Source organism: Paracoccus aminovorans (genome assembly GCF_001546115.1).
Classification (GTDB): Bacteria; Pseudomonadota; Alphaproteobacteria; order Rhodobacterales; family Rhodobacteraceae; genus Paracoccus; species Paracoccus aminovorans_B.
Map to the genome: position 1 here is coordinate 5,669 of NZ_KQ955210.1, position 57,671 is coordinate 63,339.

42 protein-coding genes and 4 pseudogenes (1 of these 46 cut by a window edge) are annotated in these 57,671 nt (G+C 67.8%); 31 read left to right on the forward strand and 15 right to left on the reverse strand.

Features of this window, described 5'->3' with window-relative positions; genetic code table 11:
- Both ASV56_RS17885 and ASV56_RS17890 read left to right on the forward strand, forming a co-directional pair.
- Positions 1 to 656, forward strand: a 656-nt coding sequence (locus tag ASV56_RS17885) for an IS3 family transposase (RefSeq protein WP_156429260.1), incomplete at its 5' end; no start/stop codon positions are given.
- A gap of 44 nt (positions 657 to 700) precedes the next feature.
- Positions 701 to 928, forward strand: a pseudogene (locus ASV56_RS17890) (IS5 family transposase); the annotation flags it as partial.
- Between the two features lie 519 nt (positions 929 to 1,447).
- On the opposite strand, the gene ASV56_RS17895 reads toward ASV56_RS17890, so the two are convergent.
- The 4 genes and pseudogenes from ASV56_RS17895 to ASV56_RS24965 all read right to left on the reverse strand — a co-directional run bounded on the left by ASV56_RS17895 (position 1,448) and on the right by ASV56_RS24965 (position 3,733).
- The gene (locus ASV56_RS17895) at positions 1,448 to 1,948 is read right to left on the reverse strand and encodes a sulfite exporter TauE/SafE family protein (RefSeq protein ID WP_216635416.1); all 501 of its coding nucleotides are present in this window, start codon (positions 1,946 to 1,948) and stop codon (positions 1,448 to 1,450) included.
- A gap of 20 nt (positions 1,949 to 1,968) precedes the next feature.
- A pseudogene (locus tag ASV56_RS23060) lies at positions 1,969 to 2,220 on the reverse strand (integrase core domain-containing protein); the annotation flags it as partial.
- 37 nt (positions 2,221 to 2,257) lie between these two features.
- Positions 2,258 to 3,384 (reverse strand): IS3 family transposase gene (locus tag ASV56_RS17900; protein WP_152988090.1). Its coding sequence is split into 2 segments (ribosomal slippage): positions 2,258 to 3,120 and positions 3,120 to 3,384, totalling 1,128 coding nucleotides; the frame shifts between segments, so codons are not numbered across the junction.
- A 265-nt stretch (positions 3,385 to 3,649) separates the two neighbouring features.
- On the reverse strand, positions 3,650 to 3,733 hold the full coding sequence (locus ASV56_RS24965; protein ID WP_367577158.1) for an HWE histidine kinase domain-containing protein: 84 nt from the start codon (positions 3,731 to 3,733) through the stop codon (positions 3,650 to 3,652).
- A 518-nt stretch (positions 3,734 to 4,251) separates the two neighbouring features.
- On the opposite strand from ASV56_RS24965, the gene ASV56_RS17910 reads away from it, so the two are divergent.
- On the forward strand, positions 4,252 to 5,817 hold the full coding sequence (locus ASV56_RS17910) for a hydantoinase/oxoprolinase family protein (protein WP_216635417.1): 1,566 nt from the start codon (positions 4,252 to 4,254) through the stop codon (positions 5,815 to 5,817).
- Between the two features lie 214 nt (positions 5,818 to 6,031).
- Here ASV56_RS17910 and ASV56_RS24600 read toward each other — a convergent pair.
- Positions 6,032 to 6,548: pseudogene (locus tag ASV56_RS24600) on the reverse strand (transposase); the annotation flags it as partial.
- A 331-nt stretch (positions 6,549 to 6,879) separates the two neighbouring features.
- On the opposite strand from ASV56_RS24600, the gene ASV56_RS17920 reads away from it, so the two are divergent.
- Positions 6,880 to 7,341 (forward strand): CreA family protein, encoded by a 462-nt coding sequence (locus tag ASV56_RS17920; RefSeq protein WP_156429239.1) that lies wholly within the window; start codon positions 6,880 to 6,882, stop codon positions 7,339 to 7,341.
- Between the two features lie 129 nt (positions 7,342 to 7,470).
- Complete coding sequence (gene hspQ, locus ASV56_RS17925; protein ID WP_062563383.1) at positions 7,471 to 7,803, forward strand: heat shock protein HspQ; 333 nt, start codon at positions 7,471 to 7,473, stop codon at positions 7,801 to 7,803.
- 18 nt (positions 7,804 to 7,821) lie between these two features.
- Here the strand turns inward: hspQ and ASV56_RS17930 are convergent, their stop codons facing one another.
- Positions 7,822 to 8,379 carry an ATP-binding protein gene (locus tag ASV56_RS17930; RefSeq protein WP_062563384.1) on the reverse strand — a complete coding sequence of 186 codons (558 nt, stop codon included), beginning with the start codon at positions 8,377 to 8,379 and terminating at the stop codon, positions 7,822 to 7,824.
- A complete protein-coding gene (locus ASV56_RS17935) occupies positions 8,376 to 8,720 on the reverse strand; it encodes an STAS domain-containing protein (protein WP_062563385.1) in 345 nt (114 codons plus the stop codon). The genes ASV56_RS17930 and ASV56_RS17935 overlap by 4 nt, the downstream gene beginning before the upstream one ends.
- A gap of 229 nt (positions 8,721 to 8,949) precedes the next feature.
- Here ASV56_RS17935 and ASV56_RS17940 point away from each other — a divergent pair, with 229 nt between their 5' ends.
- The 7 genes from ASV56_RS17940 to ASV56_RS17970 all read left to right on the forward strand — a co-directional run bounded on the left by ASV56_RS17940 (position 8,950) and on the right by ASV56_RS17970 (position 17,344).
- Positions 8,950 to 9,303 carry a hypothetical protein gene (locus ASV56_RS17940; RefSeq protein WP_062563386.1) on the forward strand — a complete coding sequence of 118 codons (354 nt, stop codon included), beginning with the start codon at positions 8,950 to 8,952 and terminating at the stop codon, positions 9,301 to 9,303.
- Positions 9,304 to 9,321: 18 nt separating this feature from the next.
- Positions 9,322 to 11,685, forward strand: coding sequence for a M10 family metallopeptidase (locus tag ASV56_RS17945; protein ID WP_062563387.1), 2,364 nt, complete (start codon positions 9,322 to 9,324; stop codon positions 11,683 to 11,685).
- A 232-nt stretch (positions 11,686 to 11,917) separates the two neighbouring features.
- Positions 11,918 to 13,330, forward strand: a complete 1,413-nt coding sequence (locus ASV56_RS17950; RefSeq protein WP_062563388.1) for a circularly permuted type 2 ATP-grasp protein — start codon at positions 11,918 to 11,920, stop codon at positions 13,328 to 13,330.
- Between the two features lie 12 nt (positions 13,331 to 13,342).
- Positions 13,343 to 14,302, forward strand: a complete 960-nt coding sequence (locus ASV56_RS17955; protein ID WP_062563389.1) for an alpha-E domain-containing protein — start codon at positions 13,343 to 13,345, stop codon at positions 14,300 to 14,302.
- Between the two features lie 9 nt (positions 14,303 to 14,311).
- Positions 14,312 to 15,124, forward strand: a complete 813-nt coding sequence (locus tag ASV56_RS17960; protein ID WP_062563390.1) for a transglutaminase family protein — start codon at positions 14,312 to 14,314, stop codon at positions 15,122 to 15,124.
- Between the two features lie 69 nt (positions 15,125 to 15,193).
- Positions 15,194 to 15,919: an Ntn hydrolase family protein gene (locus ASV56_RS17965; RefSeq protein ID WP_062563391.1), complete on the forward strand. Its 726-nt coding sequence runs from the start codon at positions 15,194 to 15,196 to the stop codon at positions 15,917 to 15,919.
- Between the two features lie 39 nt (positions 15,920 to 15,958).
- A complete protein-coding gene (locus ASV56_RS17970; protein WP_062563392.1) occupies positions 15,959 to 17,344 on the forward strand; it encodes a glycosyltransferase 61 family protein in 1,386 nt (461 codons plus the stop codon).
- On the opposite strand, the gene mutS is transcribed toward ASV56_RS17970, so the two are convergent.
- The gene (gene mutS, locus ASV56_RS17975) at positions 17,308 to 19,935 is read right to left on the reverse strand and encodes a DNA mismatch repair protein MutS (protein ID WP_062563393.1); all 2,628 of its coding nucleotides are present in this window, start codon (positions 19,933 to 19,935) and stop codon (positions 17,308 to 17,310) included. The genes ASV56_RS17970 and mutS overlap by 37 nt on opposite strands.
- A 156-nt stretch (positions 19,936 to 20,091) precedes the next feature.
- Between mutS and ASV56_RS17980 the strand changes: the two genes are divergently transcribed.
- The 7 genes from ASV56_RS17980 (at position 20,092) to ASV56_RS18010 (ending at position 28,996) form a co-directional block, all read left to right on the forward strand.
- Positions 20,092 to 20,931 (forward strand): 2-keto-4-pentenoate hydratase, encoded by an 840-nt coding sequence (locus ASV56_RS17980; protein WP_062563394.1) that lies wholly within the window; start codon positions 20,092 to 20,094, stop codon positions 20,929 to 20,931.
- Between the two features lie 140 nt (positions 20,932 to 21,071).
- Positions 21,072 to 22,178 (forward strand): ABC transporter substrate-binding protein, encoded by a 1,107-nt coding sequence (locus tag ASV56_RS17985; protein WP_062563395.1) that lies wholly within the window; start codon positions 21,072 to 21,074, stop codon positions 22,176 to 22,178.
- A gap of 187 nt (positions 22,179 to 22,365) precedes the next feature.
- Positions 22,366 to 23,214, forward strand: coding sequence for an ABC transporter permease (locus ASV56_RS17990; protein ID WP_062563396.1), 849 nt, complete (start codon positions 22,366 to 22,368; stop codon positions 23,212 to 23,214).
- Positions 23,211 to 23,993, forward strand: coding sequence for an ABC transporter permease (locus ASV56_RS17995; RefSeq protein WP_062563397.1), 783 nt, complete (start codon positions 23,211 to 23,213; stop codon positions 23,991 to 23,993). Before ASV56_RS17990 ends, ASV56_RS17995 begins: the two co-directional genes overlap by 4 nt.
- Positions 23,990 to 25,024, forward strand: coding sequence for an ABC transporter ATP-binding protein (locus ASV56_RS18000; RefSeq protein ID WP_062563398.1), 1,035 nt, complete (start codon positions 23,990 to 23,992; stop codon positions 25,022 to 25,024). Before ASV56_RS17995 ends, ASV56_RS18000 begins: the two co-directional genes overlap by 4 nt.
- A 145-nt stretch (positions 25,025 to 25,169) precedes the next feature.
- Entirely contained in the window at positions 25,170 to 27,167 is a 1,998-nt protein-coding gene (locus ASV56_RS18005) for a Hint domain-containing protein (RefSeq protein ID WP_062563399.1), read from the forward strand.
- A 179-nt stretch (positions 27,168 to 27,346) separates the two neighbouring features.
- Positions 27,347 to 28,996, forward strand: a complete 1,650-nt coding sequence (locus ASV56_RS18010; RefSeq protein ID WP_062563400.1) for a calcium-binding protein — start codon at positions 27,347 to 27,349, stop codon at positions 28,994 to 28,996.
- Positions 28,997 to 29,028: 32 nt separating this feature from the next.
- On the opposite strand, the gene ASV56_RS18015 is transcribed toward ASV56_RS18010, so the two are convergent.
- A complete protein-coding gene (locus ASV56_RS18015; RefSeq protein WP_062563401.1) occupies positions 29,029 to 29,793 on the reverse strand; it encodes a WecB/TagA/CpsF family glycosyltransferase in 765 nt (254 codons plus the stop codon).
- A 117-nt stretch (positions 29,794 to 29,910) separates the two neighbouring features.
- Between ASV56_RS18015 and ASV56_RS18020 the strand changes: the two genes are divergently transcribed.
- The 5 genes from ASV56_RS18020 (at position 29,911) to ASV56_RS18040 (ending at position 43,960) form a co-directional block, all read left to right on the forward strand.
- Complete coding sequence (locus ASV56_RS18020) at positions 29,911 to 31,335, forward strand: hypothetical protein (RefSeq protein WP_062563402.1); 1,425 nt, start codon at positions 29,911 to 29,913, stop codon at positions 31,333 to 31,335.
- Between the two features lie 100 nt (positions 31,336 to 31,435).
- The gene (locus ASV56_RS18025) at positions 31,436 to 37,723 is read left to right on the forward strand and encodes a type I polyketide synthase (RefSeq protein ID WP_062563403.1); all 6,288 of its coding nucleotides are present in this window, start codon (positions 31,436 to 31,438) and stop codon (positions 37,721 to 37,723) included.
- A gap of 2 nt (positions 37,724 to 37,725) precedes the next feature.
- On the forward strand, positions 37,726 to 38,709 hold the full coding sequence (locus ASV56_RS18030) for a glycosyltransferase family 2 protein (RefSeq protein ID WP_062563404.1): 984 nt from the start codon (positions 37,726 to 37,728) through the stop codon (positions 38,707 to 38,709).
- Complete coding sequence (locus ASV56_RS18035) at positions 38,706 to 43,340, forward strand: MupA/Atu3671 family FMN-dependent luciferase-like monooxygenase (protein ID WP_062563405.1); 4,635 nt, start codon at positions 38,706 to 38,708, stop codon at positions 43,338 to 43,340. Before ASV56_RS18030 ends, ASV56_RS18035 begins: the two co-directional genes overlap by 4 nt.
- Complete coding sequence (locus ASV56_RS18040; protein ID WP_062563406.1) at positions 43,337 to 43,960, forward strand: 4'-phosphopantetheinyl transferase family protein; 624 nt, start codon at positions 43,337 to 43,339, stop codon at positions 43,958 to 43,960. Before ASV56_RS18035 ends, ASV56_RS18040 begins: the two co-directional genes overlap by 4 nt.
- Here ASV56_RS18040 and ASV56_RS18045 read toward each other — a convergent pair.
- Positions 43,941 to 45,137 carry a glycosyltransferase gene (locus tag ASV56_RS18045; RefSeq protein ID WP_062563407.1) on the reverse strand — a complete coding sequence of 399 codons (1,197 nt, stop codon included), beginning with the start codon at positions 45,135 to 45,137 and terminating at the stop codon, positions 43,941 to 43,943. The two genes, ASV56_RS18040 and ASV56_RS18045, sit on opposite strands and share 20 nt — an antisense overlap.
- A gap of 108 nt (positions 45,138 to 45,245) precedes the next feature.
- Here ASV56_RS18045 and ASV56_RS18050 point away from each other — a divergent pair, with 108 nt between their 5' ends.
- Positions 45,246 to 45,524 carry a hypothetical protein gene (locus ASV56_RS18050; RefSeq protein WP_253880156.1) on the forward strand — a complete coding sequence of 93 codons (279 nt, stop codon included), beginning with the start codon at positions 45,246 to 45,248 and terminating at the stop codon, positions 45,522 to 45,524.
- Between the two features lie 6 nt (positions 45,525 to 45,530).
- Here the strand turns inward: ASV56_RS18050 and ASV56_RS18055 are convergent, their stop codons facing one another.
- Positions 45,531 to 46,232 carry a sugar transferase gene (locus ASV56_RS18055; protein WP_062563409.1) on the reverse strand — a complete coding sequence of 234 codons (702 nt, stop codon included), beginning with the start codon at positions 46,230 to 46,232 and terminating at the stop codon, positions 45,531 to 45,533.
- A 305-nt stretch (positions 46,233 to 46,537) separates the two neighbouring features.
- Here ASV56_RS18055 and ASV56_RS18060 point away from each other — a divergent pair, with 305 nt between their 5' ends.
- Entirely contained in the window at positions 46,538 to 47,305 is a 768-nt protein-coding gene (locus tag ASV56_RS18060; RefSeq protein WP_062563410.1) for a hypothetical protein, read from the forward strand.
- Here ASV56_RS18060 and ASV56_RS18065 read toward each other — a convergent pair.
- Complete coding sequence (locus ASV56_RS18065) at positions 47,302 to 48,132, reverse strand: glycosyltransferase (protein ID WP_062563411.1); 831 nt, start codon at positions 48,130 to 48,132, stop codon at positions 47,302 to 47,304. The genes ASV56_RS18060 and ASV56_RS18065 overlap by 4 nt on opposite strands.
- Positions 48,133 to 48,402: 270 nt before the next feature.
- On the opposite strand from ASV56_RS18065, the gene ASV56_RS18070 reads away from it, so the two are divergent.
- The 4 genes from ASV56_RS18070 to ASV56_RS18085 all read left to right on the forward strand — a co-directional run bounded on the left by ASV56_RS18070 (position 48,403) and on the right by ASV56_RS18085 (position 54,395).
- Entirely contained in the window at positions 48,403 to 49,137 is a 735-nt protein-coding gene (locus tag ASV56_RS18070; protein ID WP_062563412.1) for a P-loop NTPase family protein, read from the forward strand.
- 31 nt (positions 49,138 to 49,168) lie between these two features.
- On the forward strand, positions 49,169 to 50,671 hold the full coding sequence (locus ASV56_RS18075; protein WP_253880158.1) for a GumC family protein: 1,503 nt from the start codon (positions 49,169 to 49,171) through the stop codon (positions 50,669 to 50,671).
- Positions 50,671 to 52,032, forward strand: a complete 1,362-nt coding sequence (locus tag ASV56_RS18080) for an oligosaccharide flippase family protein (protein WP_062563413.1) — start codon at positions 50,671 to 50,673, stop codon at positions 52,030 to 52,032. The genes ASV56_RS18075 and ASV56_RS18080 overlap by 1 nt, the downstream gene beginning before the upstream one ends.
- 80 nt (positions 52,033 to 52,112) lie before the next feature.
- Positions 52,113 to 54,395: an NADP-dependent malic enzyme gene (locus tag ASV56_RS18085; protein WP_062563414.1), complete on the forward strand. Its 2,283-nt coding sequence runs from the start codon at positions 52,113 to 52,115 to the stop codon at positions 54,393 to 54,395.
- Between the two features lie 23 nt (positions 54,396 to 54,418).
- Here ASV56_RS18085 and ASV56_RS18090 read toward each other — a convergent pair whose 3' ends face one another.
- Complete coding sequence (locus tag ASV56_RS18090) at positions 54,419 to 55,567, reverse strand: calcium-binding protein (RefSeq protein ID WP_062563415.1); 1,149 nt, start codon at positions 55,565 to 55,567, stop codon at positions 54,419 to 54,421.
- 126 nt (positions 55,568 to 55,693) lie between these two features.
- Here ASV56_RS18090 and ASV56_RS23070 point away from each other — a divergent pair.
- Positions 55,694 to 56,454 (forward strand): annotated as a pseudogene (locus tag ASV56_RS23070) (IS5 family transposase).
- Between the two features lie 103 nt (positions 56,455 to 56,557).
- Here ASV56_RS23070 and ASV56_RS18105 read toward each other — a convergent pair.
- The gene (locus tag ASV56_RS18105) at positions 56,558 to 57,160 is read right to left on the reverse strand and encodes an outer membrane protein (protein ID WP_062563416.1); all 603 of its coding nucleotides are present in this window, start codon (positions 57,158 to 57,160) and stop codon (positions 56,558 to 56,560) included.
- Between the two features lie 265 nt (positions 57,161 to 57,425).
- On the reverse strand, positions 57,426 to 57,671 hold the 3' portion of the coding sequence (trhO, locus tag ASV56_RS18110) for an oxygen-dependent tRNA uridine(34) hydroxylase TrhO (protein WP_062563417.1). It continues 645 nt past the right edge of the window; the window shows 246 of its 891 coding nt (coding positions 646-891); the start codon falls outside the window, past its right edge — the gene reads right to left on this strand; the stop codon is at positions 57,426 to 57,428.

A 57,671-nucleotide genomic window follows, 5' to 3' on the forward strand; every position in this document is an offset into this window, starting at 1 on the left:
AGAACGAAGGCCATGGCGTGAACCAGAAGCGCATTCGGCGGCTCATGCGACTTATGCGCCTGATGCCGATCTATCAGAAGCCCAACACCAGCAAGCCGAGGAAGGGCCACAAGACCTGGCCCTACCTGCTGGGCGGGCTGCGGGTGGATCGTCCCGGCCAGGTCTGGTGCGCCGATATCACCTACCTGCCGATGCGGCGCGGCTTCCTGTATCTGGTGGCCATCATGGACTGGTTCACACGCAAGGTTCTGGCCTGGCGCATCTCGAACACGCTGGAGGCCGACTTCTGCGTTGAGGCGCTGAAGGAGGCCATCCACCGCTTCGGCGCGCCGGGGATCATGAACACTGACCAGGGCAGCCAGTTCACGTCCTTCGCCTGGACAGATCGGCTAAAGCGCGTCGGCACCCGCATCTCGATGGACGGCAAGGGGCGGTGCATCGACAATGTCTTCATCGAGCGCCTGTGGCGGTCCCTGAAATACGAATGCGTCTACCTGCATGCCTGGGAAACGGGGTCACAGGCCAAGGCTGCCATTGGCCGATGGATCACCTTCTACAACCACCAGAGGCCCCACACCGCCCATGGTGGACGGCCACCCGCCGTGGTTTACTTCAACAATATCGAAATCGATCAGCAAGCGCAGGCAGTAGCTTAAATATCCCCGAAAACTGTCCAAGGATCGGGGAGTAGCTCAAAACCATGGAGGCGCGTAGCATCCTGCCGGTGGTCCCGATGCGCAAGTCTCGCAGGCTCCGTGTCGCTGTCGATCGCAGGCTCTACCGGCTGCGGAACCTTGTCGAGCGGTGCTTCAACAAGCTCAAGAACGCTCGCCGTGTCGCCACCCGCTACGACAAGACCGCCGAAAGCTTCCTTGGCTTCATCGATATCACGTCGATCCGCCTCTGGCTCCGCCATTTGTCAACATGACCTAGGAACAGGAAGGGATTGTCGAGGATCTGCTAGGGAAAGCCCAGCGTGCCGACCACGCCCGCAAGGACCACGGCCATGCGGTAGTTGATGACGCGCGGCGCCAGGTCAGCGCGGTGGGGACCAAGTTGGCCGAGTTGTTGGTCGGCCCTGTGGCAATTGTGGCGTGGGGGACGTGCTATGAGCAACCTGTTCTTGCTGACGGAGAAAGATTGAGCGCGCTCGACATCGCGAAACAGTGTCCAATGCGCGCTCCCGCAAATAGATCCGGAAACGTCCATATAAAACAGAAAATTACACATAGCGCGCCAAACGGCGCGCTTAGCGCATTTGTACGAGAAGCGCCCGAACCAAGATCTATTATCAAGTAATATCAATGTCTTGACTGATGTGATGGCGCGAAAAGGTTCAAATCGGGGGTAGCGGAGCCCGCAACCAACACATACATCCGGATGGGTGCGGCATTTCGACGGCAAGGAAGCGCGATCAGCGTTTCATCAGCTTGCCCCTTACGCTGTTTCACGTCATGCCGCGCAGCAGCATCTCTGTTCCCAGCAGGGCGAGCATGATCAGGAACCAGCGCCGGAAGGCCGCCGGGCTGACGGCCCGGCGCAGGATCTGCCCCGCCCACATGCCGATCAGCGCCGGAACCGCGGCCAATGCGGAAAGCGCAAGCTGGTCGACCTGCCAAGCCTGATGCGAGGTCAGGGCGAGTGCCAAGGCAATGGTCGAGGTCGTGGAGGACATGCCGAGCGCCTGGACCAAGTCGTCCTTCTCCAGCCCGAGCGCCTGCATGTAGGGAACGGCGGGTATGACGAACACGCCGGTCGCCCCTGCAATCACCCCGGTGATCAGCCCGACCAGCGGCGAGAGCCAGCGCTCTTGGGCAGCCGCGACCCGGAAGGGCGGGGCGATGAGGGTATAAAGCGCATAGGCGACCAGCGTGGCGCCGAGGACCGTTGTCGTCGCCCCGCCATTCACCGAGGCCCCGCCCGCAGCGTGACTGTGGACTGCCCCCACCGAGTGGTCCGGGTTGATTGTTAGTGCATCGTCGGCCGCTGGTCTATTGGGATGACGGCTTCCGGTGCGGGTGGGCGGTATCCCAGGGAGCTGTGCGGCCTGACAGTGTTGTAGTGGCGGCGCCATCGCTCGATGAGGATCTGGGCCTCCCTGAGCGAATAGAAGACTTCTGCATCCAGGAGTTCGTCGCGGAATCGAGCGTTGAAGCTCTCGCAATACCCGTTCTCCCAGGGTGAACCCGGCTCGATGAACGCGGTCTTGGCACCAACTGCGCCTGGACTGCCCCCACCGAGTGGTCCGGGTTGATTGTTAGTGCATCGTCGGCCGCTGGTCTATTGGGATGACGGCTTCCGGTGCGGGTGGGCGGTATCCCAGGGAGCTGTGCGGCCTGACAGTGTTGTAGTGGCGGCGCCATCGCTCGATGAGGATCTGGGCCTCCCTGAGCGAATAGAAGACTTCTGCATCCAGGAGTTCGTCGCGGAATCGAGCGTTGAAGCTCTCGCAATACCCGTTCTCCCAGGGTGAACCCGGCTCGATGAACGCGGTCTTGGCACCAACTGCGCCGATCCAGCCCTGCACCTTCTTGGCAATGAATTCCGCGCCATTGTCGGACCTTATGAACGCAGGCGGGCCACGCAAGATGAACAGATCCGTCAGGGCGTCGATTACGTCGGTGGAATTGAGCCTGCGGTTTACACGGATCACCAGCGCCTCCTTCGTGAATTCGTCGATGATATTGAGCGTCCGAAACAGCCGTCCGTCATGTGTCCGGTCCTGAACGAAATCATAGGACCAGACGTGGTTCGGGTGCTCCGGCCGGAGACGGACGCAGGACCCGTCGTTCAACCAGAGCCGACCCTTCTTTGCCTGCTTTTGCGGGACCTTCAGCCCTTCACGCCGCCATATCCGTTCCACGCGTTTATGATTTACATGCCAACCGGCGTTGTTCAGCAATCCGGTGATCATCCGATAGCCATATCGCCCGTAGGTGCGAGCGAGCGTGATGATGTCTTCCGTCAGCCGTTCTTCGTCCGGGGCGCCGCAAGGAACCTTGCGTTGCGTCGAGCGGTGCTGCCCGAGGATGCGGCAGGCGCGGCGCTCGGATATGCCGAGCGCCTGCCGCACATGGTCAATGCACTGGCGACGGCGCGAAGGGCTTAGAAGTTTCCCCGTGCAGCCTCGCTCAGGATCATCTTGTCCAAGGTCAGATCTGACACCGCGCGCCGCAACCGCTGGTTCTCCGCCTCAAGCTCCTTGAGACGCTTCAGCTGATCCCGGTTCATGCCGCCATACTGCTTGCGCCAGCGATAATACGTCGGCTCGGTCACGCCGATCTGCCGCACCGCGTCGGAAATTGCCATTCCCTGTCCATGAAGCACTTCAATCTGTCGAAGCTTCAGAACGATGTCTTCCGGTTTGTCTCGCTTGCCTGCCATCTGATGGTCCTCCTGAACAGGATATTTCTATCCCAGTGGGTGGACCACTTCAGTGGGGGCACTCCATCCGGTTCTGGCAGAGATGTCGCATCACTCGATCGTCGTTGGGTCGGTCGTCGCCATTCTTGCGGAGCTACTGCTGGTCCGGCTGCCGGCAGTTTTGGGACGGCGCGAGTCGGACGGTAGCGAAATCCGCTAGGGCAGCCGTATTTCTCAGCATTCGCGCCAAGCTCGTGCAGGACCAGCGCCAGGTGCAGCGTGCTTTCTACGGAAAGTCCAATGGCCGGCTCCGGCGACGCACCGCGATGGCCTGGACGTTTGCCAGCGTGTTCTTGATGCGGTGGCTCAATTCGCCACCAAGAGTGAGCGCGTGGCTCAGCCCAGTGTCGCTTGGTCACGTCGAGGATTTGCAGCGACAGCGCGAGCTGGTACGGCCGAAGACCATCACCTGCGCCAGCTCGCCGAGGTCGCTGCGATGAGGCGCTTGTGATCGGCCGCTTAGCTCACGACTCCCGCATCTTGTGCTGCACTTGTCCTTTGCTTCGACACTGCTGCACGGCTGTAGTTGCTTCCCAGTCCTGCTCGGCTGCACAGGCCGAGCGGCTGGTCCAGTCAGCTTTCCCTGATTCGTTTGTCATGTGCCATATGGGGAAATAGTCCGGTCCTATTGCCTGTCTGACGCTTGCGACAGCATGCGCGAGAGTTCGCCGGCGCAGATGAGTTCTGCATCGCAGCATTGCCGATCAAACAATGCATCAGCCGCTTTTCCATCTCCCTTCGGAAATCATTCTGCAGTTGCAGTGCCTGAAAAAAACATTTGGAGATACGGCGCGACCTCGCGTAAGATCAAGGCGCGTTCAACAAAGAATGCGGAACATCGACTGGGATGCCTCACGCATCGGTCGATGGCAAATCTCTCTCACAATGAAATGCAATCGTTCACACGGCGTAATCACGCTTTGTGGCTCACTTTGCCTCACGCAAATCGAAAGGAATTGCATAATGAGCATGGACGGAGCGGGCATTGGCTCGGCGCCGAAGCGAGCGCGCACGCGTTTGGCAATTGACGTTGGCGGGACATTCACGGATGTTTTCGTGCTGGATTCGAACGGAAACCAGACCGTTGCGAAAGTGCCCAGCACAGCCAATCCCATCGACGCGATCATGAATGGCGCCGAGGCGGCCGATATCGACTGGCATGACGTCGAATTGTTCACGCATGGCACGACAGTCGCCACGAATGCGCTGATCACGCGCAATTTCAAGCCGGCGGCCATGGTGACCACCAAGGGCTTCCGCGACGTCCTGGAAATCGGCCGCGGCACCCGGGAAGATCCCTGGGATGCCTACAAGGAAGGCACGCCGCCCTATGTCCACCGGCGCGACCGTTTCGTCGTCAGCGAGCGCATCAATTATCGCGGCGAAATCATCGAGCCGCTGGACGAGGATCAGGCCCGCGAAGTGGCGCGCATCCTGAAAAAGCGCAATGTGACGGCGGTGGCGGTGTGCTTCATCAACGCCTATGTCAACGGCGAGCATGAGCAGCGCATGGCCGAAATCCTGGCCGAGGAACTGGGGCCGGAGGTGGCCATCACCACCTCGCATGAAACCCATCCGGAAATCTTCGAGGACGACCGGTTTTCGACCACGGTCGCGAATACGATCCTTGCGCCAATCATTCGCCCCTATGCCCGCGATATCGACCGCAGGACGACCGAAGCCGGTTATGAAGCCGATGTCTTGCTGCTGCATTCCGGCGGCGGCGTGATGACGCCGGCGACGGCCGAGAAATATGCGGCACGTCTGGCGGCATCGGGAATTGCGGCGGGCGCCATCGCCAGCAAGTATTTCGCCGAACTGTGCGGATACAGCAATGCCATCGGCCTGGATATGGGCGGAACCTCGGCCGATATCTCCCTGGCCGAGAATGGTCATCTGCGCACGACCGACAAATGGGAAGTGGATTGGGGCCATCCGATCTGTTTCCCCTCCATCGAGGTGCTGACCATCGGCGCGGGCGGCGGCTCGATTTCCTGGCTGGACAAGGCGGGATCTCTGCGCAACGGGCCGCAATCGGCTGGATCGGTGCCGGGGCCGGCCTGCTACAAGGCGGGCGGAACCGAGCCGACCAATACCGATGCGAACATCATCCTGGGCCGGGTCGGAACCACGCTCGCCGGCGGCAAGAAGTCGCTGGACCGCGATGCGGCGCTGACGGCGATGCACAAGATCGCCGATCCGCTGGGCCTTGATCTGGTCGAGGCGTCGCTGGCCACGCTGCGCGTCGCCAATGCCAATATGGCCGATGCGGTGCGCCTGATCTCGATCGCCCGGGGCCAGATGAAGCACAGCATCGCCCGGTGCCGGGGATGTCCTGTAGAGCCGCGCGTCCGGAGCGGGGGCGGGCCATGGGTGGCATTCGTCCGCCTCTGACCCCGGAAATCGACCTCGGCATGGCGGCTGTGGCGTTGGTTGCGGGGCATCGGATCGGTCTTGGCGGCTACGGTCAAGGCGGATGGATCGGTGGCGGGGAGCCCGAGTCCGGGAGGATCGCCGGCTTCGTCATCCGGCGGGGTCTCGCCCGTCCGCGGTTGGGACGCTCTTCATCGAGGGTGAGCCATCAGGCCGCCACCGGTTCGAGGCCCATGGCGAATGCCTTCACCAGCGTGCCGTCGACCGAGAAGTGGTCGTCAGACAGCAGCGGCGGCGCCTGGCGGTGCGCCAGGATCGCGGCCATGATCTTGCGCGACATGTCGGTGCTCAGCAGCCGGTCGCGGTTCTTGCGAAGACGGTCGGCCTTCGGGGCTTCGCCCGTTCAGGGCTGAAATCCGTCCCCCGGACGGATTTCCGGGCGCCCTTCACCCCACACGGGATCATCAATGCCGAGGCCAGCGCAACAGCAGATCGTGGTTCATCTGCTCCATCAGCTGGCGCTCGGACCGGACCGAATAGAGGAGCTGCAGCAGGCTCGCCCGGATCAGCCGCTCCGGTGGGATCGAGGGGCGACCAAAGTCGGTGTAGAGCTCATCGAACGCAGCATCCAGGCTGGCCAGCGCCTTGTTCACCACCTGCCGGATCGTCCGCAGCGGGTGGCCGGCGGGGATGCGGGCCTCAAGGTCGACGTAGCTGAACAGCGATCCGCTCGCCTCGTCCGCCCCGCGCATCTTTATCACCCCCATCGACCGGCGCAGGGTGAATCATGTTCCGCGGGGCAGGTCGAGGGCTGACTTTTTCAGCGACTTGTTAAATCCGGCCAGGCCACTGAGGTGTCGAAAGTCCGAGCCGGCAGACCCGCGCCGCTCGCGCCTTCTCCACAGAAGGCGGACGGTTTTCTCTGCTTGTGCAGGGGGAAAGCGGAGGTAACTTCGGGAGTCTCCCGACCGCGCGTGAAGCAATCCGGGCGGGAACAGGTGAACGTCAGGTCCAGGGGCACGGTCTTGCGCGCCCGCCGCGGGCTTGCCATGGTGCAGGCGGCAACGGCAGTCGGAGGTCAGGATGCTGAAATGGATCGCCGCGGCGGCGCTGGTCGCCACGCCGGCCGTGGCCGATATGGTCGGCCAGGTCGGCGTCGACTGGGTCGGCAACGACATCATCATCGAGGCCATCGCCGACCCCGATGTGCAGGGCGTGACCTGCCACCTGGCCTATTTCGACCGCTCGGTGATCGACCGGCTCAGCCAGGGCAATTGGTTCGAGGATCCGTCGAACTCGGCCATCGAATGCGCACGCACCGGGCCGATCAGGATCGGCGATATCCGCCGCGGACCCAAGGGCGAGGATGTGTTCAGCGCCTCGCGCTCGCTGATCTTCAAGTCGCTGCGCGTCAAGCGCATCTATGACGAGCAGAATCAGGTGCTGGTCTATCTCGTGCATGCCGAGCAGGTGAAGCAGGGCTCGGCCAAGATGTCGATCTCGACCGTGGCGCTGGAGCCGGGCGAGGCGCTGCCGGCGCGCTAGACCTTTTGCGGATTTGCGTCGTCATCCCCGGTCATGCGAAACTGTCGCATGCGCCGCAATCCGCGCCCGGCAGGTGGACAGAGGCGCCGGCTGGCTGTATGAGCCCCGCCAAACGGGAATAGTGATGTGATGCGGATTCCGTCCAAATCGGCGAAATACAGTCTGGGCCAGGTGGTGCGCCACCGCGAACACCCCTTCCGCGGGGTGATCTTCGACGTCGACCCGGAATTCGCCAATACCGAGGAATGGTACGAATCTATCCCCGAGGAATCGCGCCCGTCGCGCAACCAGCCTTTCTATCATCTTTATGCCGAGACCGAGGCGACCTATTACGTCGCCTATGTCTCGGAGCAGAACCTGATGCCGGACCAGTCGGGCGAGCCGCTGGAACATCCCGAGGTCACCGAGATGTTCGGCGAATTCCGCGACGGCCACTATCCGCTGCAGGCCGGGCTGAACTGAGCGCCGCCGCGCGCGGGATCACGAGGCGGCGACCGGCGGCGGGCAGGGCAGCAGCGCCTCGGTCACCGGGACGATGAAGGCCAGGAAATTGCGGTGCCCCTCGCGGAAATAGCTGAGCGTGGCGGTCAGTTCCTGGATCAGGTACCAGCCGAACCCGCCCTCGGGCAGCAGAAGGATCGAGGCGGTGTCGCCGGGAGCCGGGTCGACATAGGGCAGGTCGCGCGGATCGAGACAGGACAGCGGCAGCGGACGGCCGTCGTCGGTGACCGCGCAGGCGATGCCGCCGACATGGCGCGCGACGCAAAGATGGATCAGCGGCGCATGCGGGCGGCCGCCCAAGCGCATCGCCTCGGTCCGGGTGCCGTGTTCGCAGATGTTGTTCAGCACCTCGGCCAGCGCCAGTTCCAGCTTGGCGATCACCTCGTCCTCGGCGCTGCCGTCGAACCTTTCGCGCATGAAGAGCAGCGCCGCGCGCACGGTTTCCGGATCGGCGCGGAAGATGCGGTGGAACATCGGATGCCGCCCGGGCGGCGGCTGGCGCAGCCGCTTTTCCGCCGGGGAAGAGGACAGGCTCATGGCGCGGGGCTTTCCATCTGGATGCCGTTATCCGGATCCTGACGGATGTTCAGCACCGTGTCCATGCGGGTGAGCCGGAAGACCCGCGCCACATTCGGCGTCAGCCGCGCCAGCACCAGCGGCCGGTCGGGCGGCATGGCCTTGTAGATGGCGATCACCGCGCCCAGGCCCGAACTGTCCATGAAATCGACCGCACCCAGGTCCAGCGTCACCGGCGGGCCGGAGGCGCCGATCATGCTGCGCACGCGGTCCTTGAAGGCAGTGGCGACCATGGCGTCCAGACGCTTTTCGTCGACGCGGATCGTCAGCCCGTCCTGCTGGGGCAGCAATGTCATGTGCATCCTGTGGCTCCGTCGCTGTGGCCTTGGTGCATCCCTAGCGCGAAAATATTACCAGCCGGTAAGCGGCAGCACGGTTTTCCCGCCTCTGCCGGCAAGAATTTCTGCGCAATTCTAACCAGTTTTCCGTCCCTGCGGCCCTTGACCTGTCCCAAAGGGCAGCCGGGTCGCAGATTGAAGGCGGGCGGCGAAGCGGGATAGGGTCGGACATGGACCGGCACGAGATGACCCCATGCGCTTTGCCCTTTTTCCCGCCGCCCTGCTGGCGGCCTGCGCCATGAGCGCCGGCGCCGCGCAGGCTGGCCTGAGCTGCCCCGAGCCCGGTGATGCGCTGACCGCGCGGCTGTGCGCGGCGCTGCGGCAAGAACTGGACCAGTCCGGCACCCCCGCGCCGCCGCTGACCTTGCAAGCCCACAGCCCCCGCCCCGATCTGCTGCGCGCCCGGCTGAGCATCGGCGAGGGCGCGGCCCGGCGCGACGGACCCGAGCTTGAACTGACGGTGATGGATCGCGCCGAAATCCCCGACAGGCAGCTGAGACAGCTGGCCCGGCTGCTGCTGGACCGGACGCTTCCCCCTGACGAATAGTTTCAAAGGATTTTCCCGATGCCTGACGCGAATTTCAGCTTCTTCACCCGCGACTGGACCCGAACCGCCGAGCATGACGCCGGCCCGGCGCGCGCCATCCGGGTCGAGGGCGGCGATGCGCCCGCCTCGACCGCGACCGGCTATTCCATCGCGGTGGGCGACACGTTCAACGGCTCGCTCAGCGGGGGCGACGCCGATTGGGTGCGGGTGCAACTGCAACCCGGCACCTATGTCATCTCGCTGGAATCGCGCGGCAGCGGCGGGGTCTACGACCCCTACCTGCAGGTGATGAACGGTGCGGGCAGGCTGATCGCCTATGACGACGACAGCGGCAGCAGCGGGCTGAACTCGCGGCTGGTGCTGAACATCACCCAGGCCGGCACCTATTACCTCGAGGCCGGCAGCTATGCCGATTCCTACGCCGGCGCCTACAGCCTGTCGCTGACCCGGACGGCGACCCTGCGCAACTTCACCATGCCCGAGATCGCCCGGCAGCTGACCGATGGTTATTGGCAGGAGACGGGGGCCGCGCGCCGCGCCTTCGACGTGGGGCCGGGCGGGGTGCTGAACGTGGACCTGTCCGGCCTGACCCCGGCGGGCCGCGTGCTGGCCGATGCCGCGCTTGCGGCCTGGGAATCGGTGACCGGCATCCGCTTCAACCGCAACCCGGGGCCAAGCGCCACCATCCACATCAGCTTCGACGACAGCGATCCGAACAGTGCCTGGTCCAGTTCGTTCACCAGCGGCGGCACCATCCTCAGTTCGCACGTCAATGTCAGCACGGACTGGCTGCAATCCTATGGCACCGGCTTCAACACCTACAGCTACCAGACCTATATCCACGAGATCGGCCATGCGCTGGGCTTGGGCCATGCCGGCAACTACAACGGCAATGCCACCTATGGCGTCGACAACCACTATCTGAACGACAGCTGGCAGGCGTCGGTGATGTCCTATTTCTCGCAGACCGACAATACCTCGGTGAATGCGAGCTATGCCTATATCACCTCGGCGATGATCGCGGACATCCTGGCGATGCAGACGCTTTACGGCGCGACCTCGATCCGTACCGGCAACAACACCTATGGCGAGCAGACCAATGCCGGCGCGGCCTATGCCCGCATCGCCACCATGCTGCGCAATGCCGGCAGCCGCGACGACATCGCCTTTACCATCTTCGACCAAGGCGGCATCGACACGCTGGACCTGTCGGGCGACGACAGCGGCCAGCGCATCAACCTGTCGCAGGGCAGCATCTCCAGCGCCTATGGGTTGACCGGCAATATCTCGATCGCGCAGGGCACGGTGATCGAGAATTATCGCGCCGGAAGCGGCTATGACGTGGTCAACGGCAATGCCGCGAACAACGAGATCCACGGCAATGCCGGCAACGACACGCTGCGCGGCAATGCCGGCAACGACCGGCTGTTCGGCGGCCTCGGCAACGACCTGCTGGAGGGCGGCATCGGCAACGACGCCTATTACGTCAACAGCGCCCAGGACCGCGTGGTCGAGGCGGCGGGCGCCGGCATCGACACGGTCTATGCGCCCTTCTCGACGGCGCTGGGGGCCAATCTGGAGAACCTGGTGCTGACCTCGACCGCAGCGCTGAGCGGCACCGGCAACGGGCTGGCGAACCAGCTGACCGGCAATGCGGCGGCGAACCGGTTGCAGGGCCTGGACGGCGCCGATACGCTGCTGGGCCATGGCGGCAACGATACGCTGGAGGGCGGCATCGGTGCCGATGTGCTGAACGGCGGGGCGGGAAGCGACCTGCTGATCGGCGGCGGCGGCAACGATATCTATGTCACCGACGGCAACGACCAGATCCGCGAGGCCGCCGGCCAGGGCACCGACACGGTGCGGGCGCTGGTCTCGATGGTGCTGGGCGCCAATCTGGAGAACATGGAGCTGATCTCGGGCGGGGCGCAGAACGGCACCGGCAACGGGCTGGCGAACCGGATGAGCGGCAATGCCTTCGCCAACCAGCTGAGCGGGCTGCTGGGCAATGACGCGCTGTTCGGGGCCGGCGGCAATGACACGCTGCTGGGCGGGGCGGGCAATGACTCGCTGTTCGGCGGCATCGGCAACGACCTGCTGTTCGGCGGCGTCGGCAATGACCAGCTGAACGGCGGCGCGGGGGCGGATCACTTCGCCTTCCACGCCGGGCGCGACGTGATCCTGGACTTCCAGGACAATGTCGACACGCTGCGCATCGACGATGCGCTGTGGGGCGGCGGGGCGCGCACGGTGGCGCAGGTGCTGTCCTATGCCCGTGTGGTGGGCGGCAATGCCGTGTTCGATTTTGGCGGCGGCAATGTGCTGACGCTGAACGGGCTTGGCAGCATCGACGCCCTGCGCGACGACCTGATCGTCATCTGACCCGACCTGCCCGGAAATCCGGCACGGGCGCTGCAGTCGCGGCGCCCTTTTTCATGGCCTGTCGCCGGTTTTTGACCCGGGCGCGGAACCCTTGCCGGCCCATCTGCCTTGCTTTTGTGCAAAAGGGCTATCCGCCGCGCCAAAGCGGAAAATCCGACGCAGCGCGACCCGGCGGGCGTGGACAGGGCGCGCCCGGATGCGAAGATCGGGGGCAGAGTCAGGGGTCGCAGCGATGACGATGTATTACAATGAAATGGTCGATGACGGGCGGGTGCGGGCGCCCTATGCCATGCTGTCCGACTGGATCGAGACCATGCCGGCCGAGATCCGCCAGATGAAGCAGGCCGAGGCCGAGGCGCTGTTCCGCCGCATCGGCATCACCTTCGCGGTCTATGGCGAGGGCGGCGACCCGGACCGGCTGATCCCGTTCGACATGATGCCGCGCGTGTTCCTGCAAGGCGAATGGCGCAAGCTGGAGCGCGGCATCAAGCAGCGCGCCCGGGCGCTGAACGCCTTCCTGCGCGACGTCTATGGCCGGGGCGAGATCATCCGCGCCGGCCGCGTCCCGGCCCGGCTGGTCTATCAGAACGCCGCCTATGAAAAGGCCGTGGTCGGCTTCGTGCCGCCGCGCGGCGTCTTTTCGCATATCGTCGGCATCGACATCGTGCGCACCGGCCGCGACGAATTCTTCGTGCTGGAGGACAATTGCCGCACCCCCTCGGGCGTCAGCTACATGCTGGAAAACCGCGAGATCATGATGCGCATGTTCCCGGCGCTGTTTCGCCACAACCGCATCGAGCCGGTGGACCAGTATTCCGAATTGCTGCGTCGCACCCTGGCCAGCGTGGCGCCGGCGAAATGCGACGGCGCGCCCACCATCGTCATCCTGACCCCCGGCCATTACAACAGTGCCTATTACGAGCACAGTTTCCTCGCCAACCTGATGGGCGTCGAACTGGTCGAGGGCAGCGATCTGTTCGTGGACGGTGGCTTTGTCTACATGCGCACGACGCAGGGGCCGAAGCGGGTCGACGTGATCTATCGCCGCATTGACGACCCTTTCCTGGACCCCTTGTGCTTCCGCCGCGATTCCATGCTGGGCGTGCCGGGGCTGATGGATGTCTATCGCTCGGGCGGGGTCTCCATCGCCTCCGCGCCGGGGGCAGGGGTGGCCGACGACAAGGCGGTCTATACCTATGTCCCCGAGATGATCCGCTTCTATCTGGGCGAGGAGCCCTTGCTGCAGAACGTCCAGACCTGGGCGCTGTGGAAGGACGAGGATTACCGATACGTCATGGCCAATCTCAAGGAGCTGGTGGTCAAGGAGGTGCATGGCTCGGGCGGCTACGGCATGCTGATCGGCCCCCGCGCCAGCCCCGAGGAGATCGCCCGTTTCCGCAGCCTGATCGAGAAGAACCCCGGCAATTACATCGCCCAGCCGACGCTGGCGCTGTCGACCAGCCCCACCTTCGTCGAGGAGGGCATCGCGCCGCGCCATGTCGACCTGCGGCCGTTCTGCCTTTGCGGCGACCGGATCGAGCTGGTGCCGGGCGGGTTGACGCGCGTGGCGCTGCGCGAGGGCTCGCTGGTGGTGAACTCGTCGCAGGGCGGGGGTGTCAAGGACACCTGGGTCCTGTCGGAATAGGAAAGGTCAGCCATGCTCAGCCGCACCGCCGCCAACCTGTTCTGGATGGGCCGCCACCTGGAACGCGCCGAAACCGCCGCCCGCCTTCTGGACGTGGGCGAGCGCATCACGCTGTTGCCGAACACGCCCGAGGGCTATCGCAACGAATGGGAATCGCTGCTGCGGGCCTCGGGCGCGCAGGCCGCCTTTGCCGAACGCTACGGCGAGCAGATCAACCAGGAAAACATCGTCTCCTGGCTGTTCTTCGACCAGGACAACCCGTCCTCGGTCACCTCCTGCATCGAGCGCGCGCGCGAGGGCGGCCGCATCGTGCGCACGGCGCTGACCAGCCAGGTCTGGGACGCGCTGAACACCGCCTATCAGGAATTGCGCGCCCTGACGCGCCGGCCGCGCGGCCAGCTCGACACGCCGATGCTGACCGATTTCACCACCCGCCACGGCTCGACCGTGCGCGGCGCGATCAACGCCACGCAGCTGCGCAACGACGGCTGGCATTTCATCAACCTGGGCTATTCGCTGGAACGCGCCGATGCCACCGCGCGCCTGCTGGACGTGAAGTATTTCGTGCTGCTGCCGCGCGTGGAATTCGTGGGCTCGGGCCTCGACAATTACCAGTGGCAGGTGATCCTGCGCGCGCTTTCGGCGCATCGGGCCTTCCATTGGGCCTATGGCGGCGACGTGACGGCGGCCAAGGTCGCCGATTTCCTGATCCTGAACGGCGAAAGCCCGCGCTCGCTCCTGACCTCGCTCTACGAGGCGGTCTGGCATCTCGACGGGCTGGTCAAGCGCTATGGCGAGACGGTGCAGGCCAGTGCCTCGGCCAAGGCGCGCCAGACGCTCGACTCGCTCATGGCCCGCGACATCGAGGCGATTTTCGACGAGGGGCTGCACGAATTCCTGTCCTGGTTTATCAATGAGGTGGCCGGCGTCTCGACCGCCGTGCATGAAGATTACCTCAGCGGGCGGATGTAGGGGGACGTCATGCGACTGAAGATCACCCATGAGACCGGCTATCGCTATGACCACCCGGCGCAGGCGCTGGTGCAGAGCCTGCGGCTGACGCCCTCGGTCCACGAGGGACAGCGCGTCACCGACTGGCAGATCGCGGTCAGCCGCGGCCAGCGCGGCGCCGCCTTCCGCGACGGCGCCGGCGACTGGATCGAGGCCTGGACCGTGCGCGGCCCGGTCGAGGAGATCACCGTCTCGATCTCGGGCCTGGTCGAGACCCGCGACACCGCCGGCGTGCTGCGCGGCCATCGCGAGACGATCAATCCGCTGGTCTATCTGCGCCCGACCGCCCTGACCGCCGCCGACGCGGCGCTGTGCGACCTGGCGCAAGGCGTCGCGGGCGAGGATGCGCTGGACCTGGCGCACCGGCTTTCGGCTGCCGTGACCGGGGCCATCGCCTATCTGCCCGGCGTGACCGAGGCGCTGACCTCGGCCGCCGAGGCCCTGGCGCTGGGGCACGGCGTCTGCCAGGACCATGCCCATGCCCTGATCGCCTGCGCCCGGCAGCGCGGCCTGCCGGCGCGCTATGTCTCGGGCTACCTGCATTCGACCATCGACGGCACGCCGCACGACGCCGCCCATGCCTGGGCCGAGATCCATGTCGGCCCGCTGGGCTGGGTCGGTTTCGATGCCGCCAATGCCTGCTGCCCGGACGACCGCTATGTCCGGCTGGGCTCGGGCTATGACGCGGACGATGCGGCGCCGGTGCGCGGCACCACCTTCGGCTCGGGCCGCGAGAGCCTGGACGTGCGCGTGCAGGTCGAGGAAATGAGCCAGGAGCAATAGCCGTTTGCTTGCGCCGCGCGCGCCGCGGCCCTATGTGCGGGGCGGATCTGCAAAGGCTGGTGGACGGTCATGACCTATTGCGTCGGTTTGAAGTTGAATGCGGGGCTGGTGCTTCTGTCCGACACCCGGACGAATGCCGGGCTGGACAATATCTCGACCTATCGCAAGATGTTCTTCTTCGAGGAGCCGGGCGAGCGGGTGATCGTGATCCTGACCGCCGGCAGCCTGTCGGCGACCCAGACCACCATCGCCCGCCTGCGCGAGGCCATCGACCATCCCGAGGCCGGCGAGGACAGCTCGATCATGCGCGCGCCCAGCATGCTGAGGGTGGCGACCATCGTCGGCAATACGCTGAACGCCACCCTGCGCGAGATCACCGACCGCACCCGCGACCTGAACCAGCAGGCCAGCGCCAGCATGATCGTCGCCGGCCAGCGCAAGGGCGGCGAGATGCGGCTGTTCCTGGTCTATCCGCAGGGCAATTTCATCGAGGCGACCGAGGACACCCCCTTCCTGCAGATCGGCGAGCACAAATACGGCAAGCCGATCCTCGACCGCGTGGTGCGGCCTGAGACGAATCTTGCCGATGCGCAGAAGGCGGTGCTCTTGTCGATGGATTCGACGTTGCGGTCCAATCTGTCGGTGGGTATGCCGCTGGATATGGCCGTCATCCGCAAGGATGCGTGCGCGGTTTCCGATACCCGCCGCATCCTGGAGGGCGACCCGGCCTTCATGGCCATGTCCGCCGCCTGGTCCGCGGCGCTGCGCGACAGTTTCGTGAAGGTCACGATCTGACCGCAGCCGCCCCGCGGACCCAAGACCGAGGAGAGGCAGATGAAAGTCGATCTTGCCCGCCCCCCGATGTCCACGTTCCACATGCCGGGGCTGCATCCCGGCCTGTCCTATCTGCCGCCGCGCCCGGGCTGGATCCTGCGTCCGGCCGAGGGCGCGCGGGTCCGGCTTTTCGCCGAAAGCGACAATCCGAAGCTGCGCCGCGCGCAGCAGAACGCCATCGACCGCCAGCAGCGGCGGATGCTGGCCAGCGTGATGGAAATCAACTGCGCCCCCGTGCTGCTGGAGGACGCGACCTTTCGGCACGGTTTCGCCCTGATCGGCGAGCGGGCCTGGCTGAACGGCGCCGCCGGCGGCCGGCTGCGCACCCGCTATGACCAGCAGAACCAGGCCGAATGGCGCCAGGCCCGGCTGCACGATGCCTTTCGGCGCGCGCGCGGCGCGGCCGATCAGACGCTGCCGGTCTGGAAGGAGCCGGCCGATGACCTGCCCATCGCCATCGAGTTGAAGAACGGTTTCAACTATTACCATTTCACCGTCGAGACCCTGGGCTGCCTGGCCGCCTTTGCCGATGACGACAGCGGCCAGCCGATCAACCTGCATTTGCCGCAGGATAATGTGCGGGGCTTCATCCCGGATTTCATCGCCGCGGTGTTCCCCGGCATCGCGGATCGGGTGGCTTTCGTCTCGAGCGGGCGGCCCTATGACCGGGTGCGCGCGCATTACAGCCACCGGCATTATCTATATCAGACCGCCGACGAGCGCATCCGCGCCGCCATCGCCGAGCCGGGGGTCGATCCCGCCTGGGCCGAGCAGCTGCGCTCGGAAACGCAGCACCGCAAGGCCGTGGCCATGGCCTCCTATGACAGCAGCCTGCGGCTGCTGCGCGAACACGCCCTGCGCCAGGTGCCCGGCAAGCTGGTCGAGGAGCGGCCGCGCCTGGTCTGGATGGGCCGCGATGAAAGCGGCGAGGCCCGCGCGCGCGGCATCACCGGGCACAAGCCGCTGCTGGCCGAGCTTTCCGCCCGCGGCTTCGAGGTGGTCGCCTTCGAGCATCTTGGCCCGCTGGAGCAGATCGCCCAGATGCAGGCCGCCGACATCCTGATCGCGCCGCATGGCGCCGGGCTTGCGAACATGGTCTATGCCAAGTCCGGCGCGCTGGTGATCGAGATCGGCACCCGCCAGACGCAGCTGCACCGCTGGGGCGATTTCCTGCCCGCCGCGCATGTGTCGCGCTGCCATTACGACACGGTCTTTGCCGATGTCGCGGGCCTGTCCGACCTGGCGCGGGTGCCGCCGATCTCGGAAGGGTTGCTGGGCGTGCATGTCGGCCGCAACGCCACCCGCCGCATCCTCGATCTGGTGGACGAGGCGCTGGCACAGGATGCGTCTCAGCCCGGCGCGTCCAGCAGCCCGCGCAATTCATAGACCAGGTCCAGCGCCTCGCGGGCGCTGATCGTGTCGGGGTTGAGCTCGCGCAGCCGGGTCTCGACCGCCGAGGCGCGGGGTTTGGGCGCGGGCGGCGGCGCGGCGCGGAACAGCGGCAGGTCGTCCAGCAGCGCGGCGGGCTTGGCGCCTTCGCGTTCGCCGCTTTCCAACTGGTGCAGGATGTCGCGGGCGCGTTCGACCACGGCATCGGGCAGGCCAGCCAGCCGCGCCACCTGCACGCCATAGCTGCGGTCGGCGGCACCCTTCCTGACCTCGTGCAGGAAGATCACCTCGCCTTCCCATTCGCGCACCGCGACGGTGGCATTCTCGACGCCCGGCAATCGGGCGGACAGGCTGGTCATCTCGTGGTAATGCGTGGCGAACAGCGCCCGGCAGCGGTTCTTGCCATGCAGGTGCTCCATCACCGCCCAGGCGATGCTGAGCCCGTCCCAGGTCGCGGTGCCGCGGCCGATCTCGTCGAGGATCACCAGCGCGTGGTCGTCGGCCTGGTTCAGGATCGCCGCGGTCTCGACCATCTCGACCATGAAGGTGGACCGTCCCCGCGCCAGGTCGTCCGCCGCGCCGACGCGACTGAAAAGCTGGCTGACCAGGCCGATATGGGCGCGGGTCGCGGGGACGAAGGCGCCGGCCTGGGCCAGGATGGCGATCAGCGCGTTCTGGCGCAGAAAGGTCGATTTCCCGGCCATGTTCGGCCCGGTCAGCAGCCAGATCGCCGGCGTGGCGCCTTCGGTCAGGGCGCAGTCGTTGGCGACGAAGGCCTCGCCCTTGCGCCGCAGCGCGCGTTCCACCACCGGGTGGCGGCCGCCCTCGATCACGAAGGTGCGCGAGGCATCGACCTCGGGGCGCACCCAGCCCTCGCCATTGGCGAGGTCGGCGAAGGCGGCGGTCAGGTCGATCTCGGCCAAGGCGCGGGCCGCCTGTCCCAGCGGGCCGGCGCGGTCCAGCACGGCGCGGGTCAGGCGGGCGAAGATCTCGCGCTCGATCTCCAGCGCGCGGTCGCGGGCGTTCAGGATGCGGGTTTCCAGTTCCGACAGTTCGACGGTGGTGAAGCGGATCTGGTTGGCGGTGGTCTGGCGGTGGATGAAGCGGGCGTTCAGCGGCGGGGCCAGCATGCGCTCGGCATGGGTCGAGGTGGTCTCGATGAAATAGCCCAGCACGTTGTTATGCTTGATCTTCAGGCTGGTGACGCCGGTCTCCGCGATATAATCGGCCTGCATGCGGGCGATGACGCCGCGGCCCTCGTCGCGCAAGGCGCGGGTCTCGTCCAGCTCGGGCTCAAAGCCCGGCGCGGTGAAGCCGCCGTCGCGGGTCAGGAGCGGCGGCTCGGCGACCAGCGCATCGTCCAGAAGGTCGATCAACTCGTCATGCCCGGTCAGGTCGCGGGCGGCATCCGTCAGCACGGCGATGTCGTCGCAGCCCAGCAGCGCGGCGATGGCCGCCCCCTGCGTCAGCGCAGCGCGGATCGCGCCGAGGTCGCGCGGCCCGCCGCGGTCCAGTGCCAGCCGCGACAGCGCCCGGTCCATGTCCGGGGCGCGGGCCAGCGCCTCGCGCAGATCGGCGGTCAGGCGCGGGTCCGCGGCCAGATGCGCCACCGCCGCCTGCCGGGCGTGGATTTCGCCCAGGTCGCGCGAGGGGGCGCTGATGCGGCGTTCGAGCAGGCGGGCGCCGCCGGCGGTCGCGGTGCGGTCGATGGCGGCAAGCAGCGAGCCCTCGCGCCCGCCCGACAGCGCCTGGGTCAGTTCCAGGTTGCGCCGGGTCGCGGCGTCGATCTGCATGGCGCCGCCCGCCGCCTCGCGCACCGGCGGGCGGATCAGCGGCATCCGGCCCTTTTGCGTCAGCTCCAGATAGTCGGCGATGGCGCCCATCGCGGCAAGCTCGGCCCGGCTGAAGCTGCCGAAGCCGTCCAGCGTCTCGACCTGGAACAGTGCGCAAAGCCGGCGGGCGGCGGCGGCGCTGTCGAAGCTGCCGGCGGGACGCTCGGTCAGGGCGCAGCCGGCCTCGCGCGCGATCTCGTCGAGGCGCGCGCCCTCGGCGACCAGCAGTTCGCGCGGGGCATGGCGGGCCAGTTCCGGCGCCAGCCGCGCGGGCGGGCAGGGCATGACGCGGAATTCGCCGGTGGAAATATCGACCCAGGCCAGCGCGCAATCGTCGCGCACGCTGGCGAAGCTGGCCAGGAAATTGTGCCGCCGCGCCTCCAGCAGCGATTCCTCGGTCAGAGTGCCGGGCGTCACCAGCCGCACCACGTCGCGGGCCACGACCGACTTGGCGCCGCGTTTCTTCGCCTCGGCCGGGTCCTCCAGCTGCTCGGCGATGGCGACGCGGAAGCCCTTGCGGATCAGGGTCAGCAGATAGCTTTCGGCGGCATGGACCGGCACGCCGCACATCGGGATCGGTTCGCCCAGATGCGTGCCGCGCTTGGTCAGCGCGATGTCCAGCGCGGCCGAGGCGGCCAGCGCGTCCTGAAAGAACATTTCGTAGAAATCGCCCATGCGATAGAACAGCAGCGCGCCGGGGTTCGCCTCGCGGATCGCCAGATACTGGGCCATCATCGGGGTCGGTTGATCGCTCATGTCCTGCCTTTCGCCTGCGCTGCCGCCGTTCTAGGGGATGCGCCGGGCGATGCAAACAGCATCGGCGCAAGATACGGGCAGGGCGTGAAAAATTCCGGTGACAGCGCGCCCGCGTTACGGCATCGTCGCGGCAAATACGCTTGCGGGGCCTTTGACATGAGATCGCTGATTCTGGGCGCATTGCTGCTGACCGTCGCGCAGGCGGCGGTGGCGGCCTGCCCGGATGTCTCGCTGATGCAGAACGCGGCGCGGGGCTGGCTGGCCGGCCAGCGCCTGCCCGATCCCCTGGTGCGCAGCGTCGAGGACGGGGCCTGCGCCTATGCCGCTTTCCGCGGCATCCTCGAGGCCGAGATGGGGCCGCCGGTCGGCGTCAAGGTCGGGCTGGTCTCGAAGCCGGCGCAAAGGCATTTCGGCGTCTCCGAGCCGATGGCCGGGGCGCTGTTCGCGCCGATGCTGCTGCCCGACGGCGCCCGGCTCAGCCTGAAGGGCAGCCGCACGCCGTTTTTCGAGGCCGACCTGGTGGTGACCGTCGGCAGCGCCGCGATCATGCAGGCCACCACGCGCGAGGAGGTGGCGGCGGCGCTGCGCGACGTGCGCCCCTTCATCGAGGTGCCGGACGTGGCGCTGCGCGACGGGGTCACGGCGACCGCGCCGCTGCTGGCCGCCTATGGGCTGACGCCCTGGCGCGGGGTGCTGGGGCGCGGCATTGCCGTGGCCGACCTGGCCGATCCGGTCGCGGACCTGGGCGCGCTGACCGCGACGCTGAAGCTGGACGGCAAGCGCATCGACAGTGCCTCGGGCGAGGTGCTGATGGGCCATCCGCTGGACGTGGTGCTGTGGCTGGTCCGGCAGGGCGGCTATGAGCTGAAGCCGGGCTCGGTGATCTCGCTCGGCACGCTGGGCAAGCTGTATCCGGCCTATGTCGGCCACCGGGTCGAGGTCGAATACCGCCTGGGCGGGCGGGCGATGAAGGTCGGCGCGACGCTGGTGCCCTGACCCCGCGTCAGCCTGCCGCTTTGGGCAGGGGGCGGAAAAAACCTTTGCTTTGCCGGGGGCTGTGTCGCAACACTGTCATCCGGGGCCGCTAGGTGGCAGCCAGCCGCCGATGGGGCGTGTTCTGGAACGGAGTAGATCATATGACCATTCAATCGCGTGCGGCGGGGCTTGCCGCCCTGGTCGCGCTGGCGGCCTCGGGTGCGGCCTCGGCGCAGGATCTGGCGGCGCTGGAAGCGGCCGCCAAGGCCGAGGGCATGCTGACCACCATCGCGCTGCCGCATGACTGGTGCAACTACGGCGGCGTGATCGAGGGTTTCAAGGCGAAATACTCCGAGATCAAGGTGAACGAGCTGAACCCCGACGCGGGCTCGGCCGATGAGCTGGAGGCGATCCGCGCCAACAAGGACAACAAGGGTCCGCAGGCGCCCGACGTGATCGACGTCGGCCTGTCCTTCGGCCCGCAGGCCAAGGCCGAGGGGCTGATCCAGCCCTACAAGGTCGCGACCTGGGACTCGATCCCCGAGGATGCCAAGGACGCCGAAGGCTATTGGTATGGCGACTATTACGGCGTCATGGCCTTCGGCGTGAACTCGGACCTGATCGACACGGTGCCGAAAACCTGGAAGGACCTGACCAAGCCGGAATATGCCAACGCCTTCGCGCTGGCCGGCGATCCGCGCGCCTCGGCCCAGGCGATCATCTCGGTCATGGCGGCCGGGATCGCCAATGGCGGCGAGGCCGGCGAGGCTTCGGGCCAGAAGGGCATGGAGCTGATGGCCGAGGTGAACAAGGCCGGCAATTTCGTTCCGGTGATCGGCAAGTCGGCGACCATCGCGCAAGGGGCCACGCCGATCGTAACCGCCTGGGACTACAACCTTTTGTCCTGGCGCGACGGGCTGAACGGCAACCCGCCGGTCGAGGTGGTGATCCCCGAGGACGGCGTGGTCGCGGGCGTCTATGTCCAGGCGATCTCGGCCTATGCGCCGCATCCGAACGCGGCCAAGCTGTGGATGGAATACCTGTATTCCGACGAGGGGCAGCTGGGCTGGCTCAAGGGCTATTGCCACCCGATCCGCTTCAACGACCTGGCCAAGGCCGGCAAGATCCCGCAAGAGATGCTGGACGCGCTGCCGCCGGCCGCCGCCTATGAAAAGGCGATCTTCCCGACGCTGGAGCAGCAGGAGGCCAACAAGAAGGTCGTGACCGAGGGCTGGGACAAGGTCGTCGGCGCCGCCGTCAAGGAGTAACTGTAAAGTAACGAAAAGCGTGTACACCGGGCGTGCACCGGGCGTACACCGCCTGTGCCCGGGGCGTCGTCCGGAACGGCGGCCCGCATCAGGAACAGCCCCGCCCGCATCTTCGGGCGGGGCGCAAGGGCAACCGGCCGAGCCGGGAAACAGTCACGGCGCGAAGGGGCGCCGGCAGGAACCACGCATGACGCGACTGAACTGGAACTGGCTGGGCGTGGTGCCCTTCTTCGCCTTCGCGGCGCTGTTTCTGATCCTGCCGACGATGAACATCGTCATCGGCGCCTTCCGGAATCCCGAGGGCGGCTTCACGCTGGCGAATCTCGCCGGGCTCGCCTCGCCGCGCATCGTCGAGAGCTTCGCGATCTCGATCAAGGTGTCGCTCGCCTCGGCCGTGCTGGGCTGCCTGATCGGTTTCGCCATGGCGGCGGCGGTGGTCATGGGCGGCTTGCCGGGCTGGATCAAGGCGCCGCTGATGACCTTTTCCGGCGTCGCCTCGAACTTCGCCGGCGTGCCGCTGGCCTTCGCCTTCATCTCGACGCTGGGTCGGGTCGGGCTGGTCACCATGCTGCTGCGGCAATGGTTCGGCATCAACATCTATGCCATGGGTTTCAACCTGCTCAGCTTCTGGGGCCTGACGCTGACCTATCTGTTCTTCCAGATCCCGCTGATGATCCTCATCATCACCCCGGCGCTGGAGGGGCTGAAGCGCGAATGGCGCGAGGCGGCCGAGGTGCTGGGCGCCTCGACCTTCCAATACTGGCGCATGGTGGCGCTGCCGATCCTGTTCCCCTCGCTGCTGGGCACCTTTGCGCTGCTGTTTGCCAACAGTTTCGGGGCGGTCGCCACGGCCTATGCGCTGACCGGCTCGTCGCTGTCCATCGTGCCGATCATGCTGTTCGCGCAGATCCGCGGCGACGTGCTGCAGGACCCGCATCTGGGCTATGCCATGGCCTTCGGCATGATCGTCGTCACCGGCCTGGCCAACCTGGCCTATGTCGTCATGCGCGCCCGCGCCGAGCGGTGGATGCGATGAAGCGGCTGTGGTCCTGGGCGGCGCTGGCCCTTGGCGCGCTGTATTTCCTGCTGCCGCTGATCGGCACCATCGAGTTCTCGCTGCGGATGCGGCGCGGGGAATATTCGCTGGACGCCTATCGTTCCGTGCTGTCGGACGCGGCCTTTCGGCAGACCTTCAGCTATTCCGTGGTCATGGCGCTGCTGACCATCGTGCTGGGGGTGCTGATCGTGGTGCCGACCGCCTATTGGGTGCGGCTGCGCCTGCCGCGGCTGCGCCCGGTGATCGAGTTCATCACCCTGCTGCCGCTGGTGATCCCGGCCATCGTCGTGGTCTTCGGCTATATCCGGCTTTACAACACCAGCTCGATCCTGCCGCTGACCGGCACCGCCTCGGGCACCAACCTGCTGCTCTTGTGCGGCTATGCCACGCTGGCGCTGCCCTATATGTATCGCGCCGTCGACACCGGGCTTTCGACGCTGGACGTGCGCAGCCTGACCGAGGCCGCGCAATCGCTGGGCGCCGGCTGGACCCGGATCATCGGCCGGCTGATCCTGCCCAATGTGCTGGGCGCGGTGATGTCGGGCGCCTTCCTGTCCTTCGCCATCGTCATCGGCGAATTCACCATGGCGGCGCTGCTGAACCGCCCGGCCTTCGGGCCCTACATGCAGCTGCTGGGCGCGAACCGCGCCTATGAGCCGGCGGCGCTGGCGGTGATCGCCTTTGCCGTCACCTGGGGCTGCATGGGGCTGATGCAGCTGATCTCCCGCCTGTTCGGCACAGGGATGCAAGCGAAATGACCTTCCTGACCCTCGACCACCTGCAGAAATCCTTTGGCCCGACGCGGGTGGTGCATGACTTCGACCTGGGGGTCGAGAAGGGCGAGTTCGTGTCGTTCCTGGGCCCCTCGGGTTGCGGCAAGACCACGGTGCTGCGCATGGTCGCGGGGTTCGAGAGCCCCAGCGCCGGCCGCATCGTGATCGACGGCCAGGACGTGACGCGGCTGCGGCCGAACCAGCGCAAGATCGGCATGGTGTTCCAGGCCTATGCGCTGTTCCCGAACCTGACCGTGGCCGAGAACGTCGGCTTCGGGCTGAAGGTCGCGGGCCTGCCCCGGGCCGAGCGCGGGTCGCGCGTGGCCGAGATGCTGGAGCTGATCGGCCTGCCGGACCTGGGCGGGCGCTATCCCTGGCAGCTGTCGGGCGGCCAGCAGCAGCGGGTGGCGCTGGCCCGGGCGCTGGCGCCGCGGCCGCGCGTCCTGCTGCTGGACGAGCCCTTGTCGGCGCTGGATGCCAAGATCCGCGTCAGCCTGCGCAACCAGATCCGCGCGATCCAGCAGCAGCTGGGCATCACCACCATTTTCGTGACCCATGACCAGGAGGAGGCGCTGTCGATTTCCGACCGCATCGTGGTCATGCACAAGGGCGTCGCCGACCAGACCGGCACGCCCGCGCAGATCTACAACCAGCCGGCCACCGATTTCGTCGCGGGTTTCGTCGGCACGCTGAACCGTTTCGAGGCCGAGGTGCTGGACCCCGGCACTGGCCTGGTCCGCGTCGAGGGGCATGAGATCGCGCTGGACCGGCCCCTGCCTGCCGGCCGCATCGCGCTGGCCGCTCGGCCCGAGAGCCTGCAGATCGCCGAGGCGGGCATCCCGGCCGAGATCACCGGGGCCGAATTCCTGGGCTCGGTGCAGCGGCTGCGGGCGCGGGTCGCCGGGCGCGAGGTGGTGCTGGACCGGTTCAACGCCCCGGGCGCCGAATTGCCGCGCCCGGGCCAGCGGTTGCACCTGACCGCCACGCCGGGCGGCTGGCTGGTGCTGGGCGGCTGATTGCGGTCGATTCCCTGTCACCTGCCCAAAAGGACAGCTGACCCGGCGCCCATGCGCATGGTTTAAATCGGCATGAATTCGCCGATTCGGTGAGATTCCTTTGCGGAAAACCGCGCCTGCGCATTACGAGTTCTGGAGATTTGAGATGGTGACGATTCCGGGCACCGCCGGCAACGACAGCCTTGTCGGCACGGCCGATAACGATTGGATCACGGGTGACGCAGGCGACGATACGCTGCAAGGGGGCGCCGGCAGGGACACGCTGGACGGCGCCACCGGCAGCGATGTGGTCGATGGCGGCAGCGGCGCGGATCAGCTGATCTGGTCGGCCGATTCCGGCAGCAGCGGCGCGCCTGACGACTATCACGGCGGCGACGGCGAGGACGGCTACAACCCGGACGTCTATTCCCTGTCCGGCGGCGACACGCTGAGCATGGTCACCGCCGGCGCCGGGGCGGGCGGCTTTGAGGTGACCTTCTCGACGCCGAATTCGGGCACGGCGCAGGATGCCTTTGGCAATACCCTGTCCTTCGACGGCATCGAGCGCGTCTCGACCGGCAACGGTGCCGATTTCATCGACGCCACCGGCGCGGCGCCGGTCGATGGCCAGGGAATCCGCATCCAGACTGGCGGCGGCGACGATACCGTCCTCGCCGGCAATGGCGCGAATTATATCAACACCGGCGACGGCAACGACATCGTCCATGGCGGCTCGGGCTATGACCTGGTCGAGACAGGCACCGGCGACGACACCATCTACGGCAATGGCGGCACTGACGGGTTTCGCTGGGGCGACGGCAATTACAACGGCGCCATCGGCAACGACGTCTATTACGGCGAATATGGCACCGGCACCATCGACCCCGGCTCGACCAATACGCTGAACGCCTGGCAGCACGACACCGACGGCAATGGCGTCCGCCTGGTGCTGAACACCTCGACCAGCGGCACGGTGGATGCGACCGGCGCCGCGGCCGGGCACCTGGATTTCTACGAGTTCAACAATGTCATCACCGGCTCGGGCAATGACACGGTGGACGGCTCGGGCGCCGGGGTGGACGGGTTCCGCACCTATACCGCCTGGGGCGACGACTCGATCCTGGGCAGCGCCGGCAATGACGAGATCGAGGGCGGCTGGGGCTCGGACACCATCGACGCCGGGGCCGGGAACGACCGCATCTCGATGGCGGGCGACCTGAACGCGGCTCATGCCTGGGACGACGACGGCCAGGACCTGCTGGTGCTGCGCGACGGCTTCGGCAATGACACCGTGCGCGCCTTTACCATCCGCGACTACAGCCAGCCGAACGATTGGGGCGGGGTCGACCACTTCCCGCAGGACCGGCTGGATGTCAGCGGGCTGCATGACGCGGACGGCAACCCGATCAACCTGGATGACGTCACCGTCGGCTCTTATGTCGACCCGCGCGACGACAGCACCCATGCGCTGCTGACCTTTCCGAACGGCGAAAGCCTGGTGCTCTATGAGGTCGATCCGGCCGATCTGACCCGGGCGCGGCTGCACGAATTGGGCATTCCCTGCTTCTGCCGCGGCACGCTGATCGCCACGGATCGCGGCGAAATCGCGGTTGAACAACTGGCGGTCGGTGACCTGGTCGTCACGCGCGACCATGGGTTGCAGCCGATTCGCTGGATCGGCACCCGGGCGCTGGATGCCGTGGACCTGGCGACGGCGCCGAAGCTGCGGCCGATCCGCATCCGCGCCGGCGCGTTGGGCCGCGGGCTGCCGCGCGCCGAGCTGATGGTCTCGCCCCAGCACCGCGTCCTGGTGCGCTCGGCCATCGCGCAGCGCATGTTCGGCGCGCCCGAGGTTCTGGTCGCGGCCAAGCAATTGCTGGCGATCGCGGGCATCGAGCAGGTCGAGGCGGGGGCGGTCGAATATATCCACCTGCTGTTCGAGCGGCACGAGATCGTGCTGTCGAACGGCGCCGAGACCGAGTCGCTTTACACCGGCGCCGAGGCGCTGAAGTCGGTCGGTGCGGCGGCGCGCGACGAGATCCTGACCCTGTTCCCCGAGCTGCGCGAGGGCCCGGCCGCGGCCGCGCGGCCGCTGGTGCCGGGGGGCAAGGCCAGGCAATTGGCAGAGCGGCACGCTCGGAACGGAAAGGCGCTGATCGGCTAGGAACGCGCAACCACAGGTGGAAATTGCAGAGCGGGATAGCCCTGCGCCCTGCCCGAAAGGACAGGTAACGGCGTTTTGGTGCTTTCTTTCTAATCCGCCCCGGATAGGCGATTCGGGGCGGTTCATCATATTTTAACCCCTCTGGCCTATCCCCAACGTGAGCGAGATTGGGGACAGCGATGGCTGTGATTAACGGAACGACAGGCGCCAACCGCCTGAACGGAACGACGGGGCGCGACACCATCCAGGGCTTCGATGGCCGCGACACGCTGAACGGCGGGCGGGGCAGCGACCATCTGCACGGCGGCCCCGGGGCGGATGTGCTGATCTGGGACCAGGATCCGCTGTCGCGCGGCAGCGTCGATACCTATATCGGCGGCAGCGCCGGCGAGAATTACGATTCCAACATCTATGGTGCCCTGTCGGGCGGCGACCGGCTGCATCTGAACGGGGCCGGCGGCTTCCGCGTCACCTTCAACAACAGCGAGAACGGCTTCGCGCTGGACGCCTGGGGCAACCGGCTGAACTTCTCGGGGATCGAGCGGCTGCAGACCGGCGCCGGCAACGATTCCATCGACGGCAGCAAGGCCGGGCTGAACGCCGAGCGCGGCAGCGGTGCAAGCTACATGCCGGTGCACGGGCTGACGGTGAATTCGGGTGCCGGCAACGACACCATCCGCGGCACCAACGGCAGCGACGTGATCGACCCCGGCACCGGCAACGACCGGGTGTTCGGCGGCGGCGGCAACGACCTCTTGATGCCCTCGCAGGGCAACGACTATGGCCATGCCGGCGCCGGCGAGGACAATGTGCGCTGGGGCAACAACGGCAGCATGGGGCCGATCTACAACATCGGCCATGACACGCTGGTCGGCGGCGCCGGCCACGACCTGCTGAACCTCTGGGCCAAGGGCAATGGCGAGAACAGCGTTGGCGTGAACGTGGTCTTCACCAGCGCCAGCACCGGCCGGGCCAGCTATCCGCAGGCCAATGGCACCGTGGTCTTCAGCGAGTTCGAGCAGTTCTGGACCCATGAGGGCCGCGACACCGTCACCGCCGCCAATGCCACCATCGGCGCGAATCGGCAGGGGATCATGATCAACACCCGCTGGGGCGATGATCGCATCACCGGCAGCGCCGGCAATGACACCATCGAGGGCGGCGACGGCGCCGACACCATCAACGGCGGTCGCGGCAACGACTTCATCTCGATGTTCGAGGATATCACGGCCGCGAACGGCGCCGGCGTGCCGCGCGATGCGGCCCGCGACGTGCTGATGCTGCAGGACGGCTTCGGCTCGGACACCATCCGCGCCTTCCAGGTCGGCGGCGCGAACGGCGACGTGCTGAACGTCAGCGCGCTGCATGACGCGGCCGGCAACCGGATCGATGTCGGCGACGTCCGGGTGTCCTCACAGGGCAGCAGCGCCGTGCTGAGCTTTCCGAATGGCGAGCGGCTGGTGCTGGAGGGCGTCAATGCCGGCACGCTGACGCGGGCGATGCTGGTCAAGCTGGGCATCCCGGCCAACAATGCCCAGACCAGCGAGACGGCCAGCGCGGCGACGCTGTCGGCCGAGGATGGCGCCCAGGCCAAGACCGCGACGGCCGCGAGCAGCCTGGCCGCGACCGAGACCGCGGGCGATCAGCTTGCGGCGGATCACTTCGCCTGGCGTTTCGCGCCCGCCGCGACGGCGGCCGAGGACCATGCGGCCGGGGCCAAGGCCGATCTTTCGGATCTGGTGGACAGCTATCGCGGCTTGGCCCATGCCGACAGCGGCGACCATGCCGGCGTCCAGCACCTGCTGGCGCAGCTCTTCGACTGGGCCTGATCTCCTGGGCGGCGTCCCGTTGCGGGGCGCCGTCAGTCCCGCCGCGCGCGGCGCAGGGCGGCCGCCTGCCGGATATGGCCGGGCAGGATGGCGAAGCCCTTGGCATAGCGCAGGAACAGCCGGCGCGGGTTCGACAGCATGCGCCAGGCCCATTCCAGCTTGGCCTTGCGCAGCAGGGCCGGCGCCCGGCGCTGGTGGCCCGACAGGAAATCCAGCCCGGCGCCGATCGAGGCGAAGCCGACATTGCCCAGGGCATCGCGGGCGCGGATCGCGAACAGCTCCTGTCGCGGCGCGCCCAGCGCCAGGAAGCAGAGCCGCGCGCCCGAGGCGCGGATGCGTTCGATGATCTGGCCGGCTTCCTCGCCCATCGGGTCGAAGGGAAAGCCCGGTGCATGGGTCAGCGCCACGCGCAGCCCGGGCACGGCGCGCACCATGGCCTCGGCCGCCAGCGCCAGCGATTCGTCGCTGCTGCCGATCAGCCCCACCGGCAGGCCGGCCCGTGCCGCCTCGGCCGCGAGCGGCAGCACCAGGTCCGAGCCGGGCGCCAGCGCCACCGGCCGTCCGGCGATGCGCGACAGCCAGACGATGGGATTGCCGTCGGCGCAGACCAGGTCATGCGCGGCATAGGCGCGGCGGAAACGCCCGTCCTCGGCCAGCCTTTGCAGGTGATCGACGTTGATCGTGGCGATGGCGAAGCCCTGGCCGTCCCGCAGTTTCTGCCGCACCGCCGCCAGCAGCGCCGCTGAATCGTGACAATTGATCCGGACGGCATTGCCGTCGGGAAAGCTGAACTGCATGATGCGCCTCGGGGTGCGGCCGGAATTTGCGGCAGGATGTGTCCTGGGCGCGGCGATTGCAACGCCCTTCCCGGCCCTTGGTAAAGAGCGGCGCCCGCCGCGTGATGGAGGCAGGCCATGCCCGTATTGGCCCTGATGGTGCTGCTGAGCTGGCCGGTGGTGGTCGGCATCCTGTTCTCGCGCAAGGAGCGGGCGCTGGCGCTGATCTGGTCGATCTTCGCGGGCTACCTGATCCTGCCGCAGCTGGTCGAGATCGACCTGCCGGCCTTTCCGGGCCTGAACAAGCACATGATCCCGGCGATGGCCGCGGCGGTCATGGTCTATTTCGTCACCAAGGACCGCGCCCGGGACGAACCGCCGCCGCCGCCCATGGGCGCCTGGGTGGCGGTGCTGCTGGCGATGAACTTCGCCGCGCCGGTGCTGACGGCGCTGACCAATCCCGACCCGCTGATCGACGGCATCAACTACCGCCCCGCCATGTCGATCAGCCAGGGCGTGGCCGACCTGATCTTGCAATTCATCCTGCTGCTGCCCTTCCTCATGGGCTACAAGCTGCTCTGGAACGCGCGCGGGGCCGAGCTGTGGATCCGTGCCCTGGTGCTTGGCGTGCTGTGCTATACCCTGCCGATGCTGATCGAGCTGCGCATGAGCCCGCAGATCAACGTCTGGGTCTATGGCTATTTCCAGCACGATTTCATCCAGACCATCCGCTATGGCGGCTATCGACCCATCGTCTTCCTGGAGCATCCGCTGTGGGTGGCGCTGATGACCATGACCGCCTTTCTGTCGGCCATCGCGATCTGGCGCAACGACCGCACCCGGCGCAACCTGCTGATCGCCGCCTATCTGGGCTGCATCGTCTTTCTGTGCAAATCGGCCGGGGCGCTGTTGCAGACGATGATGGCGGCGCCGCTGGTGGCCTTTGCCCGGCCGCGGCTGATGGTGCTGGCGGCGGCGCTGGTCGCGGGCGTGGCCTTTTCCTATCCGACGCTGCGCACCACATCCTGGATGCCGCTGCAGGGCATCGTGGACTTGGCCATGTCGATCTCGCCCGAGCGCGGCCGCTCGCTGGAGTTCCGGCTGATGAACGAGGAGGCGCTGCTGGAGCGCGCCATGGAGCGGCCGGTCTTCGGCTGGGGCGGCTGGGGGCGGCCGCTGTTTTACGACCTCTACAACGGCAAGCTGGCCTCGGTCCCGGACGGGCAATGGGTGATCTGGATCGGCGCGCGCGGCATCTTCGGCTATCTGGCGCAGTTCCTGCTGCTGCTGACGCCGATCTTCGCCATGCTGCGCGCCATGCCCGGCGGCCGCCACCCGCCGCGCGAGCGCGAGCTGGTCGTGCTGGGCACGCTGTCCCTGATGCTGGCGATGAATCTGCTGGACCTGATCCCGAACGCCACGATCACGCCCTTGACCTGGCTGACGGCGGGCGCTCTGCTGGGCAATGCCCACAGGCTGCGGCAGGGTGTCGCGGATGATGCCGACCTGCCGCTGAACGAACGGATTCTGCCTAAAAAGGCAGGCATTCAAACGGTTTTATAGGTTGGTCCGCGGCGCCGAATTGGCTATGCCGAATACGCCTGCCAGTTGTTAAGCCATTAGGCCCCGCAGGGGGTTTCCACGAGTTGAAAAGAGGCATCCCATGGCCTTCGACAAGAGCGTCGTTGAGGACAGTGACATCGCCATCGTCGGCATGGCCGCGCAGCTGCCGGGTGCGGCGGGCGTGGCCGAATACTGGGACAACCTCTGTCGGGGCGTCGAGTCGATCCAGCGCGTGCCCGAGGCCGAGCTGATCGCGCGCGGGGAATCGCGGGCGCGCATGGCCGATCCGAACTACGTGCCCTCGGCCGCGATCCTGGGGCAGTTCGACGAATTCGACGCGGAATTCTTTGGCCTCTCGCCCAAGGAAGCCGCGATCATGGACCCGCAGCACCGCAAGTTCCTGGAGACCTGCTGGCACGCGCTGGAGGATGCCGCCCATGTGCCCGAACGCTTCGCCGGCAATATCGGCGTCTGGGCCGGCTGCGGCATGGGCAGCTATTTCTACTGGAACGTGTGCTCGAACCGCGACTTGGTCGATGGCGTCGGGCATTTCCTGCTGCGCCATACTGGCAATGACAAGGATTTCCTGTCGACCCGCGTCAGCCATGTCTTCGACCTGAAGGGGCCTTCGGTCAATGTGCAGACGGCCTGCTCGACCTCGCTGGTGGCAATCCACATGGCCTGCCAGTCGCTGAATTCGGGCGAATGCGACATGGCGCTGGCCGGCGGTGTCACCATCGAGCTGCCGCATGGGCTGGGTTATCTCTACAAGGAAAACGAGATCCTGTCGCCGGACGGCCATTGCCACGCCTTCGACCACCGGGCGCAGGGCACGGTCTTTGGCAGCGGTGCGGCGGTGCTGGCGCTGCGCCGGGCCAGCGATGCCATCGCCGATGGCGACCATATCTGGGCCATCATCAAGGGCTCGGCCATCAACAACGACGGCGCCGCCAAGGCGGGCTATCTGGCCCCCAGCGTCGAGGGCCAGGCCCAGGCGATTTCCGAGGCGCTGGTCATGGCCGGGGTCAGTTCCGACAGCATCGGCTATGTCGAATGCCACGGCACCGGCACGGCGCTGGGCGACCCGATCGAGGTCGCGGCGCTGAACCAGGCCTATGCGCGGGTCTCGGACGGCACGCGGCAGGGGCCCTGCCATATCGGCTCGGTCAAGACCAATATCGGCCATCTGGATACGGCGGCGGGCAGCGCGGGCCTCATCAAGTCGGCGCTGGCGGTGCATCACGGCCAGATCCCGCCCAGCCTGGGCTACGAGGCGCCGAACCCGGCCATCGACTTCGAGGGCGGGCCGTTTCGCGTCAACGATACCTTGGGCGGCTGGCCCATCGCCGGGCCGCGCCGCGCCGGGGTGAACTCGCTGGGCGTCGGCGGCACCAATGCGCATGTGATCGTCCAGGAGCCGCCGCTGGCGCAACCTTCGGGCGAGTCGGATTGGCCGTTCCAGATCATCGCGGTTTCGGGGCGCAGCAAGGCGGCGCTGGATGCCAATGCGGCCGCGCTGGCCGGCTGGCTGGCGGCGAACCCGGCGGTGAACCTGGCCGACCTGTCCTTCACCCTGACGCAGGGGCGGCGGCAGTTCGACCGGCGCCGGGTGCTGGTCGCGGAAACCGCCGAGCAGGCGGCGGCGCTGCTGGCCAATCCCGACCCGCGGCTGGTCTTCGACCACCAGCCGGTCGGCGACCCGACTGATGCGGTATTCATGCTGCCCGGCGGCGGCGCGCAATATGCCGGCATGGCGCGCGGGCTCTACCAGACCGAGCCGACCTTCCGCGAATGGATGGATCGCGGGCTGGACCATATGGCGGCCGCGCATGGCACCGACCTGCGGGCGCTGTGGCTGCCCGAACCGGGAGCCGAGGCCGAGGCGGACCGGCGGCTGCTGCAACCCTCGCTGCAATTGCCGCTGCTGATGATCACCGAATATGCGCTGGCGCAGCTGTGGATCAGCTGGGGCGTGACGCCTGCGGCGCTGATCGGCCATTCCATGGGCGAGAACACCGCCGCCTGCATCGCCGGGGTGATGAGCTTTCAGGATTGCATCGGGCTGGTGCGGCTGCGCGGCTTGCTGATGGACCGGGTGCCGGCGGGCGGCATGCTGTCGGTGCCGCTGGAGCCGGCCGAGTTCGCCGAAGAGCTGGCCGCGCTGGGGCTGGACCTGGCGGCGGTCAACGGGCCGTCGATGTCGGTGGTCTCGGGACCGGACGCGACGCTTGACGAATTCGCCGCGAAGATGGCGGCGCGCGAGGTGGAATGCCAACGCATCGCCATTTCCATCGCCGCGCATTCGCGGCTGCTCGACGGGGTGATGGCCGAATTCCGCGCCTATCTGGCCTCGATCCCGCTGAACCCGCCGCGCATTCCGATCATCTCGAACCGCTCGGGCCTGCCCTTGACCGATGCCGAGGCGACCAGCCCGGATTACTGGGTCGCGCATCTGCGCGGCACCGTGCGCTTTGCCGATGGCATCGCGCATCTGGCGCAGGCGCCGGGGCGGGTCTTCCTGGAGGTCGGGCCGGGCCGCGCCATGCAGGCCATGGCCAAGGCCAACCCGGGCGTCGCGGCGCATCAGGTGGTGTCCACGCTGCGCCACCGCGACCACGCGACCGAGGATGACAGTTTCTTCATGGCCGCGCTGGCCCGGTTCTGGGCCTGCGGCGGCGCCATCGACTGGGGCCAGATCTGGGGCGAGGCGCCGCGGCGGCGGCTGTCGCTGCCGGGCTATGCCTTCCAGCGCAAGCGCTATTTCATCGAGCGTTCCGCCAGCGTGGCCACCGACGCCGCCGACGAGCTGGCCCGGATCGAGGAGCCCGCCGAATGGGGCTGGCGCCCGGCCTGGAAACTCGCCTCGCCGAATATCGAGATCGGGCCGCAGGGTCCGGTGGCGACGGGCTCGCAGAACTGGCTGGTCTTTGTCGACGAGCTGGGCCTGGGCGAGCGCGTGGCGGCGGGTTTGCGCGCCCGCGGCCAGCGCGTGGCCGAGGTCCGTATCGGCGACAGTTTCGCCGACAAGACCGTTTCTGGGGGCGACGGCCGCTTCCTGCTGCCGGTCGAATCCGACCGCGAGGGCTATGAGATGCTGCTGGCGGCGCTGGCGGCGCAGGACATGGTGCCCGAGCGCATCCTGCACCTGTGGTCGGTGACGCAAGGCGCGAAGTTCCGCCCCGGCTCGAGCCTGCTCAACAGCCAGCTGGAGCGCGGCTTCTTCGGCCTCTTGCACCTGGCGCAGGCCATCGGCACGGAACTGCCCGAGGCCAAGCTGGAGCTGATCGCGATCTGCAACGACGCGCTGCGCGTCGCGGACGAGCCGGCGCCCAGCCCCGAGAAGGCGACGGCGGCGGGACCGATCCGGGTCATGCCGCATGAGATGCCGAATATCCGCGCCCGGCTGGTCGATGTGCGCGTGCCGAAGGCGCTGGACGCGCTGGCCGCGAACCTGCTGGAAGAGGCGCTGGCGCCCTCGGGCGCGGCCATTGCGGCTTGGCGCGACGGGCGCCGTTTCGAGCAGAGCCTTGAAAAGGTTGCGCTGGCCGATGACGGCATGGCCGGCGTGCCGGCGGGGGCGACCTGCCTGATCACCGGCGGTTTCGGCGGCATCGGCCAAGCCATTGCCCGCGAGCTGGCCGGCAGGGGCGGCGCGAAGCTGGCGCTGACCACGCGCGGGCGGGTGGACAGCCCGGCCATCCTGGCCTCGGTCCGCCAGCTGGAAGCCTTGGGCGCCGAGGTGCTGGCGATCCGCGCCGATGTGACCAGCCCCGAGGACATGGCCCGGGCCGTGGCCGAGACCAGGGCGCGCTTCGGCGGGCTCGAGGTGGTGCTGCATGCGGCGGGGGTGATCCGCGACAGCCTGATCGCCGCCAAGACCGACGACGACAGCTGGGATGTGCTGGCGCCGAAGCTCTTGGGCACGAGGGCGCTGGTCGAGGCGCTGGACGGGCAACCGGCGGGGCTGACGGTGCTGTTTGCCTCGACCTCCTCGGTGATCGCGCCGGCGGGGCAGGCGGATTACGTCGCCGCCAACGAATACCTGAACGCGGTGGCGCGATCCGCGCCGCCGGCGCTGGGGCGCGTGGTCGCGGTCAACTGGGGCGTCTGGGCCGATGCCGGCATGGCGGCGCGGGCGATGGGGCTGGACACGGCCTCGGTCGTCGCGGTGCCGCAGGGCCGGCCGCTCCTGGACGACAGCCTGCCGGTTCCGGGCGGGCGCGAGTTCCGCAGCACGCTGCGCATCGAGGACTGGATCATCGGCGGCCACAAGACCGCCGCGGGCCAGGCGCTGATGCCCGGCACCGGCTGGATCGAGCTGGTCTCGGAGGCGGCGCTGGAATCCGGCCTGTCGCTGCCCATCGTGATCCGCGACCTGGAATTCCGCCGGCCGCTGCTGGTGACGGACAAGGCCATGGTGACGACGCGGGTAACGCCCGAGGGCGACGCCATGCGCATCGACATCCTGGACGACCCGCAGGGCGATCCGAACGTCACCGCGCTGGTCGGCCGGCTGGACGCGCCCGCGCCAGCACCGCTGGCGGTTGCGGGCGGCTGGGACCAGGACGGGCAGGGCACGGCGCTGCCTTCGGCACAGGAACGGCAGATGACCTTCGGGCCGCGCTGGAAGGTGCTGCGCCGCTTCCGCATCGCCGAGGGCGAAGGCGTGGCCGAGCTGTCGCTGGCGCCGGAATTCGCCGGCGAGGCGGGCGAGTGGCTGGCGCATCCGGCGCTGCTGGATATCGCCACCGGCTGGGCCATGGCGCTGATCAAGGGCTGGTCGCCCGATCACCTGTGGGTGCCGATGGGCTATCGCTCGATCCGGCTCTACGCCCCCTTGCCGGCGCAGGTGACCAGCCGCATCCGCAACGCGGGCGAGAACAGCGATGCCCAGGGCATGGCGCAATTCGACATCACCCTGGCCGGGCCGGATGGCGCGATTGTCGCGGAAATCAAGGGCTTCGCGCTGCGCAAGCTCTCGGCCGCGATCTCGGCCCAGCCGCAGCGGGCGGCCGCCCCGCGCAGCCTGTCGCCGGCCGAGCGGCGCCTGCAGCACAATATCAGCCAGGGCATCCCGGCCGCCATCGGCCCCTCGATGCTGAGCCGGGCGATCTCGACCGGGCTGGCGCAGGTCTATGTCTCGTCGCTGGACCTGAACGCGCTGATCCTCGAGGCCGGCGTGGTCGAGGATGCCGCGCCCAGCGAGGGCGGCTTCGAGCGTCCCGACCTCGACAGCGATTTCGTCGAGCCCACGCCCGGCACCCAGGCCGAACTGGCCGCGATCTGGTCGGAACTCTTGGGCATCGCCCAGGTCGGCGCCGCGGACAGCTTCTTCGACCTGGGCGGGCATTCGCTGATCGCGGTGCGCATGTTCGGGCAGCTGCGCAAGAAATTCGGCGTCGACCTGCCGATCTCGACCCTGTTCGAGGCGCCGACCATCGCCGGGCTGGCCGCGCTGGTCGAGGAACGCACCGGCCCGCGCGAGCTGGTCTCGCCCGACAATGTGGCCAAGCTGCCGGTGTCGCAGAAACCGCGCTTCCGCTTTGTCGTGGACATGGGCGGGCGCGGCGACGGCACGCCTTTCTTCATCGTCGCCGGCATGTTCGGCAATATCATGAACCTGCGGCAACTGGCGCAGCGCACCGGCGCCGACCGCCGCTTCTATGGTCTGCAGGCGCGCGGGCTTCTGGGCGACGACAAGCCGCATGACAGCTTTGCCGAGGCGGCGCGCGACTATATCGAGGAAATCCGCCAGGTCCAGCCGAACGGCCCCTATCTGCTGGGCGGCTTTTCGGGCGGCGGGCTGACGGCTTACGAGATGGCGCGGCAGCTGCGCGCGGCGGGCGAGGAGGTGGCGATGCTGGTCATGCTCGACACGCCCTTGCCGCTGCGCGAGCCAGTCAGCCGCAAGGACCGGCTGGCGATCCGCCTGGGCGAATTGCGCGAGGGCGGTCCCGGTTTCGTCTGGAAATGGCTGCGCGACCGCGTGGGTTATGAATTCCAGCGCCGCAGCAAGGCCAAGGCGATCGAGGCGGAAGTCGCGGCCGAGGCGACCGGCGCCTTCCACGACCTTGCGATTGAGGCGGCCTTCCTGGCTGCGCTGCCGGGGATGCAGGTGACGGAATGGGACGGGCCGGTGGCGATGTTCCGCCCGCCGCTCGACAAGCGCTGGAAGGTGACCGGCGGGCGCTGGATCAACTCGGGCCGCGATTATGTCGTCGAGGACAACGGCTGGACGCCCTACATGCCGCAGCTGCGGGTGATCGAGGTGCCGGGCGACCATGACTCCATGGTGCTTGAACCCAATGTGCGCCGCATGGCCTCGGTCCTGCGCGAGATCCTGCGCGAGGCCGATGCCGCGCCCTCCAGCGTCAAGGCGGCAGAGTGACCATGAACGGCAATCCCAGCGTCCAGGTCGTCGTGCTCAACTGGCGCACGCCAGAGATGTCCTTGCAGGCCGCCGAATCCGCCATGCGGGAACTGCAGGGGCTGGAGGGCGGCGTGACCATCGTCGACAATGATTCCGGCGACGGCAGTTTCGAGGCCTTGCAGGCCGGCGTGGCCGCGCGCGGCTGGCCGGCCGACCGGGTCGCGGTGGTGCAGTCGGGCTGGAACGGCGGCTATGGCGCCGGCAATAACCACGGCATCCGCCAGGGCCTGCCGGATGGGCGGCGGCCGGACCTGGTCTATCTGCTGAACTCGGACGCCATCGCGCAGCCGGGCGCGATCCGGGCGCTGGTCGATTACCTGGGTGCGCATCCCGAAGCCGGCATCGCCTGCTCGCGCCTGCGCGGCACCGACGACGTGCCGCACAGCACCGCCTTTCGCTTTCCCTCGGCGGCGGCCGAGTTCGAATCGGAAAGCCGCACCGGCCCGATCTCGCGCCTGCTGCGGCGCAAGATCGTGGCGCTGCCGCAGCCCGAGACATCGGGTCGCGTGGACTGGTCGGCGGGGGCGTCGATGATGATCCGCATGGACGTGCTGGACCGAATCGGCCTCTTCGACGAGGGGTTCTTCCTTTACTACGAGGAAACCGACCTGTGCCGCCGCGCGGCGCTGGCGGGCTGGCAGACGCATTACGTCGTCGAAAGCCTGGTGCTGCATATCGGTTCGGTCAGCACCGGCATGAAGGAATGGAAGCGCGCGCCGGATTACTGGTACGACTCGCGGCGTCGCTATTTCGAGAAACACCATGGGCGGTCGGGCGCGCTTTGGGCCACGATCGCGCATCTGGGGGGCGCGGGGCTGTTTCGCCTGCGCTGCCTGTTGTCGGGGCGCAGGCCGGATGGGCCCAAGGGTCATCTGTCGCATCTGACGCGCCACGCGCTTCGTTCGCAGCCAAAGCCCGTGCATGTTGAAAAGGGTAAGCCATGACGCAGTTTTCCGCGATTCTGGTGGGTAACGAATCTCTGATGCGCCACGCGGCCGAGACGCTGCTGGCGCGCGGCCATCGCATCGTCGCGGTGGTGACGCGCAATCCCGACCTGCGCGACTGGGCGATGGGTGCGGGGCTGCTGGTCGAGCACCAGGACGCGCCGGTGCCGGTGGGTGCACCGGCGGCGGACTGGCTGTTCAGCGTCGCCAACCTGTCGATCCTGCGCCCCGAGATGCTGGCGCGCGGAACGCGGGGCGCAATCAATTTCCACGACGGCCCACTGCCCCGGCTGGCGGGGCTGAACGCGCCGGTCTGGGCGATCATCGGCCAGGAGCCGCAGCACGGCATCACCTGGCACCTGATCGAAGGCGGCGTGGACGAAGGCGACATCCTGTCGCAGACCCTGTTCGACCTGCGCCCGGACGATACCGCATTGACGCTGAATGCACGCTGCTTTGCCCGCGGTGCCGAGAGCTTCGCCGATGTGGTGACCCAGCTGGAAGGGGCGGGGCCGCGGCGGGTGCAGCAGGATCTGGGGCTGCGCAGCTATGTCGGCCGCGACAAGCGGCCGGCGGCGGCGGGAATCATCGACTTTTCCCAGCCGGCCGGGCGGATCTGCGCGCTGGTGCGCGGCCTTGACCATGGCGGCTACTGGAACCCGCTGACCGAGGCCAAGGTCCGGCTGGAGGGTGGCCGGGTGCTGGCGGTGGAGGCCTCGGCCGGGACCGAGCCGGCGACGGCCGCGCCGGGCACGGTGCTGGCTCATCATGGCGACGTGGCGACCATTGCCGCCGGCGATGCGGCGGTCCGGCTGATCTTTCGCGGTGCATTGCCGCCGGTCGGCGCGGTGATCCCGGCGCTGCCGGCGGATGAGGCGGCGCGGCTGACCGATCTGGCTGCGCAGGCGGCGCGGCATGACGGCTGGTGGCGCAAGCGGCTGGCGGCGATGAACCCCGCGGTGCTGCCGGGCGAGGGCTCGGACACCCGCGCGCGGGTGGCGCTGCTGCCGGGCGCGGGGCCCGAGCGGATCGCGCTGGCCGCCGCGCTGCTGGCGCGGCTGGCGGGGCAGGCGGAATGCGACCTGGCGCTGCGGCCCGGGGGCCAGCCCGAGGCGGCGGGGATCGTTGCCGACTGGCAGCCGCTTTCGGTGGCGCCCGGCGGTGCGCAGTCCCTGGCCGAGCTGGGGGCCGCGATCTCGGGCCAGATCGCCGATCAGGCGAAACGCGGCTTCTTCCTGGCCGACCTGCTGCACCGCGCGCCGGAATTGCGCGAGGTGGCGGTGCCGGACTTGGCGATCAGCCTCGACGCGCGCGGCCCGGTCGCGGGCGCGGCGCTGACCGTGACCCTGACCGAGGCCGGCGCCTGGCTGGACCATGATCCGGCCCGCGTCTCGGCCGCGCAGGCGCAAAGGCTGGCCCGGGTTCTGGATGCCGGGCTGGCGCTGCCCGGAACGACGGCGCTGCGCGACATTCCCCTGATGGACACAGCCGAGCGCGAGGAACTGCTGGTTGCCCGCAATGCCACCCAGGCCGAGGTGCGGCTGGCCTGCATCCACCAGCTGATCGCCGAGAAGGCCGGCGAGGATCCGGATGCGCTGGCACTGGCCTTCGAGGATCACAGCCTGACCCGCGGCCAGCTGGACCGCGCCGCCAATGCGCTGGCCGAGAAGCTGGTGGCGATGGGCGTCGGTCCCGACCAGCCGGTCGGGTTGTTCGCGAAACGCTCGCCCGAGCTGGTGATCGGCGCGCTGGCGATCTGGAAGGCCGGCGGCGCCTATGTGCCCCTGGACCCGGATTATCCCGCCGACCGGATCGAGCTTTACATCCAAGATTCGGGCGCCCGCGTGGTGCTGGTCCAGGACGGCATGGCCGACCGGCTGCCCGCGCATGGCGCGCAGGTCGTGACCATTCCGGCCGACCTGCCGCATGGCATGGTCGCGGCGCCGGTCTCGTCCGTGGCGCCCCGGAACCTGGCCTATCTGATCTATACCTCGGGCTCGACCGGCCGGCCCAAGGGGGTGATGGTCGAGCATCGCAATGTCGCCAACTTCTTCGCAGGCATGGATGCGGTGATCCCGCATGCCGAGGGCGATGCCTGGCTGGCGGTGACCAGCCTGTCCTTCGACATTTCGGTGCTGGAGATTTTCTGGTCGCTGGCGCGTGGCCTGAAACTGGTGATCGCGGGCGAGGAATCGCGCCTGGCCGTGTCCAGAGCGCCGGCGCATCCGCGCGCCGAGGTGCAGGGCGGCATGGATTTCAGCCTGTTCTACTGGGGCAATGACGACGGGCCCGGGCCGCAGAAATACCGGCTGCTGCTGGAGGGCGCGCGCTTTGCCGACCAGAACGGCTTCGTCGCGGTCTATACGCCCGAGCGGCATTTCCACGCCTTTGGCGGACCCTATCCGAACCCGGCGGTATCCGGCGCCGCGGTGGCGGCGGTGACCAAGAACATCTCGGTCCGGGCCGGCAGCTGCGTGCTGCCGCTGCATCACCCCGCACGGGTGGCCGAGGAATGGGCGGTGATCGACAACCTGACCTCGGGACGGGCGGGGCTGGCCATCGCCTCGGGCTGGCAGCCGGACGATTTCGTGCTGCGCCCGGAAAACGCGCCGCCGAACAACAAGACGGCGCTGATCCAGGGCGTTGACCAGCTGCGCCGGCTGTGGCGCGGCGAAAAGGTCGACTTTCCGCGCGCCGGCGGCGGCACGTTCGGCGTGGTGACGCAGCCGCGCCCGGTGCAGAAGGAACTGCCGCTGTGGATGACGGTCGCCGGCAACCCGGAAACCTGGGTCGAGGCAGGGCGGCTGGGCATGAACGTGCTGACCCACCTCTTGGGCCAGAGCATCGACACGGTCGCGGCGCGGATCAAGGATTATCACGCGGCGCTGCGCGAGGCCGGCCACGACCCGGCGCATTTCACCGTCACGCTGATGCTGCACACCTGCCTGGCCGATGATCGCGAAACCGCGCGCGAGATCGCCCGCGAGCCGATGAAGAACTACCTGCGCAGCGCGGCGGCGCTGGTCAAGCAATATGCCTGGGATTTCCCGGCCTTCCGCAAGCCGGCGGGCATGACCAACCCGATGGCCATCGACCTGGGCACGCTCAGCGAGGACGAGCTGGACGGCATCCTGGAATTCGCCTTCCTGCGCTATTTCGAGGATTCGGGCCTGTTCGGGTCGATGGAGGATGCCATCGCCCGGGTCGAGCAGCTGAAGAGCATCGGCGTGGGCGAGGTGGCCTGCCTGATCGACTATGGCATCGCGCCGGACCAGGTCATGGCCGGTTTCCCGATGCTGGCCCGGCTGCGGGCGGCGGTCAATCCGGCCGATGTGGCGCTGGATCCGCGCGATTTCTCGATCGCGGCGCAGATCCGGCGCTGGAAGGTGACGCATCTGCAATGCACGCCCAGCATGGCGCGCATCCTGGTCTCGGACCCGCAGGTGGCGGCGGCCATGGCCGGGCTGAAATGCGTGATGGTCGGCGGCGAGGCGCTGCCGCCCTCGCTGCTCTCGGAGATCAAGGCGGTCACGCGGGCGCGGGTGCTGAACATGTATGGCCCGACCGAGACCACGATCTGGTCCACGGTGGCCGACCTGACCGACGCCGCCGAGGTGAGCCTGGGCCGGCCCATCGCCAATACCCAGCTTTACGTGCTGGACGGCGATCAGGTGCCGGTGCCTCCGGGGGCGCAGGGCGAGCTGTGGATCGGCGGCCATGGTGTCGCGCGCGGCTATTGGCAGCGCGAGGACCTGACCGCGGGCGCGTTCCGGCCCGATCCCTTCGTGCCGGCCGGGCGCGCCGCGCCCTGGGGCGCGCGCATGTATCGCACCGGCGACCTGGTGCGCTGGCGCGAGGATGGCGGGCTTGACTATATCGGCCGCGCCGATCACCAGATCAAGCTGCGCGGCTTCCGCATCGAACTGGGCGAGATCGAGGCGCGGCTGGCCGGCGAAGCCGGCGTGCGCGAGGCAGTGGCGCTGGTGCGCGAGGATGTTCCCGGCGACAAGCGGCTGGTCGGCTATGTCACCGGCGATGCCGGCCTGTCGGAAAAGGCGCTGCGCGAGGCGCTGCTGGCGCATCTGCCGGCCCACATGGTGCCGGGGCGGATCATCCGGCTGGAGAAGATGCCGCTGACGCCGAATCGCAAGATCGACCGCAAGCAGCTGCCGGTGCCGGGGGCGATTGTCGCGCCGCTGGTGGCGCCGGGGGCGGCCATCGTGGCCACCCCCGCCGCGGCGGCTGCCGCCGCGGCCGCGGCGCCGAGCGAGGATCTGGCCGCCGCCGTGCAGGCGCTGTGGGCCGAGACCCTGGGGGTCGAGCAGATCGGGCCGCGCGACAATTTCTTCGCGCTCGGCGGGCATTCTCTGCTGGCGATCCAGCTGCATCGCACCATGCGCGACCGGCTGGCGCTGCCGCGGCTGGGGGTGACGGACATCTTCCGCTTCCCGGTGCTGGCGGATTTCGTCAAGCATGTCGCGGGCCTGGTGCCGGCGAACCAGACTCCGGTGGCGCCGGTTTCTGCGGCCGCCGCCGCGCCGGTTGCCGTGCCCGAGCCGGCGGCCGCGGCCGGCGACGATGCCATGGCACGGCGCCGGGCGCTGCGGGCACAATTGCGCGGCGGGCATTGAGCGGCGCCGAGGCGCTGCGCAAGCTGGCGCTGGGCCTCATGCCCGCGGGCTATGCCTGCGCGGTGCTGCCGCTGACGCAGGAGCCCGCGCCGCTGCTGCCGGCCGAGGCCGAGGCCATGGCGCGCGCGGTGCCGAAACGCCGGCGCGAGTTCGCGCTGGGCCGGATGGCCTTGCGCGCGGCAATCCACGCGGCCGGGCACGACCTGCCCGCGGCGCGGCCCATCGCCATGCGGCCGGACCGCCAGCCCGACCTGCCGCCGGGCATCCGCGCCAGCCTGTCGCATAGCGGCGATTACTGCATCGCGGTCGCGGCCCCCGCCGGGGCGCCGGGGCCGGGGGTCGACCTGGAGCCTTGCGACCGCGCGCCGCCCGAGGGGTTGGGCGAGATGGTGATGCCCTGGCGCACCGCGGACGAGCTGCCGCCGCTGCTGGCCTTTTGTGCTAAGGAGGCGATGTTCAAGGCGCAATACCCGCTGACCGGCCGCATGCTGGATTTTCGCGACGTGCCGCTGGTGCTGCGCGGCCCGCGGTTTCGCGGCTGCCTGGGCGATCGGCTGATCGGCGGGCGCTGGGGCCGGGCGGCCGGCTGCTGGCTGGCGATCAGCCTGTGGAACGGCTGAAGCACTCGGCCAGAAGCCGCGCCGATTCCGCGATGTCATGCCGGGCGCAGACCCGTGCCCGGGCCGCGGCGCCCATGGCGGCAAGGCGCTCGGCCGGGGTTGCGGCGGCATCCAGCATGGTGACGGCCAGGGCCTCGGCATCGCCGGCGGGGACCAGCCAGCCCTCCTGGCCGGGCCGGACCAGTTCGGGGATGCCGGCGATATAGGTGGCGATGACGGGGCGGGCGCAGGCCATCGCCTCCATGATGACCACGGGCAGGCCCTCGGCAAAGCTGGGCGTGACCAGCGCATGGGCGGCATTCATCGCGGCGCGCACGCCGGCTTCGTCCTGCCAGCCCAGCAGGGTGACGGCCTGGCCCATGCCCTCGGCGGCGATCAGGCTTTCGATCTGGCCGCGCAATTCGCCATCGCCGACCAAAGACAGCCGCAGCGCCGGATCCTGGCGCCAGGCCAGGGCGAAGGCGCGGATCAGCAGGCCGAAACCCTTCTGCTCGGCAAAGCGGCCGACGGCGACCATGTGGAACGGGCCCGGGGGCAGGGGGGCCGGATCGGCCCAGCGCGCGAGGTCCAGCCCGCAATGCACCACCCGCAGCTTGGGCCAGTCGCCCGGGGCGGCCCAGCGATACATCTGCGAGCGGCCGTAACTGCTGACGGTGACGCAGAAATCCGCCAGCGCCAGCTTGCCGCCCAGGTCCAGCGAAAGGACATTGTCGAATTCCTCGGGGCCATGCACGGTGAAGCTGAAGGGCGGGCCGCCGAAGATCCGGGCATAGGCGGCGACGCGGGCCGAATTGGTGCCGAAATGCGCGTGGATATGGCGCAGATCCAGCGCCCGGGCGCGGGCGGCGACATAAGCGCCCTCGGCCATGTAGATCACCTGCCGCGCCAAGCTGGATTCGCCGGCCTTCGCGCGCTGCCGCGCCAGGCGCAGCGCCGCGCGCAGCTGTCCCGGCGCCTGGCGCGCGAGGCCCAGCAGCAGCCGCTTGCCGCCGGCATCCAGCACCCGCTCGGTCCGCTGATGTTCGGCCAGATCGGCCGGATCGCTCAGCGCCTGCGCGTCGCCGCGCATCGCCATGCGGTGGATGTCAAAGCCCCGCGCCTCGAGCGCGGCGATCTCGCGCCGGATGAAACTGTGCGAGGGACGGGGGTAGGTGTTGACCAGATAGCCGATTCGCAAGTGCCGTCCCTTCAAGAAAAAAAATCATATCGCCGCGGGAATCTTGCGGCATTTCGGCTGGATTATGCTGATTTTTAGTAAAGAATGAGCGGATATGCAGTAGTCAGCTTGCGCCAGACCAAAGTTTATCTGGCGATTCGGGTTTTATTTGGCACTATTGTGGCAGGAGAGCATGGAATTTTGTGGAGAAAACCCCTGATCGGGATTCTGACCATAGGCATCGCGGTGGCGCTGTTCAGCACGGGGGTCGGGGTCTGGGCTCTGGACCTGTCCTTCTGGGGCGGGCTGCTGCTGTATTCGGTCAGTGGAACCGCCGCCACGCTGTTCGTCGCATGGCGGCGCGCCAAATGTCTCGATCACCACGGCATGCAGCCCGGGCGGGGCTGATCCGTCTCAGTATCCGGTGCAGCGCAGAACCACGCCCACGGTCTTGGCGATGATGCCAAGATCGCCCGCCAGGCTGAGATCGGCCGCATAGCGCGCGTCGAAGGTGGCGCGGGCGGCGAAGGTGCTGTCGTTGCGATCCGAGATCTGCCACAGCCCGGTCACGCCCGGCCGCAGGTGATAGTAATCCGCGCCGGGGTAGAGCTGCGCCTGTTCCAGCATCATCGGCCGCGGGCCGACGACGCTCATGTCGCCGCGGAACACGTTCCACAGCTGCGGCAGCTCGTCCAGCGAGGTCTTGCGCAGGAAATGTCCGGTCTTGGTGATGCGCGGATCCTGCTTCAGCTTCTGGGTCGAATCCCACTCGGCCTTGGCTTCGGGGTTCGCGGCCAGATATTCGGCCAGGCGCAGGTCGGCGTCCTCGACCATGGTGCGCAGCTTCCACAGCCGGAAGCTGCGGCCCGAGCGGCCGACGCGCAGCTGCGTGTAAAAAGGCTTGTCGCCGTTCCACAGGATCACGACCGCCAGCAGGAGCACCAGCGGCAATACGATCGGCGCCGCCAGCAGCACCGAGGTGATGTCCAGCGGGCGCTTCAAAAAGCGTGCATAAAATGAACTGATCCCCGTGGGCTCTGCAATGGCCGCGCTGTTGGGGGAGGCTTGCAGCACCGAATCAATCGACTCGATATGGAAATCTGCACTGTGCCGCATGATAAACCCGTCCTAATCACTACAAGCGGCAGTATAGCCTTGCATTTTAATAAAACTAGAACGAAACAGCCGACTGACGAAAAGTATAGGTTTGTTTATTTTCAATGGCTTGCGGCAGATTTTCCGGTGGTCTCGCGCGCCTTCCCTCGGGTCAACTTTCCTTAGCGTTTCATAAGGTTTTAAGCGCCTCACAACAGGAACGCGGATAAACTCTTTCATCGGCAACTGGGGGTTGAAAATGATGGTGCGTTCAATTCCTTCATGCCATATTCGGTTTGTCCAATATAGCAACCCTCGGTTGAATAATGCCTGGTTTGTTTCAATTTCTGCTCGAAGGGGTTTCGGCGCTCTACATCGGCCACAGCCTGGTCAGCCCGACCGTGCCGGGGATGATGCAGCAATTGCTGGGTCGGCCGGTCGAGATGCAGATCCTGAACGGCGCCCCGTTGCAGCTGCAATGGACCGAGTCGCGCCATGCCCAGGGGGTCGACGCGCGCGCCTGGCTGCCCGATCATCCCGTCGACACGCTGGTCCTGACCGAACGGGTGCCGCTGGGGCCGGCGATGGAATATCACGACAGCGCCGGCTATGCCGCCCGCTGGCTGGACCTGGCACGGCAGGGCAATCCCGAGGTGCAGCCCTGGCTCTACCAGACCTGGGATTATATCGAGCCCGGCTCGACCCGGCCCTGGCGCGACCGCATTCTGGCGGACCTGCCGAAATGGCAGCAGATCCTGGCCGAGGTCAATCGCGACCGACCGGCGGGCGCCCAACCGATGCGGCTGATCCCGGCCGGGCTGGGCATGGTGCGGCTGCATGACGCCGTCGCGGCGGGACAGGTGCCGGGCGCGCGCTCGATCCGCGATTTCTTCCGCGACGACATCCACCCGACCGAGGCGGGCGGCTTCTATTACATCGCCATGATCCACTATGCCGCGCTGACCGGCAAAAGCCCGGTCGGGCTGACCAACCAGATTCCGGGCGGCGGCGGACCTTATCCCGAGGTGCCGCGGGCCCAGGCCGAGGTCTTGCAGCGCCTGGCTTGGGAGACGGTGCAGGCGTTTCGCGACTAGCGGCCGCGCGCCCAGCCCTGCCGGTTGCGGCCCAGCCGCACGGCCAGGGCGACGGCGGCATAGGCGGCGAAGCCCAGCGGATCGGCGGCCGCCAGCCGCAAAAGCTCGCCGCGACCGGGCCGGACATGGCCCTGGCGGGCGGGCAGGTCGGGAAACCGCCGGGCGATCTCGGCCACGCCCATGTCCTGGCGGCGCCGCACCCGGACCAGCGGCGAAAAGCCCTCGACCAGCGGCCATTGATAGGGCTCGTCGACCAGGAACCGCTCGGATTCCGCGAATTGCAGCCGGGCGAAGGTGTCGTCCGAGATGATCTGCGGGAACTCCCCCCAGCGCGCCCGGCCGGCCGCGTTCACCGCGAAAAGCCCGGCGCCGGTGACGCCCTGGGCGACGAAGGGCAGCTTCTGCCAGAACCGCGCATAGGCGCGCGACACCGGGCTGCGCGCCGGTGCCACCACCAGCCGGCCGCCGGCATAGCGCGGCTCGGCCACGTCCAGGACGCGCATGATGCCCGACAGCAGCCGCGGCCCCATGTGGATGTCGGCGTCCAGATAGAGCCGCACCCCCGCTGGCCCGGCGCAGGCGTCGCCATGGTTCAGCGCGCCGATCTTGCCGCCCTGGGCCAGCTCCTCGACCCGCAGCGACCAGCCGCGCGCGGCGCATTGCGGCGCCCGGGCGCGGGCGCGGGCGGCAGTGTCGTCGCTGCAGCCATTGGCCACGACCACGACGGCCACCGGGCCGGCATGGTCCTGGGCCAGCAGGTGGTCCAGGCAGGCGTCGATGTAATCCGCCTCGTCATGGGCGGGCAGGATGATGGTGCAGGGCGTCATCGGGCTCGTGTCAGGGTTGCTGCCGCCTTGATTCGGGGGCAGGGGCGGCCTTGGCGCCGGGTGCGGCGCGGCGGGGGTGATGCCGCGCTGCGGCATGGGCTGTCCAAAAGGTCAGGCTTGGCCGCGAAATGCGGCGCATTGTCGTGATCCGGCGTGTTTTCGGTTGTGGCCTTCATGGCGCGGACGCTACCATGCCGCTGCCATGAAAGTCACGGCAGGCGGCACAGCCAGGAGCGGCCGCGTTCCACCAGAGGCAGAGGGGCCACAGGTTTGAAGCCCGCGACAGGAAACAGCCCGGACAGGACGCCGGAAGACGAGGCTTGGTCCGACGCGCGCGGCAAGGTCTCGAGCCGGTTCGTCCGGCGCGAGGCGGCGCTGGCGGCCTCGGACGCGAAACATGCCCGCATCATCGCGCAGCGCTTTTCGCTGCTGCGCACCCGCATCCTGCAAGAGATGCGCAGCCGCGGCTGGAGCAAGCTCGCCGTGGTGCCGGTGACGCCGGGCGCCGGCGGCACCTATGTCGCGGTGCATCTGGCGCTGGCCCTGGCGCGCCAGCCGCACACCAAGGTGGCGCTGCTCGACCTGGACCTGGGCACGCCCAGCGTGGCGCGGGAACTGGGCGTGCCCGGCTGCGGCGCCCTGGCGCCGGTGCTGCGTGACAGCGGCGAACTCGACATGCTGCTGTCGCGGGTGGACGAGGCGCCGAACTTGGCCGTGCTGGCGCCCGAACGCGCCGAGCCCGGCGCCGCCGAGCTGTTGCAGGACGAGACGCTGGTCCAGGCCATGCAGCGCCTGCACGACCGCCACCCGGCCGAGATGGTGATCCTGGACACCGCGCCGCTTCTGGGCGAGGACGCGGCCCTGGCCGCGCTGCCGCTGGCCGATGCGCTGCTGCTGGTCGCCGACGGCCGCAAGGGCACCGCCGCCCATATGACCGAGGCCGAGCGGCTGCTGGTCGGCATGCCGCCCGTGATGGGCGTGGTGCTGAACAAATCCGAAGATTGATTTCATGAGTTTGCTTTAAGGGTTCAGGATTTTGGGACCGATTCAATCCTTGCAGGATCTGATCTCGATGGTCTGGCGGCGGTTGCCGCTGGTCATGACGATCATGGTCCTGGGCGTGCTGGTGTCGTTCTATCTGATCGTCTCCTCGCCGCGGGTCTACCAGGCTTCGGCGGTGATCCAGCTCGACATGCCGGCGGTGATGGACCAGGGCGCCGACAGCTCGCTGCCCGCCTCGCGCCGGGTGCAGCTGATCGAGCAGCGGCTGATGGCGCGCGCCAACCTGCGCGACGTGATCCAGCGGCTGGGGCTTTTCGCCGACACGCCCGGCCTCAGCGAGACGGAAAAGCTGGTGGCGCTGCGCAACTCGACCCGGATCGAAAGCATCACCGCGCCCGGCGTCTCGGTCGATTCCCGGCTGGCGCTGGCCGCCATCGTCATCACCTCGCAGGCCGAGACGGCCAACATGGCCGCCGCCATCGCCAATGACTTCGCCGACAGCGTCGTCAACCGCGACCGCGAGAACCGCAAGGCCCGCATCCTGGAATCGCAGGACTACCTGCGCGGCGAGGAGGCGCGGCTGAACGAGCAGCTTTCGGCGCAGGAGCGCAAGGTCGTCGAATACAGCGCCCGCAACGAGGACGCGCTGCCCAGCTCGCAGACCTTCCTGCAAACCGAACTCGCCCAGCTGAGCGAGATGGAAACCACGCTGAACAGCAGCATCATGGACCTGCAACGCGAGCGGCTGTCGCTCGAGGCGGGCGCCGGCGCCGATGCCCGGCCCTCGGCCTCGCTGGTGCAGCAGATCCGCTCGGCCGAGATCGAACTGGCGCAGGCCCGGCGCACGCTGGCCGCCGACCACCCCGAGATCAAGCGGCTGGAGGACAACCTGCAGCGGTTGAACAGCGGCGGCGGCTCGGGCGGCTCGGACGTGGTGCGCCGCCAGGCCGAGCTGATCGACGCGCAATTGCAGCAGCTGAACCAGCAGAAGGCCGGTTTCGAGGCCCGCCGCATCGAGATCGACCGCGCCCGCGCCCGCGTGCCGCAGGTCACGCGCGAGCTCGAGGCGATGCAGCGCGAGCAGCGCCGCCTGCAGGACCGCTATAACGAGATCTCGCGCCAGTTGGCGCAGGTCGAGACCCAGCAGCAGCTGATGGAAAACGACCAGACCGAACGCTTCGTGCTGCTGGAGCGCGCCCTGCCGCCGGAATATCCGGCGCTGTCGAACCGCAAGAAAAGCGCGGTGATGGGCGTCGGCGGCAGCTTCGCGCTGGCGATGATGGTGGCCTTCGTGCTGGAACTGCTGAACCCGGTGCTGCGCCGCACCACGCAATTCGCCCGCGCCACCGGCACCCGGCCGGTGATCGCGCTGCCCTATCGGCTGTCGCCCGAAGACCTGCACGCCCGCCGGCTGCGGCAGGTCTATCTGGTCGTGCTGCTGGTCGTGGGCGCGCTGGTGGCGCTGTGGCTGCTGGGCAAGATCCCCGGCCTGCCCTCGCCGGGCGTCGTGCCGACGCCGACCGACGGGATGGGCTGATGAGCGACGCCACCACCTCCGAACCGGCGCGCAAGACGCTGGCCTCGCGCGCCCTGGGCAGCAGCGCCTGGTCCATGGCCAATTTCGGCCTGGGCCAGATCATGCGGCTGGGCTCGAACCTGATCCTGACCCGCATCCTCAGCCCGGACGATTTCGGGTTGATGGCGCTGGTCACCAGCTTCCTGATCGGGCTCAGCATGTTCAGCGACATGGGTTTCGGCCCGTCGATCATGCAAAGCAAGCGCGGCGACGATCCGGATTTCCTGGACACGATCTGGACGCTGAAGATCCTGCGCGGCTTCCTGATCTTCGCCGCCGCCATGGCCATGGCCTGGCCGCTGTCGCTGTTCTACGACGCACCGCTGTTCGGCTGGGTGTTCCCGGTCGCGGCCACCTCGATGATCGTGGGCGGCTTCCTGCCCACCCGCATCGACAGCGCCGCCCGCCACCTGCAGCTGGGCCGGCTGACGGTGATCGAGCTTGGCAACCAGCTGATCGGCATCCTGATCACCATCGCGGCGGCGCTGATCCTGAATTCGGTCTGGGCGCTGGTCTGGGGCAATGTGCTGGGCGCCTTCGCGCAGCTTGTGATGTTCCGCCTGTTCCTGCCCGGTCACCGCAACCGCTTCCGGCTGGAGCCCGAGGCCCGCGCCGAGGTGATGCATTTCGGCAAGTGGATCTTCTTCAGCACCATCTGCGGCTTCCTGCTGTTCCAGGGCGACCGCATCATCCTGGGCCGGGTGCTGACGCTGCACCAGCTCGGCATCTACAACATCGGCCTGTTTCTGGCGACGGTGCCGATCATGCTGGGCAATTCCATCGCCAGCCGGCTGTTCATCCCGATGTATCGCCAGCACCCGCCGGCCGAGAGCCACGAGAACGCGCGCATCCTGGCCCGCACCCGCGCCGGTCTGTCCGCGCTCTTGCTGGTCGCGGCGGTGGTGCTGGCCTGGGCCGGGCCGCCGCTGGTCGGGCTGCTTTACGACCCGCGCTATGCGGCGGCGGGCGGCATCCTGGTGGCCATCGCCTGTATCCAGATGCTGCAGGTGATCCCGATCAGCTATGAATTCTCGGCGCTGGCCGCCGGGGATTCGCGCGGCTTCTTCGTAATGCAGTCGCTGCGGGCGGCGATCTATTTCACGCTGGTCGCGACCGGGGCCTGGTTCTACGGCCTGCCGGGACTGCTGGTCGGGCAGGGGCTGTCGCAGATCCTGTGCTATCCGGTCACGGTCTGGCTGGCGCGCCGGCACGGCTGCTGGGATCCGCGCCATGACGCCATCGCGGCGCTGGTCGCGCTGACGGCCATCGCGGCGGCGCTGACCGGGCACCAGCATACCATCGCGGCTGCCCTGCATCCCTAGGATCAGCTTCAAGCACTTTACCCCTTCCGGTCGCCGCGGCCCGGGCGCTATGGCATAGGTCACGCCACGAGGAGGACCGGATGAGCGACGACAACACCCCGCGCAAGTCCCGCATCACGCGGGAAGAGGCTCTGGCCTATCACCTGGAGCCCCGGCCGGGCAAATACGACATCGTGGCCTCGACCCCGATGGCGACCCAGCGCGACCTGTCGCTTGCCTATTCCCCGGGCGTCGCCGTGCCGGTCGAGGCCATCGCCGAACGGCCCGAGACCGCCTATGACTATACCGTCAAGGGCAACATGGTCGCGGTGATCTCGAACGGCACCGCGATCCTGGGGCTGGGGAACCTGGGCGCGCTGGCCTCGAAGCCGGTGATGGAGGGCAAGGCGGTGCTGTTCAAGCGCTTCGCCGACGTGAACGCCATCGACATCGAGCTGGACACCGAGGACCCGGATCAGATCATCAATGCCGTGCGGCTGATGGGTCCGACCTTCGGCGGCATCAACCTTGAAGACATCAAGGCGCCGGAATGCTTCATCATCGAGCAGCGCCTGAAGGAGCTGATGGACATCCCGGTGTTCCATGACGACCAGCACGGCACGGCGGTGATCTGCGCTGCGGGCCTGCTGAATGCGCTGGAACTGTCGGGCAAGAAGATCGAGGACGTGCGCATCGTCCTGAACGGCGCCGGCGCGGCGGGCATCGCCTGCCTGGAACTGCTGAAATCCATGGGCGCGCGGCATGAGAACTGCATCATGTGCGACACCAAGGGCGTGATCTGGCAGGGCCGCACCGAGGGCATGAACCAGTGGAAATCGGCCCATGCGGTCGTGACCGAGGCCCGGACGCTGGAAGACGCGATGAAGGGCGCCGACGTGTTCCTGGGCGTCTCGGCCAAGGGGGCGGTGACGCAGGACATGGTGGCCTCGATGGCCGAGAACCCGGTCATCTTTGCCATGGCGAACCCCGACCCCGAGATCACCCCGGAAGAGGCGCATGCCGTCCGCCCAGACGCCATCGTCGCCACCGGCCGCTCGGACTATCCGAACCAGGTCAACAACGTCCTGGGCTTTCCCTATCTGTTCCGCGGCGCGCTGGACATCCACGCCCGCGCCATCAACGACGAGATGAAGATCGCCTGCGCCGAGGCCCTGGCGAAGCTCGCGCGCGAGGATGTGCCGGACGAGGTCGCCGTGGCCTATGGCCGCAAGCTGCAATTCGGCCGCGACTACATCATCCCGACGCCCTTCGACCCGCGGCTGATCCACGTCATTCCGCCGGCGGTGGCCAAGGCCGGCATGGACACCGGTGTTGCCCGCCGCCCGATCATCGACATGGAGGGCTATGTCCAGTCGCTGAAGGCGCGCATGGACCCGACCGCCGCCATCCTGCAAGGCATCCATGCCCGCGCCCGCCAGGCCCAGGCCCGGATGATCTTTGCCGAAGGCGACGACCCGCGCGTGCTGCGTGCCGCCGTCGCCTGGCAGCGCGGCGGCATGGGCCAGTCCATCGTCGTCGGGCGCGAGGCCGATGTGAAGGAAAAGCTGGACGCCGCCGGCCTGGGCGACGCCGCGCGCGAGATCACCGTGGTCAATGCCGGCAATTCGCGTCATCTCGACCAGTATCACGAGACGCTCTATGCCCGGTTGCAGCGCAAGGGCTATGACCGCGAGGATGCGGCCAAGCTCGCGAACCGCGACCGGCATGTCTTTGCCGCGCTGATGCTGGCGCATGGCCATGGCGACGGACTGGTGACCGGCGCCACGCGCAAGAACGCGCATGTGCTGGCGCAGATCGGCATGGTCTATGACGTGACCCCGGCGGCGGGCGCGGTCGGCATCACCACGGTCCTGCACAACGGCCGCGTGATCCTGATCGGCGACACGCTGGTCCACGAATGGCCCGAGGCCGAGGATCTGGCCGATATCGCCACCCGCGGCGCCCATGTCGCGCGCGGCCTGGGCATCGAGCCGCGCGTGGCTTTCCTGTCCTTCTCGAACTTCGGCTATCCGGTCAGCGAGCGCGCGGTGAAGATGGCCCATGCGACCGAGGTGCTGGACGCCCGCAAGGTCGATTTCGAATATGAGGGCGAGATGACCGTGGACGTGGCGCTGAACCCGTCGCAGGCGGCGAAATACCCGTTCTCGCGCCTGACCGGCCCGGCGAACGTGCTGGTGGTGCCGGCGCGGCACTCGGCCTCGATCTCGGTGAAGCTGTTGCAGGAAATGGCCGGCGCCACGGTGGTCGGCCCGATCCTGACCGGCGTGCCCGAGCCGATCCAGATCTGCTCGACCGGCTCGACCGTGAACGACATCCTGAACATGGCGGCCATCGCGGCGGGAAGGCTGGGGCAGGTGAAGTAACCAGCCCGGGCCGGCCGGCGCTTTCAGGCGAACAGGAAATCCTGCGCCGTCAGCAGGTGGTGGTCGATGTTCGACAGCACGATCACCACATTGCCGAAGCTGATCCGCGCATCGGTGCCCAGGTCGGTGATGCGCAGGTCGGCAAAGCGCTCGGCCCCGGATTCGATGACGATGCGGTCCTGGCCATCGACGAAGTCCAGGATCCGGTCGATGCCGTCGCCTCTGGCGAAGACGAAGCTGTCGGCTCCCGGGCCGCCGTGCAGCGTGTCATTGCCCAGGCCGCCGCGCAGCCGGTCGGCGCCGGCCTGGCCGAACAGGCGGTCATGGCCGCCCATCCCGGCGATCCGGTCGTTTCCCGCACCGGAGGTCAGGGTATTGGCCAGCGCATTGCCGGTCAGGATGTCGTTGCCGGCGCCGGTCAGCACGTTCTCGATATTGCGGATGGTGTCGAGGCCGAAGCCCGTCGCCTGCGGCCCGCTCGGCCCCAGGTTCACCCGCACGGGCCCGGCGCCGGAAAACCGCAGCGTGTCGACTCCGGCGCCGCCGTCCAGCGTGTCACGGCCCTGGCCGCCCTCCAGCGTATCCGCCCCGGCTGCGCCGAACAGCAGGTTGCTGCCGCCGTTGCCGACGATCAGATTGGCCAGGCCGTTGCCGGTGCCGTTGGTCGCGCCATGGCCCAGCAGCACCAGGTTTTCCAGCCTGGCGCCCAGCGTCCAGCTGATCCAGCTTTGCACCTGGTCGGGCGGATTGGGGTCGGTGCCGTAGCGGGGCGCATAGTTTTCGCGGATCTGGTCCAGCGTGGAATCCACCACATAGACATCGCCGCCTGCGCCGCCCGCCATGCTGTCCCTGCCGCTGCCGCCATCCAGGCGGCTGCCCTGGTTGCCGCCGGTCAGCAGGTCGTTGCCGGCCCCGCCGCGCAGCACGTTCCCGGTGCCCTGCCAAGCGCGCAGCAGGTCGTCGCCCAGACCGCCGTCCAGCAGATTGGTCGCGGCGCCGCCCTCCAGCGTGTCGCGACCGGCACCGCCGTAAAGCGCGTTCGGGTTCAGGAAGCTGCCGGTCAATATGTCATTGCCGGCCAGGCCGTTGATGACGATGGTCTCGCGATAGGGGAAGGTGCTCTCGGCCCGCAGCCGGTCGTTGCCGGCGGTGCCGTTAATGAAGATCGTCATGAAATGCCTGTCGGAATGAATGTCTCATCCCGAACCTAGGTGGTGTTGACAAAAGGGATTCACAGGGTGGCCTGATCGTGATTCAAGCTGGTACCTGCAATGGAGACCAGCTTGGCACGAGACCTGATGTCGGACGAGGAATGGGCGTTTCATGAGCGCTTCATTCTGGCCGTGCGCGCCCCGAACGGGCGCAAGCCCGCAAATCACCGCCTTGTTCTTGATGGGATTTTCTGGATCGCGCGGACCGGCTCTCCTTGGCGCGACCTCCCAGAAGAGTTCGGGAAGTGGTCCAGTGTCTACCGCCAGTTCCGGCGCTGGACCCTGGCGGGGTTGTGGGAGCAGATCCTCGAAGCGCTGAACGAAAGTCGGATCGTGCCGGATGCGCTCCAGATGATCGACAGCACCGTGATCCGCGCCCATCATCAGGCAGCGGGCGCAAAAGGGGGACTCCAAGACAGGGTTTTGGCCGTTCAAGAGGTGGTTTCACGACCAAGGTCCACCTGCGCGTCAATGCTGCCGGGCTGCCAATGAGGTCGGACATCACGCCGGGCCAGACATCGGACTACCTGGGCTTTGATCTGGTCATGGACGACAACCTGCCGGAGCCTTGCATCCTGCTGGCCGATCGCGGCTATGACTCCGACAAGGTTCGCAAAACCATGGAGGCGCGTAGCATCCTGCCGGTGGTCCCGATGCGCAAGTCTCGCAGGCTCCGTGTCGCTGTCGATCGCAGGCTCTACCGGCTGCGGAACCTTGTCGAGCGGTGCTTCAACAAGCTCAAGAACGCTCGCCGTGTCGCCACCCGCTACGACAAGACCGCCGAAAGCTTCCTTGGCTTCATCGATATCACGTCGATCCGCCTCTGGCTCCGCCATTTGTCAACATGACCTAGCGAAGGCATTCTGTGAAAACGAGCCTGCGATTGCGCCGGCTGCCGGTCATGCAGCGGGCAGGGCGGGCGCGCGTCCAAGGCGCGCCCACCCCTTAGCGTCAGAACTTGTAGGACGCCCGGACCTGCACCAGGTCCATGTCCAGGTCGTTGCCGTCGACGCCGGCGCTGTCCTGCAGCACGTCCTTGAAGGCGTTGCGGGTGTATTCCGCGCCGACGGTGAAGTGCTCGGCGACCTTGTAGTCGACGCCCAGGCCATAGGTCATGCCGGTGTCCGAGAATTCGTCGGTGTCGAGCTTGGCGGCGCCCAGCGTGACATAGGGCAGGAACTTGCCGGCGTCATAGCCGGCGCGCAGCCGCAGCCGGGTCATGTCGCCGTCGCTGTAGTTCTCGTCGGGCGAGACCTTGTTATAGTCCAGCTCGCCGCCCAGGACGAACTTGTTGAAGCCCCTCTGGTAGCCGGCATGCAGACCATAGGCGTCGAAATCGCCGAAGTCCGGCAGCGCGCCGCGGTCGCCCAGATCGCCCGAGCCCTTGCCGTATTGCAGACCGGCATAGAAGCCGTCCCAGTTGCCGACCGGGGCCGGCGCGATCGTCTCGACCGGGGCAATAACGGGCTGCTCGACCACCGGGGCGACATAGCCCCCGGCATAGGCCCCGCCGGCGATCAGCGAGACAAGGGTTGCGTAACCAATTGCTTTCATTGTGAGTTCTCCATTTCTTGCGGGCCGGTCTGGCCCAGATCCCTCGGCCCCCATGCCTAGCACCACCCCCGCCGGATGGAAGCTTTTGCGGCGCCGCAGCACGGACAAGTGTCAGCCGGTGACTGGGGCCCCTTGGGCGGCGGCGGGAAATGCCGCAGGAAGAACGGCTTAGCCGCTCAAGCAGATTTGAGCGGGCGTGAAGCGGGTAATTTTATTATTTTCAACAGCTTGCCGGGCGTAACCGAATGTTGCTGAAAGCCTGGTCCTATGGCTCGCCGAAACATTCGCCGCGCGCGGCCTGGCGCTGGCGTTCACGGAATCGGGCGCGGTCGGCCTCGGAATATTCGCTGGCGCAGCGGTGGCAGCTGACGCCTTCCTCGTATTCCGGGCGGGCGCGGTCCTCGGGCGCCAAGGGCCGGCGGCAGGCGTGACACAGGCCGTGGCGCCCCGGCCGCAAGCCGTGGGTGATGCTGACGCGCTTGTCGAAGACGAAGCATTCGCCCTGCCACAG

What these genes read in the sequence shown, in the direction of transcription:
- ASV56_RS17910 (WP_216635417.1), top strand. Translation starts at nt 4,252, where the DNA reads ATGCGGAACATCGACTGGGATGCCTCACGCATCGGTCGATGGCAAATC.
- ASV56_RS17920 (WP_156429239.1), top strand. Translation starts at nt 6,880, where the DNA reads ATGCTGAAATGGATCGCCGCGGCGGCGCTGGTCGCCACGCCGGCCGTG.
- hspQ (WP_062563383.1), top strand. Translation starts at nt 7,471, where the DNA reads ATGCGGATTCCGTCCAAATCGGCGAAATACAGTCTGGGCCAGGTGGTG.
- ASV56_RS17930 (WP_062563384.1), bottom strand. Translation starts at nt 8,379, where the DNA reads ATGAGCCTGTCCTCTTCCCCGGCGGAAAAGCGGCTGCGCCAGCCGCCG.
- ASV56_RS17935 (WP_062563385.1), bottom strand. Translation starts at nt 8,720, where the DNA reads ATGCACATGACATTGCTGCCCCAGCAGGACGGGCTGACGATCCGCGTC.
- ASV56_RS17940 (WP_062563386.1), top strand. Translation starts at nt 8,950, where the DNA reads ATGCGCTTTGCCCTTTTTCCCGCCGCCCTGCTGGCGGCCTGCGCCATG.
- ASV56_RS17945 (WP_062563387.1), top strand. Translation starts at nt 9,322, where the DNA reads ATGCCTGACGCGAATTTCAGCTTCTTCACCCGCGACTGGACCCGAACC.
- ASV56_RS17950 (WP_062563388.1), top strand. Translation starts at nt 11,918, where the DNA reads ATGACGATGTATTACAATGAAATGGTCGATGACGGGCGGGTGCGGGCG.
- ASV56_RS17955 (WP_062563389.1), top strand. Translation starts at nt 13,343, where the DNA reads ATGCTCAGCCGCACCGCCGCCAACCTGTTCTGGATGGGCCGCCACCTG.
- ASV56_RS17960 (WP_062563390.1), top strand. Translation starts at nt 14,312, where the DNA reads ATGCGACTGAAGATCACCCATGAGACCGGCTATCGCTATGACCACCCG.
- ASV56_RS17965 (WP_062563391.1), top strand. Translation starts at nt 15,194, where the DNA reads ATGACCTATTGCGTCGGTTTGAAGTTGAATGCGGGGCTGGTGCTTCTG.
- ASV56_RS17970 (WP_062563392.1), top strand. Translation starts at nt 15,959, where the DNA reads ATGAAAGTCGATCTTGCCCGCCCCCCGATGTCCACGTTCCACATGCCG.
- mutS (WP_062563393.1), bottom strand. Translation starts at nt 19,935, where the DNA reads ATGAGCGATCAACCGACCCCGATGATGGCCCAGTATCTGGCGATCCGC.
- ASV56_RS17980 (WP_062563394.1), top strand. Translation starts at nt 20,092, where the DNA reads ATGAGATCGCTGATTCTGGGCGCATTGCTGCTGACCGTCGCGCAGGCG.
- ASV56_RS17985 (WP_062563395.1), top strand. Translation starts at nt 21,072, where the DNA reads ATGACCATTCAATCGCGTGCGGCGGGGCTTGCCGCCCTGGTCGCGCTG.
- ASV56_RS17990 (WP_062563396.1), top strand. Translation starts at nt 22,366, where the DNA reads ATGACGCGACTGAACTGGAACTGGCTGGGCGTGGTGCCCTTCTTCGCC.
- ASV56_RS17995 (WP_062563397.1), top strand. Translation starts at nt 23,211, where the DNA reads ATGAAGCGGCTGTGGTCCTGGGCGGCGCTGGCCCTTGGCGCGCTGTAT.
- ASV56_RS18000 (WP_062563398.1), top strand. Translation starts at nt 23,990, where the DNA reads ATGACCTTCCTGACCCTCGACCACCTGCAGAAATCCTTTGGCCCGACG.
- ASV56_RS18005 (WP_062563399.1), top strand. Translation starts at nt 25,170, where the DNA reads ATGGTGACGATTCCGGGCACCGCCGGCAACGACAGCCTTGTCGGCACG.
- ASV56_RS18010 (WP_062563400.1), top strand. Translation starts at nt 27,347, where the DNA reads ATGGCTGTGATTAACGGAACGACAGGCGCCAACCGCCTGAACGGAACG.
- ASV56_RS18015 (WP_062563401.1), bottom strand. Translation starts at nt 29,793, where the DNA reads ATGCAGTTCAGCTTTCCCGACGGCAATGCCGTCCGGATCAATTGTCAC.
- ASV56_RS18020 (WP_062563402.1), top strand. Translation starts at nt 29,911, where the DNA reads ATGCCCGTATTGGCCCTGATGGTGCTGCTGAGCTGGCCGGTGGTGGTC.
- ASV56_RS18025 (WP_062563403.1), top strand. Translation starts at nt 31,436, where the DNA reads ATGGCCTTCGACAAGAGCGTCGTTGAGGACAGTGACATCGCCATCGTC.
- ASV56_RS18030 (WP_062563404.1), top strand. Translation starts at nt 37,726, where the DNA reads ATGAACGGCAATCCCAGCGTCCAGGTCGTCGTGCTCAACTGGCGCACG.
- ASV56_RS18035 (WP_062563405.1), top strand. Translation starts at nt 38,706, where the DNA reads ATGACGCAGTTTTCCGCGATTCTGGTGGGTAACGAATCTCTGATGCGC.
- ASV56_RS18055 (WP_062563409.1), bottom strand. Translation starts at nt 46,232, where the DNA reads ATGCGGCACAGTGCAGATTTCCATATCGAGTCGATTGATTCGGTGCTG.
- ASV56_RS18060 (WP_062563410.1), top strand. Translation starts at nt 46,538, where the DNA reads ATGCCTGGTTTGTTTCAATTTCTGCTCGAAGGGGTTTCGGCGCTCTAC.
- ASV56_RS18065 (WP_062563411.1), bottom strand. Translation starts at nt 48,132, where the DNA reads ATGACGCCCTGCACCATCATCCTGCCCGCCCATGACGAGGCGGATTAC.
- ASV56_RS18080 (WP_062563413.1), top strand. Translation starts at nt 50,671, where the DNA reads ATGAGCGACGCCACCACCTCCGAACCGGCGCGCAAGACGCTGGCCTCG.
- ASV56_RS18085 (WP_062563414.1), top strand. Translation starts at nt 52,113, where the DNA reads ATGAGCGACGACAACACCCCGCGCAAGTCCCGCATCACGCGGGAAGAG.
- ASV56_RS18090 (WP_062563415.1), bottom strand. Translation starts at nt 55,567, where the DNA reads ATGACGATCTTCATTAACGGCACCGCCGGCAACGACCGGCTGCGGGCC.
- ASV56_RS18105 (WP_062563416.1), bottom strand. Translation starts at nt 57,160, where the DNA reads ATGAAAGCAATTGGTTACGCAACCCTTGTCTCGCTGATCGCCGGCGGG.